The organism is Lysinibacillus sp. FSL M8-0134, assembly GCF_038069745.1.
GTDB lineage: Bacteria > Bacillota > Bacilli > Bacillales_A > Planococcaceae > Lysinibacillus > Lysinibacillus irui.
On the sequence record NZ_JBBPAJ010000001.1, the window covers coordinates 749,729 to 807,399 of the forward strand.

Sequence of the window (57,671 nt, forward strand, 5' to 3'; positions counted from 1 at the left end):
CGTATGTATCTCTCTGTCATTGACAGTGAGCTTCAACGGATGGAACAAATTCTTTCTGAGCTTTTAGTATTGTCCAAGCCAACGACTATGAAAGTTGAATTATTAGAGCTGGATCATATTGTAAAGCAAGTCATTGAGTTTATGCTACCAGATGCACTCATGAAAAATATTATGATCCGATATATTTCAACTTCTAATCAAGTATATATTGGTGGCAATGAGAATCGCTTAAAGCAAGTACTTATGAATCTCATTAAAAATGCTATGGAATCCATGAATAATGGTGGCACGATTACTGTTGAAATGGCTACAAATGACGGAGCGATAGTCGATCTAATGATTAAAGATGAAGGTGTTGGCATGGACAGCACGACACTTCAAAACCTATTCCAGCCTTTTTACACGACTAAATCAACAGGGACAGGACTAGGCCTTGCTTTCGTGAAAAAGGTAATTGAAGAGCATGATGGCGTTATAGGCGTAAATAGCGAATTACAGAAGGGGACATGCTTCCATCTGCAGTTTCCGATTTATACGTTTAATCAAATGGATACAATGGAAGTATCCACAAAAGATTCTGCTTATTTAGTAACATAAAGAGAGTAAAAAAGGTTGCATGGTTCCTAACAAAACCTTCAAATCGGTTAATGCTTTTGACAAGGCTTTTCTAATATCGCTATAATGTCATGTATAAAGAGCGAAGTGAGAGGAAAAGAATATGACGTCAGAAGATGTAAAACAATCTTTAAAATTATATATTGTGTTATCACGTGCATTGAAAGCGGTCAACGAGACGACCCATCAATTATTTCAGGAAAATGGTTTAAACCCAACAGAATTTGCTGTTCTAGAGCTTCTATACCATAAAGGGAGACAGCCATTACAGCAAATTGGCAATAAAATTTTACTTGCCAGTGGGTCTATTACGTATGTCATTGATAAGCTTGAAAAGAGAGGCTATTTATTACGTGTTTCTTGTCCTTCAGATCGTCGTGTTACCTATGCTGAAATCACTGAGGAAGGTGAAGCATTTATGGGGGAGTTATTCCCGAAACACGAGCAGCATTTGCATGAAATAATGAGTGTTCTATCACCACAAGAAAAAGAACAAGCTATAACATTATTAAAGAAAATTGGCCTTTCTATTAAGGATTTATCTTATTAAAAAAGTTGTCTCATTCATTTGAGACAACTTTTTTGGAATTAAAACAAGGACTTTCGACATTGGCATGTCGAAAGTCCTTGTGTTTTTATTATTATTATTTTTTAGAGATAGTTGCTGCCATGTTAAGCATAGCATCTGTTAAATCTTGTTCATCATTATCATGAATTGTTAATTTTGTAATAAGGCCATCTTTTTCAAAAACAACCCCAATAACTTTTTCTGTGTCAAAGTCCACAACATAACCTTCGATATTTTGAACATCTTTAAATGCTGTTAATTCATCAGCAGGTAAAGCTACTGTTTCGCCGACAGCATTCATATAATCTTGCATAGTCGTTTTAACTTCATCAAAGCTTGATTGTGAAGCTTCGATTGTTTCAATACGCATAAACACTTCGTCATCAGCGTTGGACACTAACATGTCTTTACCTGGCTCTTCTTGTGTTAGTGTGAATCCTGGAAGCTGTTGTAGTTTATAGCTTTGATCTACACTTTCAGACGCAGTTGCCTTTTCAGTTTTCTCTTCACCTTTTTGTACGTATTTTACATCTTGTTGAGGCTGTTTAGTTGCATCCTCTGTATTTGTATCATTTGATGCAGGTGTATCTTCTTCCTCTTGTGATTCGCCTGCTGTTTCATCTCCAGATGGTTTTTGATCGGCAGCAGTATTTGATGGCTCATTTTGTTGAGCATCTGAATCCTCTGTTTTATCAGAGGTGTTGCACCCTACAACTAATACGGCTGTTAGTAATAATGCAAGAATTGAAAATAATTTTTTTTGCATAAAAAACCCTCCTTTTCTAAATTAAACGTTAGTAAAGATAAAATGTTTCCAAATTTTAATGTTATGATGTTAAAGGCAACACTAAAAATAATAATAGTACAAAAACGACATGAGCTACAATAACAAGTGGCATGCTTTTACGCCATTCATATAAAAAGCCCCAAATAATACTTGTTACAAGTGCAGCAATAACGCCGAGAATAAAACCACTTAGCGCAATTGAAATCGCACATAATAGAGAGGTCACTATAATAGCCAATGTTGGACGCATAAAGCGTTTTAACTGCTGTTGGATATAACCACGCCAAAATAGCTCTTCACCGATGGCAATGATAAATACTAGTAAAACATAGTGCCAAATATTCTGTGGTCCATAGTTTGTTAAAAATTTTTGAACGGATTGTACTAAACTATTATTAATATATGGAGCAAGCCAGTAACCGAAGCGAATAACACCATATGTGATGGTACCATATCCAATACCAAAGAGTAAAAATTGCCATGTTGGTAATTGATCTTCAATTGAGCCAGCTAAAATGGCAATGGCAATACATACTAATAAAGTAAATGCGTACATGTACCAAAATACTGCTTGGTTAGCAAAGGTAAAAGCAAGCATACCATAAACGAATAATAAAGAAAGGAGAAATAGTATTGTTTGTTTCGAATTAGTTAGCATATTCGACCTCCATACTTTAATTTTATCAAAAAAAAAGCCCCATATCATCTATAAAGACAAATAGGGACTATTCAGACTATTAAGCTTCATTAGTATATAAAATTTTATAGCGTTTATGATTGACGACCGTTTTCTCTTCGATTTCAAGGGAATCAAAATTCTCCATATATGTTAAGTTAACGATTACCGAATTTTCATTTACTTTTTCGACAATTCCTTGGAGACCATTTTTAAACTCGATAATATTTCCAACTTCAGCTATTTTCACAGACAGTCAGCTCCTTCATCGACTAATAATATACAGTTTGCACGAAAAATTGGTAAACGTAAAGCTTTTTTTAAATAATTCATAATTTATTACACAAAATATGATAATGAAAGGAATAAAACAAATGGAAAAATACGAAAATATGCTTAAACAATTACAAAACGGGGAAATAAAAAGTATTGAAATTCAAAAGGAAGAATTTTACGAATTTCGGGAAATACTAGTAAAGCATCCTTTATTTAAACACTATAGGGGTGAGGCCAAACAAAATGGACGAATTATATATACTTATACTGAAATCCCAAGAAGTTAATTTGTCGAACATTGTCGTAAGTTAATGCTGTAAGAAATGAAATATAAATGTATAATAATGGTATGATTATTTGTGTGTGGAGGGTTGTATGAATGGTCAATCTACTCTTGAAACAAATGGAACAAACTCGTGAGATGATGATTCGCTCAGGTGTAGAAAACGGGTTACAAAATGCAAAAACCATTCAACTGAGTCGCAGATTAGATCAGTTAATGAATACTTATTATAGACAGATGGCATTTGATGAAGAAAAAGACCAAGAAGACTAAAAGATTGTTCCAGTATTCAGAGTAAAAACATTTTAAAATATATGTTTAAAATGCATTTCAATGGGGAATAACTTACTATGAACACAGCAACATTCTCATTTCCCCCTTTAGAGCAGTGATCCCCCAATCACTTGCTCTTTTTTTTGCTTATTCGGTATATATGCCATACATATAAAATTTAGTACAAATAGTAGGAAGAGTTTGAATTATTTTATTCATTCACCTAAACTTAAAATATAGGTTAGGACTCTTAAAGAGTGCTTAGACAATTTATAACAAAGGAGCACGTACATATGACAAAAAAACGTATTGCATTTATTGGAACAGGTGTAATGGGCGCTAGTATAGTTAAACATTTATTAAAAAATGGTCATGATGTAACAGTGTATACCCGTACAAGAGAAAAAGCAGAGCCATTGGTGTCATTGGGGGCGTCATGGGCAAGTTCGCCAGCAGAGGCATTTAGAAATCAGGAGGTTGCTTTTACGATGGTTGGATATCCTTCAGATGTGGAGGAAGTATACTTTGGGCGAAATGGCCTTTTCCAAACTGCACATCAAGGCAATATAATCATAGATATGACGACTTCAGAGCCATCCTTGGCTAAGAAAATTTATGAGCATTCCAAATCAATCGGTGTCGAAGCTTTAGATGCCCCTGTTTCAGGCGGAGATATTGGTGCACAAAATGGCACGTTATCCATCATGGTTGGTGGTGATCGAGATGCATTTGATAAGGTATTGCCAATAATGAAGCATTTCGGGGAAAACATTGTTTATCAAGGTGAAGCGGGCGCTGGACAGCATACAAAAATGTGCAATCAAATTGTCATTGCTTCTGGGATGATTGGAGTTTGTGAATCGCTAGCGTATGGTTTAAAGGCAGGATTAGATTTACCGACTGTATTACAATCAATATCGTCAGGTGCAGCTGGCTCATGGTCTTTAAGTAACCTAGCACCTCGTATGATGAAAGAAGATTTTGCTCCAGGCTTTTATATTAAACATTTTGTAAAAGATATGAAGATTGCTTTGGATGAATCGAAGAAAATGGGTATCACTTTACCAGGGTTAGCACTAGCCTATGAGATGTATGAGAAATTGGTTGAAGAAGGCTATGGTGATAATGGTACACAGGCCCTTTTAAAGTTTTATAAATAGATAGCAACAGGATAATTGTAAGCCTGAAGTCTCTTCATGTAGAAAAAGACTTCAGGTTTTTTGCTTTACTCTTTTCCAAAAAGTAAAGCATCTAAGGAGAGGCTAGACGCCCCTGCAAAAGCAAAGAATAATGCCATAGCACCTAATGCAAGGTCTAACTCATAACCAGCCAATCCATTAGCTCCGATAAAGCCGATGCTAAGTTTGGCAGTAAAGATAGCTACAATCATAGTAATTGTTAGTAAAGCCCCAAAAATTCTTGTTGCTAATCCTAAGATAATGGAAATTCCCCCAACTAATTCAATAATTGCAACGATGTATGCCATAAATCCTGGTATACCTAAACTGTCAAAGAAGTCAGCAGTATAGCTGATTCCACCCTGGAACTTTTGAAAACCGTGTACTGCAAAAATAATGCCGAGAACGACACGTAAAATAGTTGAACCAATATTTTGCATAATTAGTAACTCCTTTTCTATAACTTACATTTCGTAACTTAGTTTATTTTTAAAAACAAGTTTTGTCAAGTAACCTAATGTATTTTTAGAACTGAAAATTTTTAAAAAGTGATATACTGTTAAATAGGAACTAATGACAATGGAGGCTAGTAAATTGGATCAAAAAAATATTTGTCCACGATTTGAAAAAGCACTCATGATCTTAAATCATCGTTGGAATACCTTGCTGATTTATCAGCTATTAGATGGTCCACAACGATACTCAACCATTAAAAATCAGTTAAATATTAGTAGTCGTGTATTGACAGAGCGATTAAAGGAATTAGAAATGGAGCAAATCGTATTACGTACGGTCATACCCTCTACACCAGTAGTCATTGAGTATGAGCTTACGGAAAAAGGATATGCCATTGCACCAGTGCTAAAAGCAATTGAACAATGGTCCTCTGAATGGGTAACAGTTAACGAAGAGTGATAAAAAAGATATTCAAGCGAGGGGGCTTGAATATCTTTTCATGTTGTTAAAGAAAGAGAATGTCAATAGTAGAATAAAACGTTTGGCAAGGTGTGAGATTGATTTCCTTTCCGCCAGCGTCCTTTCCAGGGGCGTCCGATGAGCCGCTTCACTCACTACGTTCGCTCCAGGGTCTTATCTGTGACGCTAATCCCCTAGGAGTGACACGGGCTCCTCTCCAATCAACCATGCTGCAAATAATGTCTTTTCTTTGTATTACACACAAGCAATAGTAAACAAAGAGCCCATTCTTTCCATCTTTTGTGAAAGAATAGGCTCTTATTTTATATGTAGAGAATGGATTAGTCACAACATTCATTAACAAAATGAAAAGTGAACATTTATTAGTGAAACCTTTGCTAAAAGATAAAAGTTTTGAGGATTAAAGTAGAAGAATACTTAATCTCATAGGATAGCAGATAGGCGTGACCCTGTTTGAAATGTTAGCGTAACTGTTTTAGCTACTAAAGCGTAGCGACAATAGGAAACAAGTAGTAAGGAACGGAAAGCTTTTTTCACCTTTCTCAAAAATTCGATTACTTGTTTCGTTTTTCTTGACATGAATGGTGTTGGGTATTCATTTATCGTTTATTTAATAGTTATGTTTCAGTAAAATTACTGATATATTGTAAATAATATTAATTTTCTTTAAAGAAAGATATTTTTTATTACAGAGGAAAATTAATGGATTATTATAAGAGTGAGAGGAGGGTTTTATGAAGAAGGGTTCAGCAATAGACATACAACATCGAAGTCAGTTAGCCATTTATTTATCATTGCCGATACTTTCATGGGCATTTTATGATTTTGCGAATACTATCTTTTCTTCAAATATAAATACAATATTTTTCCCATTTTACATGGATGAGGTTTTAGGGACGAACGAAGTCATGCAACAGGTGGCAAGTACCTTTATATCCTATGCAAATGCTATTGCAAGTTTGTTACTTGTGATTTTTTCACCGCTTTTTGGTGTATGGATTGATAACACAGGTTATAAAAAGAAGTTTATTGTATGGTTTGCATCCATTTCTATTCTTTTTACATTTATGATGGGGATATTTGCGAATGTGCAGACAACAACGAATTACTCTGGTGTACCTCTTAGTTTATTTTTAGTTGTGGCAAGCTTTGTTATTGCTAAATTTTTCTTTAATTCAAGTCTGGTATTCTATGATTCCATGATGGGAGATCTAGGAACAAAAGAGGAAATGCCACTAATTTCAGGTTTTGGTGTTGCCATTGGCTATTTGGGTACACTTTTTGGATTACTCGTTTATTTATATGTTGGTAATAGCGATTTCCATCGAGCATTTATTCCAACGGCTATTTTGTATTTATTATTTTCATTGCCATTATTTTTTATTAATAAAGATACACCGATTCCGAAATCACAGCGAAAATCTTTAAAATTTTTAGATGGTTATAAAGAAATCCTTCAAACATTTAAGGATATGAAACAATATAAAGCGATCTTTACTTTTATGATTGCTTATTTCTTTTTAAATGATGCCATTGCTACGACGATTGCTATGATGGCGGTTTATGCTACAGCGATTGTCGGCTTTAGCTCTGGTCAATTTATCGTTCTTTATTTGGTCTCTACTGTATCAACAATCATTGGCTCACTTGCATTTGGCTATATCACAAAGTCCATAGGGGCAAAGCGTGCCATAACGATCGTTGCGCTTATTATGATTATCGCTTTGGTGTTCGCAGTTTTTGCCACAGCACAATGGATGTTCTGGCTTGCAGGTAGTCTATTTGGTATATCCCTTGGATCAATGTGGGTGACATCTAGGACCTATATTATTGAATTATCACCAAACGAAAAACGTGGGCAGTTTTTTGGCTTGTTTGCATTTTCGGGTAAAGTATCCTCCATTATTGGACCGGCAGTATACGGAACGGTTACATTATGGATGAAGGATTATGGTACGCTTGCTAGTCGTGTCGCATTATCGACATTGATTGTTATGACAGTCATTGGCTTATTGGTACATCTAAAAGTTAATGATAAAAATGGAAATAGCAAGTAGGAGAAATGTATTGCCTATGATACAATTGAATTATAAATAGATGTAGAGAAAGGAGCGGGGTTGCATTGGAACATAAAGGAATATTATTAGAAAGTGGCACAAATGAGCTAGAGATCGTTGAATTTGAAGTAGCGAACAATAAATTTGGTATTAATGTTATTAAAGTAAAAGAAATTATTCAACCGATACCAGTAACATTTATTCCACACGCGCACCCGCATGTAGAAGGAATTATTCAATTACGAGGTGAAGTATTACCAGTTGTAGATATGCTGCGAGTATTAGGAATTCAAGGTGCAGAGCGTAATCCACAACAAAAATATATAGTGGCAGAATTTAATAAACAACGTGTCGTTTTCCATGTGGATAATGTGACACAAATCCATCGTATATCGTGGGACCAAATTGAAAAGCCTTCAGATATGTATCAAGGTGGAACATCACAAGTAATTGGTGTGATTAAACAAAATGAACAAATGATTCTATTACTGGATTTCGAACGAATTATGGTGGATATCAATCCTGAATCGGGAATCAGTGTGGAATCTGTTAAAAAGCTTGGTAAACGTGAACGTTCTGAAAAACGTATTTTAATTGCAGAAGATTCACCATTATTACGCAAATTATTATTTGACACGATGAGTGAAGCTGGTTATGACAATGTTGAATTCTTTGAAAATGGCCGAGATGCATATGATTACTTAGAGGGAATTGCTAAGAGTGGTAGTGATATTGCAGAGCATATTCAATTAGTGGTAACTGATATTGAGATGCCGCAAATGGATGGACATCATTTGACACGAAAAATCAAAGAGCATCCGGATCTTCAAAAGCTTCCTGTCATTATTTTCTCCAGTCTCATTACAGACGATCTTCGTCATAAAGGTGATCAGGTAGGAGCAGAGGATCAAATTAGTAAGCCAGAAATTGCAGAGCTCATTTTACGTGTTGACCAGCTTATTCTGTAGTAATTGTGGCTTACATGATACTTCACAATTTTAATAATGGGTATCCTGAAAGTATAAATAAATGAAAGAAAAAGTCGGATGCCTTAAGAGGTACCGACTTTTTTGTATATGTCCACATAGGTATGAACAAAATAAATAAAAGATACTTGAAGGATGTGATGATTTGAATGAGCTAAAAACAGCCATTATTGATATCGGCTCCAATACCATTCGATTAGTATTATATCAGTATGATAATGAAGAAGGGCTACGTGAGCTTGGGAATATTAAAACGGTAGCTCGTTTGCGTACATATATTCAGCCCTCAGGAGAGATGTCTGTAGAAGGTATTCAAGTGTTATCAGAAACTTTATTAACATTTAAAGCAATGCTTGAGGATTTTGAGGTGACAGATGTTAAAGCAGCTGCGACTGCCGCTATCCGACAGGCTACTAACCGAGACCAGATTATTAAGGAAATGAAGGAACGAACTGGTATTCAAATAGAGCTTTTATCAGAAGAGGAAGAAGCTTATTTTGGATATGTTGCTGTTGCCTATTCTATGGGAACGCAATCCGCAGTGACGATAGATATTGGTGGTGGTAGTACTGAAATTACGCTGTTTGAAAATAAAGAGATTCAGCAATCACATAGTTTCCCTTTTGGGACGGTATCTTTAAAGCAACGATTTGTAAAGGGCGATATTATGAATAGTAGCGAAAAGGGGGAGCTCATTGCTTATATAAAAGAGCAATTTCAATCGCTTCCTTGGATAAAAAATGTGGCTTTACCTATTATCGCTATAGGTGGTAGTGCGAGAAATATTGCTCAAATGCATCAACAAAAGCATGATTATCCTATTGCCAGTGTCCATGGTTACGAAATGACAAAGGAAAATTTAGATGATTTAAGCTTGTTTTTAGGGCGACTAAGTTTCCAAGAGTTGAAGCAGCTGGATGGGCTATCATCTGATCGGGCAGATATCATTGTTCCTGCATTAGAGGTTTTTAGAGTGTTAATGGAGGTAGTCGATAGTAAGGCATTCCAACTGACCAAAAGAGGCTTGCGTGAAGGACTTATTTATGACCGAATTTTGCAAACAGATGCACTTGCCTTTGATAAATACAATGTATTTGAAGGAAATGCTAGAAGATTAGCACGTCAGTATGGACGGACTGAAATGGAAGTTGATTATTTGATGCATTTAGCAGATCAATTATACCGAGAATGTTGCCATTTAGGGTATTTGCAGTATAATCCCGAAGATTTACATTTGTTAACAAAGGCTGCGAAGGTTTTCAATATAGGAGAATACATTGAATTAAGCTCATCAAGCCAACACACCTTTTATTTAATTGCGAATCAATCAATTGATGGTTTAAATCATTTAGAACGAGTAAAACTAGCACTTCTTGCATCCTACAAAAATAAGGATTATTTCCAACGATTTGCTGCTCCATTTGCAACATGGATGGACCGTGAAGAATATCGCAAAATCAGAGACTTTGGAGCGTTATTAAAATTTGTCTATGCGTTAAATGTTTCAAAGCGCAATGTTGTACATGCTATTGAGATGCATACAGAAGAGGATCATGTCCAACTCGATATTTATGTAAAAAAGAATGCTGCTGCTGAAAAGTATCAAGCTAATCGACATAGGAAACATTTAGAGCGGGCATTAAAAATCCCCATGAAGATCAATTTTATTGAAGAAGGGTGGAACAATGGATGACGACTGAAGTAACAAAAAATGAGCTTAATGAAGAAGAGTTTTCAGAAAATCATAATCGATTGTTAGAAGAAATTGCTAAGCCACAGTATTATAATAATCGTGAATTGAGCTGGCTTGCCTTTAATGAGCGAGTTTTAGAGGAAGCAGAGGATGTAAATAATCCTCTGCTAGAGCGTTTGAAATTTTTGGCTATATTTAGCTCGAATTTAGATGAATTTTTTATGGTTCGTGTCGCAGGACTACAAGATCAAGTCCGTGCGGGTTTCCATAAGCCTGAAAATAAATCCGGATTAACACCAAAGGAGCAGTTGGCGAAAATTGCAGAACGAACACAAGCATTAGTTCGTCGTCAAACGGAAGTTTATCGACATTTAATCTATGATTTACTCCCACAACATAATGTACATATTGCAGATATGAAAGATTTAAATAGCGCTCAAAAAGCGTTTATTAATGAAATGTTTGCAGAAACAATCTTCCCTGTTTTAACACCCGTTGCGGTTGATGCATATCGTCCTTTTCCAACATTGCTTGGGAAAACTTTAAATTTACTAGTCCTATTAGAGCAGGACGAAACAGATGTCGAGAGTCGTGAAAAAGTGGCAATCGTACAAGTTCCATCTGTTTTAGATCGCTATATAAAAGTTCCATCTGAAGAAGGGAAAACGGTTGTTGTTTTATTGGAGGATGTGATTGTTGCGCATATTGAAAAATTATTTTATGGCTACAGTGTAAAATCAGCACAAGCTTTCCGTTTAACGAGAAACGCAGATTTAACTATCCATGAAGAGGGCGCTCGTGATCTTCTAGTTGAAATTGAAAAAGAACTGAAAAAACGAAAATGGGGAGTAGGAAGCCGTTTAGAAGTTCGAGTTGGAGAAATGAATGATGAGGTGCTTCAATACTTACTAGATGAATTTGAAATTGAAGAAACAGATGTGTTCCATATTGATGGTCCTTTGGATTTAACCTTTATGTTCTCTTTTGTCAAAGGCATATCTGTAGGTCGAGAGCATCTAGAATATGAAAGCTTTATTCCACAGCCACCTTTAGACTTACAATCAGATGAAAATATTTTTGAAAAAGCTTTACAACAAGATATTTTTTTCCACCATCCTTATGAGTCGTTTGCCCCTATTGTTGATTTTATTTCAGAGGCTGCCGTTAATCCGAATGTATTAGCTATAAAACAAACATTATATAGGGTGAGTGGGAATTCACCGATTATTCAAGCGTTAAAACTTGCAGCTGAGAATGGCAAACAAGTAACCGTATTAGTGGAGCTAAAGGCCCGATTCGATGAAGAAAATAATGTGCACTGGGCAAAACAACTAGAACAAGCAGGTTGTCTTGTGATTTATGGCATGAATAATTTAAAAACACACTCCAAAATTACACTAGTAGTTAGTCGTCGTAATGGCAAAATCGAACGTTTTGTTCACCTTGGTACTGGAAATTATAATGATGCAACTGCAAAAATCTATACGGATATGGGCATAATAACTACAGATAAAGAGTTTGGCATTGATGCGACAAATTTCTTTAACTACTTAAGTGGTTATACAGAAAAACCTACCTTTAATCATTTAGTAGTTGCACCATTTGATATTCGAGATGAGTTTATTCGTTTAATGGATGAAGAAATTGCCTGTCATAAAAAATATGGCAATGGTTTTATTCGTGCAAAAATGAATTCATTGACGGACAAAGACTTAATGATGAAGCTTTATGAGGCATCTATTGCAGGTGTAAAGGTAGAGCTCATTATACGGGGGATCTGTTGTATTAGACCAGGTATTCCTGGTATTAGTGAAAACATCACCGTGACAAGTATTGTTGGTCGTTTCCTTGAACATTCTCGTATCTATTGGTTCCATCATAATGGAGAGAATAAAGTCTATCTATCTTCTGCTGATATGATGACACGCAATATGATTAAACGTGTAGAAATTTTATTCCCTGTATATGCAAGTGAGGCAAAAACCCGTATTATTGACATAATGAATGCACAATTAATGGATACTGCCAAAGCACGTATTCAAGACTCTAATGGTAAATATCATTACAAAGAGTTTGACCGTAGTGAAGATCCATTGAATAGCCAAGAAATTTTCTTAAAGGATGCATTAAAGCCTACGCTAGACGAAGAATAGAGCAAAAACGCTACTTAGTGAGGGATAGGATGAAAAAATATAGAGAGAGTGTAGCGCCATTTGCAGATTATCAACAACTCATCCAGCTGAATCCATTTGATGCAGTCGTATGTTTGAGAAAAGTTGATACGACAGCGTTTGAGGTCGTTGAATTTAACGATAAGCTATTATCATTGATTGAGCTGCAGGATCGTACAGCCAAAAAAGCAGAGAACTTTTTTTCAAAACAATGTTGGCTGCAATTGTCGAAATTTCTAAATCAAGAATTCAATAAACAGCATGTCCTAAAATTAGGTATAGGTCCACAAGAAAAAACATTTGCAATTCATGTACAGCACTTTGCTAAATCAATGGTTGCCATTATTCTTCGGGCAACACAATTTGACATCAATCCATATTTACAATTCATAGAACAACATGTGAGCCCAGTGTTAACAACAGATTTACAAGGTCGAATTATTCACCAAAACGTTGCTGCTACCCAAGCACTGTCAATGGAACACAACAGTCTATTAGGTCTAGATATTTTTTCATTATTAGAAAATAAATATGTCAATGAGTTTAAATTGCTATTTGACAAAACAATTGAAGGCTCAGCATTTGGCATGCCAAAATGTTTATTGAAGGGTCAATTGTTAAGTAAAGAACCCTTTTACTTAAGAACGCATCCAACGTATTATAACGGTGAAGTGATAGGTGTACATTTATTTGTTAAAGATGCCAATTCATTTATGAATGATCATGAGGCATTTTATTACCTAGCATTAATGGATGAATTAACAGGTATTTGGAATCGAAAAGCCTTTAAAGAACACTGGCTCCATCATTTAAATGACAAGAAGCAAGAGCACAAGCAAGCTGCCCTGATTTTAGTTGATATTGATCGCTTTAAAAAATTCAATGAATCTCTTGGTGAGAGCAGAGGAGACGAACTCATGCGCATGTTTAGTCACAGACTTCGTGAGCTCTGTTACTCAAAATGCTCGCTCTACCGCTATAACAGTGATGAGTTTATCTTTGTGTTAAAAGATGCAACGATACAAAAAATTGAGCGGACAGCTAATGCTATTCTGGATATTTTAAAACAGCCTTTTATGATAGATGGGCAGGAATATTTTATTAGTGTATCGATTGGTATTTCTCTTAGTCCTGCAGATGGGAAAGATTTAGAAACCCTTGTACGAAAAGCGGATAAGGCTTTATTTTCTGTTAAAGAACATGGTCGATCACATTATCGTTATTATCGTGAAGATATGACCGCTATTTTTCCAAATGAAGCCTTGATGGAGGCTCATTTACGTCGTGCAATTGAATTTAATGAGTTAAGCCTTCATCTGCAACCACAAATGGATTTAGCAAATAATAGCATCAATAGTTTTGAAGCCTTATTAAGATGGAACAATCGTAAATTTGGTTTTGTATCACCAGCACAGTTTATTCCAATTGCAGAGGCATCGGGCTTAATTATTGAAATAGGGGATTGGATTATTGATGAGGTTTGTCGTTACCAAAGCGAATGGCAGACAAAGGGCTACCGTCCTGTACGAATAGCGGTTAATATATCACCAAAACAATTTAGAAAAGAAAACTTTGCGCGAAAAATTAAAGAAGCGTTGAAGAAATATGATGTTCCTCCAGAATTACTAGAGGTAGAAATTACGGAAAGTTCAATGACCAACGTCCATGAAACATTTTCAATTCTTACAGAGTTAAAGCAATTAGGTGTTTATGTATCAGTGGATGACTTTGGAACAGGCTATTCCTCATTAAGCTACCTTAAACGTTACCCGATTGATATTATTAAAATCGATCAATCATTTATTGCCGATATTGCAAAAGATGATAAAAACGAGGCCATTATTAAAGCAATTATTTCGATGTCTCATAATTTAGGATTAGAGGTCATTGCTGAAGGAATTGAAGAGCCGACACAAGTCGACTTTCTAAAACGTCATCGTTGTCAAAAGGGACAAGGCTATTTATACAATAAACCATTACCAGTTGAAACAATTGTGCAACAATATTTTGTAAGCTGATAAGAAGTAGCACTTCATCATAAAATGGATGAAGTGCTACTTTTTTTACTTATTGCTCTTGAGACCGTTCAAGACAATTTTTGTAAATTGGGACATTTCTGAAGCAAGATCGAAATCTTCGCTGTGTATTAACCAATCATAAACATTGGCGCGCATACAACGTTGAATGATTGCTTGGATGTTAGGAATTGATATATCTTGTCTGAATTCTCCTTGTTGAATACCCTCTTCGATATATGTATTCATAATTTGAAAAATTTTACGTTGAGGGTTAATTAAATAATGATCTTGCTGCACTTGATTTGTCATTGCAGCTGTATACACAGTACGCAATAAATCCTTACCAACAACATTAGTTAAATACTTCATTTGTTCTTGATACACTAGCAGTATTTTTTCACTTGCTGGTAATGCTCCATCAATATTTTTTTCAACAGTACTATAAAAATGATCAAGCTCCTTAAATTTTTCTAAAATAACATCATATTTAGAAGGGAAGTGTGTATAAAATGTACCTTTTGAAACATTGCATGCTTTTGTAATTTGTTCAACCGATACATGCTCATAACCATATTTATTAAATAAATCTAAAGATGTTTTTAATAATCTTTCACGTGTTTCTAATGCCTTTTTTTGTCTGTTTGTGAGTACTTCCATTGCTGCTTATTACCTCCACTATTAAATATTGTGAAATATTTTATATAAAAAATATTCAGAAAATATTAAATTTTTAATTGACGAGATGGATTTCTATTGATTATGATTTAATTGACCGAAGTCAATGACCGTGGTCATTATAGGTATCTCGTTACTAATGTTACTTTAAAAAATGAAAGTTGGCTAGTGCATCAACAAGCTTTTCTATTGTATTTTCAAGGATTGGGGGAGGTCTAAATGAAGGAGAAATTAGGTTTTATCGGCTTAGGCAATATGGGTTTACCGATGTCTATTAATCTATTAAGAGCAGATTATGAGGTATATGGTTATGATACAAATGCACAGGCAATGGAACAATTCGTAGCAGCGGGGGGCATCGGGCTTGAGTCAGCTAAGGAAATTGCCAAACAATGCGATGTAATTATGACCAGTTTGCCTACCCCACAAATTGTTGAATTGGTTTATCAGTCAGAGCAAGGCATTTTACATCATGCAAAGAAAGGTAGCTTACTAATTGATTTTAGCACTGTAAATCCCGAATTGAATGATTCGTTACATACAGAAGCAAAAGCTTTGGGATTACGATATTTGGGAGCACCTGTAAGTGGTGGGGTCATCGGGGCTGTAAATGCAACATTAACAATTATGGTTGGTGGTGACACAGATGATTATAAAAATGCCGAAAGAATATTCGGAATAGTCGGAAAGAATATCTATCACTTGGGCACATCTTCAAGTGTAGGCACACGCATTAAATTACTGAATAACTTAATGATTGGGTTTTACACAGAGGCAGTCGCTGAAACCATTGTACTTGGCGAAAAAATGGGTATTCAGGCAGACACACTATATGAAGTTTTAAGCAATAGCTATGGCCAAAGCCGTATATATGAACGCAATTATTTGGAGTATATGAAAAATGATAATTATGAGCCTGGCTTTTCAACAAATCTACTATTAAAGGATTTGAAGTTAGCTAAGGAGATGGCAGATGAAGCAGGTGTATCACTGCGAATTGGTGAAAAATTAGTGGATCTTTACAGTGAAATTTCTCAGCAAGGCTATGGAGAAAATGATATGTCTGCAGCTTATTTAAGCTTAAAAGAAACATGTAAAATAGAACAATTATAAGAGGAGGAAAAAATATGACGACAGCACAAGAGGTTAAAACATTAACACATTTTATTGGAGGAAAATTGGTTGAAGGGAAAAGTGGACGATTTGGTTCGGTATTTAATCCAACAACAGGTGATGTTATTGCTAAGGTGCCCCTTGCGACAGTAGAGGAAACGCGAGATGCAATCGAGCAAGCTCAAGCAGCATTTCCAACTTGGCGAGATACATCAGTGGCAAAGCGTGCAGAAGTTGTGCTAAAGTTCCGTAATCTTATTACTGAAAATATGGAGGAGCTATTACACATTATTTGCACTGAAAGCGGAAAAACGATTGAAGATGCCAAAGGTGAAATTACACGGGGACTTGAATCTGTTGATTTAGCCATTGGTGCGCCTCACTTAATGAAAGGGGAATACTCTGTTAATGTTGGAGGTCAAATCAATGCCTATTCTGCAAAATACCCATTAGGAGTTGTAGCGGCAATTTCTCCATTTAACTTCCCAATCATGGTACCCCTAGCACAAACGAGTATGGCTATTGCTGTAGGAAACGCTGTTGTATTAAAGGCTTCCGAGCGCGTGCCAATGACTGCATTGTATGTTAGTGAGCTGTGGAAGAAAGCCGGTTTGCCTGATGGTATTTGGACAGTCATTAATGGTGATAAAGATGCGGTCAATGAACTTTTAGAAAACCCGACTGTGCAAGCGATTTCATTCGTCGGCTCAACACCAGTAGCTAAATATATTTATGAAACAGGATCAAAGTACGGAAAACGTGTAACTGCTCTTGGTGGTGGTAAAAACAATATGGTCGTAATGCCAGATGCGGATCTTGAACAGGTTGCTAGTGCCTTTATTGGTGCAGCTTATGGAGCAGCATCCCAGCGTTGTATGGCGATATCTACTATCATGCCTGTAGGAAAGGATACTGCTGATCGCCTAGTGGAGATTCTTAAGGGGAAAATTTCTAATCTGAAAGTAGGCCCATATACAAACCCTGATTCAGATTTTGGCCCTGTTATTTCTCAGCAATCAAAAGAAGCAATACTTGCTGCCATTGATCGAGGGGAAGCTGAGGGAGCCTCCGTAATTTGCGATGGTCGAGAGCTTGACATTGTCAAAGAGTCTAAAGGATTTTATGTAGGTCCAACATTATTAGATCATGTAAAGCCAGGCATGGAAGTTTATGAGCAAGAAATATTTGGTCCAGCACGTAATGTTGTTCGTGTTGATTCATTGGAGGAAGCTATTGCCCTTATTAATAAGCATGAGCTAGGTAATGGTGTCACTATCTTTACTAATGATGGGTTAGCAGCTCGTAAATTTACGACGGAAATTGATGTTGGTATGGTAGGTGTCAATGTGCCAATTCCTATTCCAGTAGGCTACCATAACTTCGCAGGCTTTAAAGGCTCTCGTTTTGGTGAGGGGCATATGTTCGGTCCGGATCAAGCGCGATTCTTTACAAAAACAAAAACAATTTCAGAGCGTTGGATGGCGGGCAATGCCTCCACTGCATCAACATTTGCATTCCCTAGCAATAACGACTAATACAAACAAAGAGCTGTAGAAACATACAGCTCTTTTTCTAAAAAAGGGGAAGGGTGGGGTGTAAATGTTAGAGTATCTTGGTCTTTTTGGTAGTTTAGCATTGTTAGTTTACTTAACGATGAGAGGTGTAAATTTACTTATTTCAGCACCGTTGACAGCACTGTTAGCAGCCATCACAAATGGTCTTGCGTTTTTTCCTCAAACAGCAGAAGAAAATCAGGCCAACTTCTTAACAAGCTATATGGATGGATTCACAGGGTTTGTTGGTTCTTGGTATTTAATGTTCATGGCAGGTGCCATTTTCGGTAAAGTCATGGAGGACACTGGCGCAGCAGATAGTGTCTCTAAATGGATTGTTGAAACAATTGGGGTGAAATATGCCACCTATGCTGTCGTATTAGCTGCCGCAGTACTCACATATGGAGGAGTTTCCGTTTTTATCGTAGCGTTTTCCGTTTATCCAATGGCTATCAGTTTATTTAAACAAGCCAACTTTCCACGACGTTTTATTCCTGCTGCACTAGGTCTGGGTTCTGTCACTTTTACGATGACATCAGCAGGCTCACCTGAAATTCAAAACTGGATACCCATTTCCTTCCTTGGTACCACACCATATGCAGGGTGGCAAGTTAGTATTGTTGTCGCTATTTTCATGGCTGTTGGTGGCTCACTTTGGTTGAATTGGATGATTAAGCGGGCTGTTAAAAATGGAGAAATTTTTATTGCACGTTCAACAGATCCAGTAGCAGATGAAAAGCGTAAGCTTCCGAGCCCGCTTCTGAGTCTTGTGCCGTTATTAGTTGTTTTAGTAATTTCTTATATTTTTCACGATTCCCTAGGAACCTCGGCTTTAATTGTGGCATTAACAAGTGGTTGTATTGTGGCGTATATAGTGAGCTTTAAATATGCAAAATCAGTTGGAGCAACGTTAGCAGCAGGCGCAATGGGTGCTATTATTGCCATTACGAATACAGCGGCTGTAGTCGGCTTTGGAGGGGTAGTAAAAGCAACACCGTCTTTTATTGCAACAGTAGATGTTATGACGAATATCCCTGGTAGTCCGTTAATCGGAGGTGCACTAGCCATTGCTGTTATTGCTGGTTTAACAGGTTCCGCATCTGGAGGACAAACCATTGCGATGCCTTTACTGGCACCACATTATATCGATATGGGTGTAGACACAGAAGCGTTGCATCGGACAATCGCTATCGCATCAGGTTCCCTTGATTCATTGCCACATGGTGGATATGTTGTGACAACCATCAATTCGGTATGTAATGAAAAGCATAAGGATGCCTATATGCCATTTGGAGCATTGACCGTAATTATCCCGATTATAGGTACAATCATTGCGATCATATTATTCTCATTGGGTATGTAGATGTAGGAGGGATGTAGTATGCAAGGAAAAACGGTTTTCATTACCGGGGCAGCTCGTGGCATCGGTCTTTCTATGGCTCAAGCATTTGCTGAACAAGGAGCAAATGTAGTGATAACGGATAAAGATGAACATTTATTAAAAGAGGCAGTTGTACAAAATCCCACTTTAACTGCCTATACATGTGATGTAACAGAGGAACAGGCTATAAAAAAGGCTATCGATTTTACGATAAGTCATTTTTCAACAATAGATATTTTAATCAATAATGCAGGTTTTCAACACGTCTCTCTAATTGAAGAATTTCATACGGAGATTTTTGAGGCTATGCAAAAGGTAATGGTCGTAGCACCCTTTGTCGCGATGAAATATGCATTACCACATATGAAGAAAAATCAATTTGGACGAATTATTAATATGGCATCCATCAATGGCGTCATAGGGTTTGCTGGTAAAGCAGGTTATAATGCTGCAAAGCATGGTGTCATTGGGCTTACCAAGGTAGCTGCACTTGAGGTGGCGACTAATGGAATCACGGTAAATGCCATTTGTCCGGGATATGTTGATACAGAATTAGTACGTAATCAGTTTAGTGATTTAGCAAAGACACGGGGTATTCAGGTAGAGGAAGTGCTTGAACAGGTGTTATATCCACTAGTACCGCAAAAAAGGCTACTGGATGTCTCAGAAATTACGGCACTAGCTTTATATTTAGCAGGTGATACAGCAAAGGGGTTAACTGGTCAGGCCATTTTATTAGATGGCGGCTATACAGCTCAATAGCTTAGGAGGGTTGAAATATGATTCAAACAAAAACAATCTTTACGGTTCATTCGCCAGGCACAATCGTATATGGGCGAGACTCATTTGAAGAAGTGGGCGAATATGCAAAAAAATTAGGCTCCAAGGCATTAATCGTTAGTGACCCAATCATGGATAGCTTAGGTTTTGTTAACCAATGTCGTACGCTATTAAAGACCCAAGGGGTGGAAGCGGTTTCATATTTAGGGGTAGTAACGGAGCCCGATGATACGTACGTAGCAGAGGGATTACAATTATTGCAAAACGAGAACTGCGATGTCATTCTGTCGGTTGGTGGGGGAAGCTGTATAGATACGGCCAAGGCAATTGCAGTAGTGGCTACAAATGGTGGCTACATAGGGGATTATATGAAGATGGCAAAGGTTGCAGAGCAAGCACCAATTCCTCACATAGCCATACCTACGACGGCAGGTACAGGATCGGAAGCAACAGATGCAACCGTTATTACCAATACGAAGAGTGATGTAAAAATGATGATTAAGCAGCAAGCCTTTATGCCAACGGTTGCGATAGTCGATCCTATTTTAACGCTAACATCACCGCCCGCAATTACTGCGGCGACGGGTATTGATGCATTAAGCCATGCAATAGAGAGCTATTTATCACGTTTAGCACATCCCTATTCTAATGTGCTTGCATTATCTGCTATGGAATTAATCGTTAATAATCTAGTAAAAGTCTATGAGCATGGGGATGATGTTGATGCGAGAGAAGCTATGTCATTAGGCTCTATGCAGGCTGGGCTGTCCTTTTCTAATGCGTCCGTTGCTTTAGTGCATGGCATGTCACGTCCAATTGGTGCACTCTTCCATGTTCCACATGGTATTTCAAATGCGATGCTTTTACCAGCAGTTCTGGACTTTTCAAAAGAATCATGCATAGATCGTCTAGCAGATTTAGGTCAGTTTTTTAATGAAACAAAAGAACCCTTATCGCAAGAAGAGCTTGCTCAGCTAGCTATTACGTCCATTAAAGAAATGTGTAAGCATATGAAGATTGGGAATTTAAAGCAATGGGGAATAGAGGAACAAGCTTACTATGATGCCATCCCTAAAATGGCAGAGGACGCAATTGCAAGTGGCAGCCCAAGTAATAACCCAAAGGTACCGACAAAGGAAGAATTAATGGAACTATATAAAATTGCTTATACGTATGAATTTTAATATATGGGGGCTATTCAGTTTACTAGAATAGCTCTCTTTTTTAATAGACAGAAAAATAAACTAGCGATCTGTAGAATTAATATGACATATTCGAGAAAATATAGTAAAATTTTAATGAATCATCATTCATTTTTGATAAAGGGGGAAATGGGATGTTACAAGGGAAAACCATTATTATTACAGGCGGATCAAGTGGTATGGGGCTTTATATGGCGAAGCAATTCGTTGCTGAGGGAGCGAATGTTGTCATCACAGGGCGCAACGAAGAACGACTAGCAGAGGCTAAAAAATTTATTGCTGAGGCTGGTCCTGCTATTGAGACATTCCAAATGGATGTACGTGTGCCAGAGCATGCTGAGGCAATGCTTGCATTTGCTGTTGAAAAATTTGGTCAAGTTGATGGGCTTGTGAATAATGCTGCAGGTAATTTTATTGTCCGTGCAGAGGATTTATCACCAAATGGCTGGAAGGCTGTAGTAGATATTGTGTTAAATGGGACATTCTTCTGTTCTTCAGTTGTCGGTAAGTATTGGATTGAACATAAGATTAAAGGATCTATTTTAAATATGGTGGCAACTTATGCTTGGAATGCTGGAGCGGGTGTTATCCATTCAGCTGCGGCAAAAGCAGGGGTATTGTCATTGACAAGAACATTAGCTGTCGAATGGGGAAAACAGTATGGCATTCGAGTTAATGCGATTGCACCTGGCCCAATTGAACGAACAGGTGGGGCTGATAAGCTTTGGGAATCAGAAGCAGCAGCGGCTCGAACATTAGATTCTGTTCCATTAGGTCGCACAGGCACACCTGAAGAAATTGCTGATTTAGCTACGTTTATGATGTCTAACAAAGCAAGTTATATGAATGGAGAATGTGTCACACTCGATGGTGGGCAATGGCTCAATCAATATCCTTTCTAATAAATGTTGTGCATAATAGAGAGCTTGGTTGACGCATACTAAGGGGAAAGAAAGGAGTTTTGCCTATGGGTATGTGGTTAATACCAGCTATCATTGCCATTGTGATCATTTCTGCTATTTCTTTTGTCTCCACATTAAAAATTGCAAAAATGACTTCTGAACGGAAATCTGAAAATGATACCCCGGTTTCCGAAACAGTGGAAGAATATGCAACAATGTTGAACCCCATTGTTTGGGTATATGCAATTTTTTTGCTTTTTTTAGGTATCATGATTTTTTATTACTGGAGTAAGGCGGGCTATTAAACACCATCATCTTCATTCAGTAAAGAAACAGCTTAGCTGAATGAAGATGTACTTAGTTTTTGTTGTTAGGCTAAAATAATTCATTATTCGTGAAAAACTCTTCTAGTTCTGATCATGGTCATACATAGAAAAATTGTGATATGATGAAAGAGAAGGACTGTTCTACACAGTGAGGACAGAAAAGGAGAAGAAGTTCATGATTTCAACTAACAGCAAAGACTTATTAGCAATGCCAATTAGTGATTTTATCATTTCCTCTGAAAAAGTTGCGCATGTACAAAGTGGAAATAGTGCGGAACATGCACTCCTTGTACTAACACGTACAGGGTACTCGTCCATACCTGTATTAGATTTGAAATATCGACTTCAAGGTTTACTAAGCATGAAAATGATTACTGAATCGATTCTTGGACTTGAGCATATTGAATATGAAAAGCTACCTGATATTAAAGTGGACTCAATAATGGAAAAAGAAATCGCTGTTTTAAAGTTAACGGATACGTTCCAGCGTGCTTTGGATTTAGTTATTAACCACGCCTTTTTATGTGTAGTGGACGAAGAAGGAACATTTGCAGGGATATTAACAAGACGTGTTATATTAAAGCAATTGAAAAAATATATTTATCAAAAAGATTAGTAGCTTAGGGGGACTCAGATGAAAATCATGAGGCCCTCTTTGCTTGTATTGGAGGTTTACAGATTGATGGCAACAGAGGCAGAAATTTTAAAAATTTTAGCTGAAGAACGCAATATGCGAAAAGCAGCAGAACGTCTATTTTTATCCCAACCAGCTCTATCTCAACGTTTGCAAACAATTGAAAAAGACTGGGGTGCACAGTTATTTATTCGTTCACAAAAGGGGTTAACAGCAACACCAGCTGGCGAGCAGGTAATTGCGTATGCAAAGGAGATGCTAACTAAAAAGGAAGAGATTTTTGAAACGATTCAATCCTTAACAACAAAGGTAAATGGGACATTGAAAATTGCCTGTGCCTCTATTGTAGGCCAAAACTGGCTTCCCAAAATTTTGAAGGACTTTGTATCAAAATATCCTGAGGCAAAAATATCTCTTATGACTGGTTGGAGTTCTGAAATTGTGAAAGCACTTTATGAGGGTGAAGCACATGTTGGCATTGTACGAGGGCAGGTTGACTGGAAGGGAGAAAAGATTCATCTTTTTAGAGATACGCTTTATTTAGTGGATAAAGAGGTTAAGACTATTGAAGATGTTCTAAAGACAGACCGTCCATTTATTCAATATAAAAGTGATTCCAACTACTATCAAGAAATTCAACAATGGTGGCAACAGCATTTTGCTTCAAATCCAAGGAAACAAATTTTAGTGGATCAAATTGAGATTTGTAAGCAAATGGCTTTAAATGGTATTGGATATGCTATACTACCCTCCATTACGTTAAATGACCATGATGCAATTCATAAAATCCCTCTAACAAATGATGAAAAAGAGTTTGGTCTTACGCGAGATACTTGGCTAATTGGCTATGAATCCTCCTTTGAATTAAGACAGGTAGAGGCGTTTGTTGAAGTAGTGCAGGATCATGCTCGTTGTTTGTTTGATTATACAAATTAGGAAATAAGGCAGTTCCAAGCTCTTTCGGGATTGCCTTTTTTTCATTATAGAGGACCTAAATTTCTTAAGAGTTTATGAATATTCATGAAGATGTCATAAGAAATGGAACAAACTACAATTTAAATCGTATAATTATGTAACCATCTATTTACATAAAAAGGGGTTGAGCTTTTGAAAAAGACAAAAATCACGGCACTGACCTTATTAATTATGCTTGTAATTAGCTTTATGTTGCCTTCAGCACAAGCAAGTGCTGCTGCTACACTAGAGGTAAAAGCAACAGCAGGTATTTCAGGTAAAGCTAAATATCAATCAGTAGTGCCGCTACAAGTTACGGTAAAAAATAATGGCGCAGATTTTTCAGGAGATATGGCGATTAATTCTGCCAATTCCTATGAGGCTGCATCAGCAATGGTCGTTCCAATTGATATAGCAGCAGGAGAAGAAAAGACATTTACTTTCTATCTGGATGGTTTAGCTGACTATAGTTATTCGGAGGCAGATCTATTTGCTTTTTATGAAGGGAGTATTGAAAAAGGAAAAAAGATTGCCTATAAAGGGACAAAACGTCTACAATCTAACTTTTTAGATCCCTCTTCAACATTTATTTATACACTGACGGATAAAAGTGATCGACTTTCAGCATTTTTACGTTTATCCACTTTTGTCGCTCAAAGTAATGTGGAAGTATTTAATATTAATCAATTAAAAGATTATACATTCCCAGAAGATTCACAGGGACTTGCTATGGCGAATGTAATTGTTGTAGATGAAGTGGCAATCGCCGATTTATCACAAAAACAACAAGAATCCTTACTAAAATGGGTACAAGATGGCGGTACATTACTCTTAGGGGCTGCTGATCAAATCGATGCAACAGCAGGGGTTTTAAAAGACTATTTACCATTATCATTATCACAAGAGATGACTTCGATTTCTGCAGAGGCATTAACAAAATTGTCTGGTGGTGGTATTTTTACACAGCCTATTTCAGTTTACGCTGCTAAAACTAATGAAGGAAGTCTACCCGTACTAACTGAAAACAATGCAGTGTTAGCAGCAAAGAAAGCAGTTGGTAGTGGAGAAGTTATTCAAACAGCCTTCTCGTTAGGAGATCAACCACTTTCGTCAATGGATGGCTACGCGGCACTTATAGCTAAAATGATTGATGTTCAGAGCATTTCACAGCAAGGGATGATGAGGCAGGGTCAATCACCATTTGACCAAATTTCTTATGAGCTTCGTAACATTAATGAGTTATTCCCATCCTTTGAAGTATCAGTAGGCTATATGCTAATCGTCATTATTCTTTATATTTTAATCATTGGTCCAATTTTGTACTTTGTCCTAAAAAAAATGGATAAGCGTGAGCATGCATGGTGGGTTATTCCATCCATCTCTATTGTTCTTTCAATTGTTCTCTTTATTGTTGGGGCGAAAGATCGAATTGTTCAGCCACAAGTTCAACAATCTGCATTTTATAAGGTAAATGAGGATAGTAGTGTAAATGGATATTATGTGGAATCTATTTTAACGAATCGTAGTGGTGATTTTGTAGTCAATGCAGATAAAAACACGACTGCCGTTGCGTTAAGAAGTTACAATAATTTTACTGGCACGATGGGAGCTCTACATGAGTCTTCCTATATTAAAGAAAATGCCAATGGTTCAACGCTAACATTACGTGACTTAAGCTATTGGTCCGTGCAATCCTTTGCAGGAAAATCGTCAGCTCAAAATATCGGCAAAATGGATATTGATATCACATTAAAAAATGAAAAGCTGTCAGGAACGGTTAAAAATAATTTCCCATTTGCATTAAAGGATGTCACATTAATCTCTGGTGTGAAAGAAGTAAAATTAGGTGATATTGAAGCGAATGGAACTTTACAGGTTGATAAGGAACTGAAAACAACTGTTCTTCAAAAGCCATCTTCATTTAATAGTTACAACTATAGTTACCCATCGACGAAGGATGAGGTAGATCCAATGCGTATTGAACGAATGAAAACGATGGCGTTGCCACTCGTAGAAAATGATAGACAGCCGATTCTTACTGCTTGGACAGATCAAGCTATTGTAGGGGTTGAACTTGAAACAAGTGCCAATATGTCACCAATTACAATGCTTGTTCAACCATTTAAAGGGAAGGTGGAGCTATCAGGTCCATTTACGATGAAGCGCAATAACTTTAACTATACATTAGCTCCACTATCTGCAAGTGGCTATTATGAAAAAATTGATGAGGAATTGAACCAATGGTATCTATCAGATGGTTTATACGAAGTAACGATGGCAATGCCAGATCAATTTATGGATGCTGTTCAATCACTAAATGAACTGACCATTTCTAATAAGGATGTTAAGCGTATGCAGCTGTCGATATGGAATAATGAAACGAATTTGTACGAGCCTTTAGTGGATACAAAACAAGTATTTTCGGATAACATTTCAAAGTACTTTAACCAAGATGGGGAGCTTCGAATCGAAATCAAATATGGTCCTGATCCATCAGGAGAGCAAACGAAGCTACCAGATATAGAGCTGAAAGGAGTGGCAAAATAATGATTGAAATTCGTGACTTAACGAAACGATACGGCTCCTTTACAGCATTAGATCATTTAAACCTTTCCTTAGAAGAGGGTGTAGTATTTGGTTTTGTTGGTGCCAATGGAGCAGGGAAATCAACAACATTCTCTATTTTAGCTACATTATTATCACCTACTTCTGGTGATGCACTGATTAATGGCAAAAGTGTTGTGAAGGAACCGAAAGAAGTAAGAAAGCAAATTGGTTATATGCCTGATTTCTTTGGTGTATATGATCAGTTAAAAGTAGATGAATATCTAGATTTTTATGGTGCGAGCTACGGTATTCAACTGGCAGAGCGTCAAGTGCTAATTCCTCAACTATTAGAGCTTGTGAATTTAACAAGCAAACGCTATGAATATGTAGATTTATTATCTCGTGGGATGAAGCAACGGTTATGTCTTGCCCGTGCCCTTATCCATGATCCAAAGGTATTGATCTTAGATGAGCCTGCATCAGGATTGGATCCTCGTGCACGTGTAGAGATGCGTGATATTTTACGAAATTTAAAGTCAATGGGGAAAACCATTTTGATTTCTTCGCATATCTTACCAGAGCTTGCAGAGATGTGTGATGAAATCGGGGTTATTGATAATGGCAAATTAATTGCGCATGGCAATGTAGCTGCAATTCAAGCCCAGTTACAGGGAGAAAAGCGGATTGTGCTGAAAATAACAGATCGACTAGAAGAAGTCCGTGCATTTTTAGAGGAAGATCCACATGTTTCATCTATTGATGTGATCGACAATCGTTTAGAAATTGCCTTTAACTATCGCGGTACAAATGCCGAACAGATAGCATTACTGAAGAAGGCAATGCTTGCTGATTTACCGATCTATGCATTGAATGAAGAAGAAAAAGATTTAGAGGATGTCTTTATGGCTATTACGAAGGGAGCGGACAATCAATGATGGAGAGATTTTATAATCCAGTACTCGTAAAAGAATTGAAGTTACGCTTCCGTTCTTTTAAAAGTTTCTCAGGTTTAATGTTTTATTTAGCAGTACTTTGTATTTTCATTGCAGGATTTTTATTGCTTACAACGGAGTTTACTGGCAAGGGCTTCTTTAGACCAGATACAAGCTTTATGATGTTTGCTGTACTAACAATTTTACAAATGGCATTAGTTCTTTTTATTACACCGAGTTTGACTGCAGGTGCTATTAGTAGTGAGCGTGAAAAACAAACATTAAATATTTTACTAACAACAACACAAAGTTCGACACAAATTGTAGTTGGAAAATTATTATCTTCCGTAGCATTTCTAGTATTGATGCTGGTGGCAGGATTGCCACTATATAGTTTAGTATTTTTATTCGGTGGTGTTTCACCTTCACAGCTGATTTCCATATTCTTATTTTATTTAGTCACTGTCGTAGCAATAGGTAGTATAGGTGTTATGTTTTCAACGATTACCAAAAGAACGATTGTTGCCATGATTGCCACATATGGCTCTATCATCTTTTTAGGAGGTATTACAGCATTCTTCTTCTTTTTAACGATGGCCTTTCATCAGATGGGGAACGCTGTTGGTACTAGTACCTCCTTTATGACTTATTTTTGGGCATCCATCAATCCAGGTGCCTTAATGTTAACGCTTATTTCACCAGAGATGGGAGATGCGTTAGCTGAACTTTCTGGTGTGAAATTACCTGTCTGGATTACTTATTTAATCGCTTATGTATTCATCATTGTGCTTTGTTTAACGATAGCGATCAAAAAATTACGTGCCAATATGAAAAGTAACCGATGAGGAGGAATAGTTATGGAGCGGCGTAAGCAATTACGAAAATATATTCAGCGTGCAAAGTCGAGTTTAACTTTTGAAAGAAGCCTTCCTATTGCACAATATGGCTTGTTTTTTGCATTGCTTTCGGGTGCTTCTCTCGTCCTTATTTCACGATTATTTGTCTGGCCATATTATCGTCAAATAGCGATTGGTGTTTTTGTTACCGTTATGATTGTAACTATTGTTTACATATGGTGGAGACGTGTTAACGAGAAAGAGGCTTTGCATACACTCGATCAATATTTTTCACACAATGAGTTAGTTACAGCGCTATCATTTAAAAATGATCAGGACCCCCTTGTTCAATCTTTATTATCTAAAGCCATAGAGAATGTTGAAAAAGCTTTTGCGGATTTTAAGGCTCGAAAGAAAAATATGTTTCGTCCTAAAGCGTTTATCGGTCTATTTATTACAATAGTTGTCCTAGCTATTCTTTATATGTTCCCGGCAGCTACACAAATAGAAGCGATAGAGGTTGAAAAAGAACGAGCTGTAATTGAAGATATGAAAAAAGAAGTTGCAGAACTAGAGAAAAAGGCACAGACAAAAGAAGTAAAAGAGCAATTGCAAGAACTTCAAAATACTTTAAAAGAGACTGAAACAGCAGAAGAAGCTTTACGAGAAGTTGTCAAAAAACAAAAGGAGCTAGCATTAAAGGAGCAGCAATTAAAGGATAAACAAACAGCTAGTCAAGATGGCGCTACAGAAGATCAAGAATTATCGAAGGATGAGATTGAGCAGCTAAAAGAACTTGCTCAAATGCAGCAAGATCTAACAGAAAATGCAAATGCCACACAAACAGCTATGAGTAAGCTTGGTAAACCAGCAAGTAATTCCTTACAAAATGCGATTGCCAATGCTAGTACCGGAAACAGTAACAATCAACAATCATCAAGTAATTCTCAACCAAGTAATCAGCCAAGTCAGTCTGGTCAAAATAATGCCCAAAGTAGTTCACAACAACCAAATGGTAAGGGTCAAGGCCAAGGTCAGGGTCAAGGCCAAGGACAGGGTCAAGGCCAAGGACAGGGTCAAGGCCAAGGACAGGGTCAAGGCCAAGGACAGGGCCAAGGTCAAGGACAGGGTCAAGGACAGGGTCAAGGCCAAGGACAGGGTCAAGGACAGGGCCAAGGTCAAGGAGCAGGTAGTGGTCAGGGTAGTCGAAATCTATTAACGACACCGAATCGGGTTGGAGGATCCAGTGAAACATCTGTGGATGGTGGAACACTAGGAGATGGTACGCATGTTTCTGAACAACAAGGAAATGGCCCCATAACAAAGGGCTCCATTCGACCTTATGAAGAGGTAATTGGTTCCTATAAAGACAGCTATTTAGAAAGCTCAGAGCGTTTACAGTTACCGAAGGATTTACAAAATGTCGTGCAATCTTATTTCACGTCAATTGAGTCGCAGTAGGAGGAAAAGAAATGGCATTTACAGAGCAACAGTATGTTGAAATGAGTACGAAATTACAACAAGTTAAAGAAGAAATTCATCGTTTCATTGTTGGGCAGGAAGAAGCAATTGATTATACATTGTTTGCAGTACTAGCGGATGGTCATGCATTGTTAGAGGGTTTACCAGGTTTAGGGAAAACGATGTTAATTCGTACAATTTCTGAAGTACTTGATCTGTCGTTTTCACGTATTCAATTTACACCAGATCTTATGCCAGCAGATATAACAGGAACGAGTATGATTGAACGTACACCTGATGGTAAGCAGCAATTTACATTTCAACCGGGGCCAATCTTTAGTCAGATGGTGTTAGCCGATGAAATAAATCGTGCAACACCAAAAACACAAAGTGCTTTGTTAGAAGCAATGGGAGAGAAAACGGTGACGATTTTGGGGGATACGAAAAAAATGGCGAAACCTTTTTTCGTATTAGCAACGCAAAACCCAATTGAGATGGAAGGAACTTATCCATTACCTGAAGCGCAAATGGACCGTTTCCTTTGTAAAATTCTTGTGCCATACCCTGAAAAAAATGAACTTATGGAAATTATGAAACGAACGACAGGCGCTCAAGAAATTGATTTACAGAAGCTCATGAATACAGAGGCTCTTATCGAAGCACAACAAATGGTGAAGGAAGTAATGGTTGCCGATGAAATGTTAGAATATGCAACTGACCTAGTGGTGGCTACACATCCTGAAAGATCAGATGCTCTTGATGAGGTTAAACAATATGCTATGTATGGCAGTGGTCCACGTGGATTGCAAAGCTTAATAAAATTGGCAAAAGCTAGAGCATTGATGAATGGACGTTTCCATGTTTCTGTAGCAGATATTAAATCCGTGGCAAAACCAGTTTTACGTCATCGGATGTTGTTGAATTATGAAGGGGAGGCTTCAGGAAAAACAACAGATGATGTAATTGATGTTATTTTAGAAAAAGTTCAGCAAGGTATAAGCAAGTGACAGAGAAATACTTATTGCCCGAAGACTGGTTAGCGAAAATCAGTCGTTTCCAAGTAGCGACGGCCTCCAAACTACGTGGGCAACATAAGGGCTCACACCGTTCACAGCGCTTCGGGGCCTCCCTCGATTTTTCAGATTTTCGAGAATATCATTTAGGTGATGATGTTCGTCAAGTAGATTGGAACGTTTTTGCGAGAACAAATAAATACTTTATTAAAAGGTTTCTAGATGAACAAGAGATGCGTGTCCATATATTGCTAGATACTACCAAATCGATGGGAGAGGAAGCCAAATGGCTATTTGCTCGTCAAATAGTGGCGTCCCTCGGTTTAATGGTACTAGGGCGAGATGATCGCCTATCCTTTTCATTTGTCCAACATGAAGGAAAACCGCCATTTCGACGTAAGGGTGCAATGTATCGCCGTGCTTTTTTGCAGGTAGTGACTGAAATAGAGGAAGCTAGTTTCTCTAGCAGTTTCGCCCAGGGGGCATTAAAAGCTTTACCTAAAGATAGTACTGTGCTATTCATTATCACAGATGGGTTAGAGCCAATTGAGGAATGGGAACAGCTGTTAAAAAGGTTACCACGATATGCAGGCGATGTTCGCATGTTGCAAATTGTAACCCAGGAGGAGCTTTCACCCAATTATTCCGGTGATGTCCGCCTCCTAGATCGTGAAACAGGTAAAGATGTCAATGTAACGATGTCCTCTAAAGTTCTAGAAACCTATCATGCAAGGCGATTATTACATGAAGAAGAGTTAGAGGCCATTTGTCGTCGCTTTGGCGTTCGAAAAATACAATTGAAAGTGGAAGATGGTTTTCAACATGCGATTTTCCAACAATTATTAAAAGCACATTGGATTAGGTGAGGTGAGCCGTATTGGGCTTTAGTCAAATTATATTTAGCTGGACGGCCATCATCCCGGTCATTGTCCTACTTTATTATTTCTTTCGTAAAAAGTATACAGATCAAACTGTCTCTTCAACTTTATTTTGGTCTGAAATTATGCAGGAAACCCGTGTATCGCCTTATTTAAAGCATTTACAAAAAAATGCTTTACTTTATTTACAGCTGCTTGCCTTATTGCTGCTTGTATTGGCACTCATGAATCCGTATGTTAAAAAATCTACGATTGTTGGTGCACAAACGATATTTATCGTTGATACTTCAGCTACGATGCTAGCAGGTAAAGATCAATCAACCTTTGATACACATAAACAGGAAATGTTGTCATTAATGAGCGAGCTAAATGGGAGACCTGTCACATTAATAACAACTGGTGCTACTCCACAAGCCGTTTTACAGCGAGAAACAAACACAAATGAAATTGAAAAAGCGATTAAAAATTTACAAGTAACCTATGAAACCGCAGAAATAAACAAGGCACTTGATGTTGCACAGGCATTTGTTGGTGATACGCCAACTTCTATTTATGTTTTTACAGATACACTTAATAAAAAACAATTACCGATGGACAAAGACTCAGTGAAATGGCTAGTAAGAGGGGCTCCAAAGGACTTAACAAACATCGCTATTACACGATTTGCTGCTACGACAGATGGACAGGTTACGATGGCACTTGTACAGCTACATAACGATACACCTGACGAGCAAAAGGTAACACTAGCTTTGCAAAATGCTGAAGGGAAAGAGGTTGTAGCAGAAAGTGTAGTTGTGCCTCCCAATGAAGCTATTACAAAAACATTCAAAAATTTACCTTTAACAAAGTCAATGACTGCACTTATCGATGCAAAAGATGATTATCAGGTAGATAATCAACAAACCGTTCTACTTCAAACCGAAACTTCAAAAATGGTTGTTGATCAAAGCATGCATCAGTTGATACAAAAAGGCTTTCAAACCGTTAGTAGTGGGGTGAAAATCGTTCCATCACTGCAAGTAGCAGACAATCTGGATGCGAATGTGATTACGAACCAAACGGCTTTATTGGAGAAAATGGAAAAGCCTCTTGTGTTATTTGGTCGTGATGATGCTGAAAAGATGGAAGTAAAGGGCACAATAAGTATTCAAAGTGACGCCTTATTTGCATTTAGTGAACTAAAGGATGTTTTTGTAAGTGCTATTTATCCTGGATTTGCAGATTATCAAACTATTGCTTCTGTGGGGGATGAGCCTTTCATTCAACGTTCTCCGAAAGGGGATATCATTGTTTTAGCCGATATTGCTGATACAGATTGGCCATTACATCCATCATTCCCGCTATTTTTATGGAGTATTGAACAGCAATTATCAGAATCTGTTGGTTCCCTTGGTATTTTCACACCAAATGAGCAGCGTGCGGTTGCTTTAGCACAAGGAGACTGGAGTGTTTATTCACAAGAAGATGAGTTTCAATCATCTATCACGAATGGCATGCTAATTGCACCAAAACAACCAGGTATTTATATGGTTCGTTCAAATAATGAGGAAAAACATTTTATCGTGCAATTACAAGCACAAGAACGTGTCATTGAACAAGGGACAAGCTTTACCTTAGGTGACATCCCAGACAATGGGAAGGAAGAAATATCAAAGGCATCTTTCGTACCTTGGCTTATTATTATTATTTTAATATTGCTTGTTTCAGAGTGGGAGGTGCAACGACGTCGTGGATTTACGAATTGATTGGCCATTAGTATTGTTGCTATTACTTCCATTGTTCTTCTATTTTGGATGGACTTATTTTCGTGAAAGGCAGCGACTAAAAAAGAGTCATGTTGTTGTGCTTGCTATTCGCATAATCGCAGTAGGGTGCTTAGTTTTTGCGTTAGCTGGTCCCTATCTATTATTGCCCATAAAAGAAGAACAAATTGTGTATTTAATAGACCGTTCTGCTTCTATGAATGGTACAGAAGATGAGATGGTTCAGTTTATACAGGAAAGCCTACAATCGAAAAAGGATCAACAGCTTGCAGGGGTGTATTCTTTTTCTTCCACTTTACAAACAGAAGCCATATTATCAAAAACGCTAAAGGAAGTACCGAAGCTTACTGAAATAAAAGCAACCGATCAAACGAATATTGAACAAAGTCTCCAACTGGCAACCGGTATTGTTAATCCAAAAAAAGCAACTCGTTTTGTGCTATTAACTGATGCTAATGAGACAAAAGGAGATGTCTTAGAATTCGCTACAAGGTTAAAAGACTCTAACATTAGTGTAGATGTTGTACCTTTTAGTCAGCCTGTTGTGCATGATGTTTCGCTAAAAAGCTTTGTATCCCCTCAAGTTGCTTATGTAGGGGAGCAGCAACAATTAGTGACAGAGATTTATGCAACAGCAGCAGGTAAAGGTGAGCTGCTATTATATGAAAATGATGAGCTTATTCATCGTGAGTCTATTGAGCTTAATGAAGGTACGAATATGTTTACCTATAAGCACGCAGCGACTGCTGAAGGACTAGTAAAATATGAGGCTGTTGTACAAGTAGGACAGGATGCTATTTTTGAAAACAATAAGTTAACAAGTGTCACAATGGTGCAAAGTGAACCACATTTACTCATTGTCAATGGTTACGAAACAGCCTCACCTATCGCAGCAGCACTTGGTAGTCAATCCATAGCCTTTGATGTTATCGAGCCTAAAAGTTTACCAAATGAACTGTCCAGCTATTTGCAATATAATGCAATCATTTTTGACAATGTTCCTGGCCATTTAGTAGGTGAGGCAAAAATGAGTGTTATTGAGCAAGCTGTCAAAAACTTTGGTGTAGGTTTCACCATGGTTGGAGGGGAAAACAGTTTTGGTTTAGGGGGCTATTTCAAAACGCCAATTGAAACTTTATTACCTGTAGAAATGGAAATAAAGGGAAAAGAGCAACTACCTTCATTAGGATTAGTCATTGTACTCGATCGTTCTGGCAGTATGTCTGGGTCCAAGCTCGAGCTTGCTAAGGAAGCTGCTGCACGTTCAGTAGAAATGTTGCGCGATGAAGATACATTAGGATTTATCGCCTTTGATGATCGGCCATGGGAGATTATAGAGACAGCGCCTCTGAGTAGTAAAGAAGAAGCTGTAGATACGATTTTATCCGTTACACCAGGTGGTGGAACAGAGATTTATAGTTCACTTGCAAAAGCCTATGAAAATCTTGCAGATCTAAAGCTGCAACGTAAGCATATTATTCTCTTAACAGATGGGCAATCACAGTCAGGGAATTATGAAGATTTAATTGCTGATGGGAAAGAGAACGGTATTACATTATCGACTGTTGCGATTGGTCAAGATGCCGACGCAAACTTACTAGAAGCGCTAAGTGACATGGGCAGTGGTCGTTTCTACGATGTTATTGATGAGCAAACCATTCCTTCTATTTTATCTCGTGAAACAGCTATGATTTCCCGTACCTATATTGAGGATAACCCATTTTATCCAGCAATCTATAATGCGGCAGGTTGGAATACACTGTTTGCTAATGGTGTCCCTCAAATGAATGCATATATTGGGACAACAGCTAAACAAGGAGCTACCGTCATTGCAGAAAGTGAGAAGGAAGATCCTGTGTTAGCACAGTGGCAATACGGTCTAGGTAAAACATTCGCCTTTACATCCGATTCTACCGGAAAATGGACAGGAGATTGGGCAAGATGGCAGGATTGGGGGACATTTTGGCAAACACTTATTTCACAAATGCTTCCTAGTTATAATGATGTTGCCTACGATGTGAGATTGGAAACAGATGGTTCCTTTATGATTACAGATCCTACAAATGAAGCAGCATTTTTAGATATTGTAGCAGTTAATGAAGCAGGTGAAGAGCTAGAAACACAACTTGAAACCATTTCGACCTCTCAAGTTCGAGCTACTGTACAGGCTGAACCAGGATTAATTTTCTTCCGTATAGCTGATGAAAAGCAGGCCATATATCAAGCAGGACTAAGCGTTCCTTATAGTGCTGAATATGAACTACTTCCTGTAAATGAACATTTAGTAGAAGAATTAACCAAACAAACTGGTGGATCTGTCTTAAAGGAACCACAAGAAGTTTTCCGTGACTTTGCAAAAAAAGGAGCGGACCGTCAAAACATTGCCTCATGGCTTCTCCTAGCAGGCATGCTACTATTCTTTATTGATATTACAATAAGGCGTTTTGGCTGGAGCTTCCTCACAAAACCGAAGAAAAAAGAACAGCTCGTTGAGGAAAAACCTGTACAGGCAGAAGACACCAATGTTGCCCAATTATTAAAGGGTATGAAAAAAAGATCGTAATATAGTAGAAGCAGTACAAAACGAAACAGTTTTGTACTGCTTTTTTATATTCTTTGAGGTGAATGAAAAAGTAGTCCTCGATTGAGCGGTGAGGGTGAGTGCACTGCAAAGAAGTGTAACTGCTTATAGAGTTGAGGAAAACGCTCCAAGAAGGGGGATCCTCGCTCGAAAAGTGGGGGAAAGCGCTCCAAGGGGTGTTGTATCCGCTCGAAAAGTAAGGGAAAGCGCTCCAAGAAGTGATGTATCCGCTCCAAAAGTAAGGGAAAGCGCTCCAAGGAGTGGTGTATCCGCTCGAAAAGTAAGGGAAAGCGCTCCAAGGAGACAGGTCTCCGCTCGAAAGTAAGGAGAAGCGCTCCAAGGAGTGGTGTATCCGCTCCAAAAGTAAAGGAAAGCGCTCCAAAAAGTGGTGTATCCGCTCATAAAGTGAAGGGAAGCGCTGCAAGGAGACAGGTAACCGCTCGAAAAGTAAAGAAAGCGCTCCAAGGAGACAGGTCTCCGCTCATAAAGTGAAGGAAAGTGCTGCAAGGAGACAGGTAACCGCTCGAAAAGTAAGGGAAAGCGCTCCAAGGAGTGGTGTATTCGCTCCAAAAGTAAGGGAAAGAGCTCCAAGGAGTGTTGTATCCGCTCCAAAAGTAAGGGAAAGCGCTCCAAGAAGTGATGTATCCGCTCCAAAAGTAAGGGAAAGCGCTCCAAGGAGTGGTGTATCCGCTCGAAAAGTAAGGGAAAGCGCTCCAAGGAGACAGGTCTCCGCTCGAAAGTAAGGAGAAGCGCTCCAAGGAGTGGTGTATCCGCTCGAAAAGTAAGGGAAAGCGCTCTAAGGGTTGGAGTATCCGCTCCAAAAGTAAAGGAAAGCGCTCCAAAAAGTGGTGTATCCGCTCATAAAGTGAAGGGAAGCGCTCCAAAGAGTGTTGTATCCGCTCCAAAAGTAAGGGAAAGCGCTTCAAGGGTGTTGTATCCGCTCCAAAAGGAAGGAGAAGCGTTCCAAGGGTTGGAGTATCCGCTCCAAAAGTAAAGGAAAGCGCTCCAAATATGAGGGAAAGCGCTCCAAGGAGACAGGTAAGCGCTCCAAAAGCAAATGTCCTCGCTCTAAAAGAACAAACAAAGTTATCATCAGATATAATTAAATTTCTCCATCTAATACTATATAAAAACACAGAACCCGTTCACTCAATAAAGTGAAGAATTAAAGCTCTTTACTAGGACGGTCTTCCGCAAACTGTTAGCAATCACTACGCCTAAAAGAGCACCTATAGTACTGGATGTTAAAAAGGCTGGCATGAAGAATAAGGCAGCTACGGAGGTCCCCATTAGTAACTTTGCATAAGGTACAGCAATCAGTGAAGCAAGAATTCCTGTTCCAATGATTTCGCCAATGCCAGCTAACCACATTTTACTGCTGTATTTATAAGCGAGAGCAGCACATAATGCGCCAATAACACTGCCAGGGATCGCTAATAATGATCCTGTCCCTGTAAGGATTCGAATGATGGCAGTAACAAAGGCAATTAGGACTGTAGGAACTGGCCCTAATAGAATTGCACCTACCACGTTAATTGCATGCTGGATGGGAAAGGCACGTGCAATTCCTGTCGGGATGGAGACAAAGGTAGAGCCTGCTACGGCAATAGCTACTAATAAAGCCATGACCGTTAATTTACGAATTGACATCAAGTTCACTCCTTTTGATAAAGTTTCACTAGGGAAATAAAAAGGCCGCTACCTAAAAACAATAGGAAGCGGCCTCGCGTATACAATGATAATAGCAAGTAGCGCCACTTCCCTCCGCTAGTATGAACTAGATCAGGTTCAAAGGGTCCGTATCTAAACATATACGTCTCAGCCTTTTAAAGACTCCCCTAGTGGTTAATTTTATTTAATTAGTTGACCAACATTAATGTAACATACTGCTAAAAATAGTCAATGATTTTTCAGACTACTTTGTATCTGGATGCATTAAATGAGGTGCTTTTTTCAATGTCCAGACAAGCGCAAGGAAGAAACATGCTAATAATATGATGGAGCCAAAAATATACGGGCTGTTCATATTCCAGTCGAATAATAGACCTGCTAATGCTGGTCCAATCATATTACCAAGACTCATATAAGCATTATTCAAGCCTGCAGCAAATCCCTGTTCTTTCTCTGCAAGCTTTGAGATTAGCGTATTAACAGCTGGTCGAATTAGTGTTGTTGCTGTAGAGAAAATAGTTGCTACAACTAATATAAGGGCAAACCCAGAAACGAATAATATTAAGAAAATAGCAACGGATGCAATAAATAAATTGACTAATACGACTTTCATTTCACCAAAACGATTAAATAGTGGTGTAATAATAAACATTTGTACAACGACCCCAAAAGCACCACCGACAACTAAAATAATCGCGATATCTACGGGTGTGTAATTAAACTTTTCTGTCACGAATAAGGACAAAGTCGTTTGGAAATTAGCAATGCCGAACGAGAACACGAGCATAATTATGAGCATAACAAAATAAGGCATATGTATGGAACGAGCCATTTGCTTCGCCAGATTGTCTTGCTTTTGTTTCTGCTGAGCAGTGTTTGGTTTGGTAGAAGGTAATAAAAAGTAAGATAAAATAGATGCTACAATGGCAGCAGCTCCAGCTGTGAAAAATGGGAAGTGTAAGCTTACCTTTGCCAAAAAGCCACCAATACCAGGTCCTATCATAAAACCAAGAGACATAGCAGCACCTAACATACCCATTCCTTTCCCACGTTCTTCATAGGTTGTGACGTCGGCTACAAAAGCCATAATAGGAGGTGCAACAAATGCAGAACCAAGACCACCTAAAAAGCGTGCTAGAAAGAGCATCCATACGTCTGTAGCAAGGCCAAAGCCGATTTGTGCAAGACCTGTCACGATAAGACCGAAAATAATTAAATTTTTTCGACCATACTGATCCGAAAGATTCCCAGCAATTGGAGAAAATACGAATTGAGCTAAGGCGAACGTTGCAATAAGCATACCTAGAACTTGTCCTGCTGCACCGAATATTTTTAAGTACTCAGGCATGACAGGAATAATAATCCCAATACTCCCCATTGCGATAAACATGTTAAACATTAAAATATACAAAGCCGCCTTATTGGACTTCTGCTGGGTCATCGAATAAACCCCCTTTTTTTGTAATCAAATATAGTACAGTCTATCATAAAGAATTATCGCTTGGCTATTAGTTAAGATTATTGAAGTGGTTCGATATTTAGAATGGTTTTCCACAAAAGTTTTCTTCTTAGGTTATTTAAGATGACATGTGATGCTATATTTCTAAGTTTTAAATAATAAATTATTCATTTGACAATTGCATGATAGAAGGGGTATGTGAAAATGTGGTCATATACTAAAGTTTCTGTGACAGAAAGAACTGAATTGTTTTTTAACTATAATGAATATGCATGCAGATAAAAACTAGCGAATTGGTGTGTGAACCAATTCGCTAGTTTAAATTATCGTATACTCATTTTAAATTCTAAAAACAATTCATTATATTTTCCTAAATAGTCTGGCCCTAAGTTTTTATAGACCTCTAATGTTTCTCGTTGTTCCTCTGAAGGGTAATAGCGTTCATCAGAAACAACTTCTTCATCCATTAAGTCCATCGCTGCAATATTAGGCGTAGAATAGCCCACATAATCGGCATTTTGAGCACCAGATTCAGCACTTAGCATAAAGTTGATAAAGGCATGGGCACCATCGATATTTTTCGATGTTTTGGGAATAACCATATTATCGAACCATAAATTCGAACCTTCGTCAGGTACAGCAAAATCTAGTTCCTCATTTTCATACATCATATCGGCTGCTTGCCCAGACCAAGTGAGGGCTACAGATGCCTCATTATTGATCATTAATGGTGTAATTTCATCACCAATAATGGCTTTTACATTGGGTGCTAGTGTGATTAACTTATCAGTCGCTTCACGTAGTTCGTGATTATCTAATGAGTTCAGTGAATAGCCTAGACTGTTTAAGCCCATTCCAATGACTTCACGAGCACCGTCTACTAAAAAGACTTTACGCTTTAATGAAGGATCCCATAAATCTTCCCAAGAAGAGAAATCTAAATTACCAACAAGACTCGGATTATAAACAATGCCTACTGTTCCCCAAAAATAAGGAACGGAATATTTATTGTCATCATCGAATGGTAAATCTAAGAAGTAAGGATCGATATTTTTTAAGTTAGGGATTTTCGTTTTATCTAAAGGAATCAATAAATTTTCTTCCTTCATTTTTTCAATCATATATTCAGAAGGGACAGCAATATCGTAAGCTGTTCCGCCCTGTTGAATTTTTGTCATCATGGCCTCATTGGAGTCGAACGTTTCATAGATGACATGAATACCTGTTTCTTTTTCAAATTGCTTTAATAGGTCAGGGTCGATATATTCTCCCCAGTTAAAGATCGTTAAAGTGTTTTTTCCACTTTTACCGCCACCTGCACTTAAGGCGTCCGCCGCATAGAATAAAAGGGCTGAAACAACAAGAATGGCGATGGTTGCTTGAATTAAAGACTTCATCGTTGCCCCTCCATTCTTTTACTTGTACGACTTGTAATGAAATAATACCCTACGACGATTAAAACAGTAACAAAGAATACTAAACCAGAAATAGCATTAACCGTTAGAGAAATTCCTGCACGCGCCATTGAGTAGATTTCAACCGATAATGTACTGAAGCCATTACCAGTAACGAAAAATGTCACGGCAAAATCATCTAATGAATAAGTAAGAGCTAGGAAAAAGCCTGCAAAAATACCTGGTTGAATATAAGGTAAAATAACACGCATCATGACATCCTTTTTTGTTGCCCCTAAATCTAATGCTGCATCAATTAATGATTTATTCATTTCAAGTAGTTTAGGTAGAACCATTAATACAACAATCGGTACACTAAATGCGACATGTGCTAATAAAACAGAAGCAAAACCTAATTTAATGCCAACCATTGTAAATAAAATTAAGAAGCTTGCCCCGATAATAACGTCTGGGCTGACAATTAAGACATTGTTTAACGATAGTAAAGTATTGCGCATTTTTGAGTCTTTGACTGTGACAATACCAATGGCCCCGAGCGTCCCAATAATAGTAGAAATTAAAGCAGAAAGTAATGCAACAATTACAGTATTAATTAAAATAACGAGTAGACGTGAATCCTCAAAAACAGCCTGATAATGCTCTAATGTAAAGGATTCGAAATTATTCATGGAACCGCCACTATTGAATGAGTAAAAGATTAAATAGAAGATTGGTGCATACAGAACGATAAAAACAATCGTTAAATAGACTTTGGCTGATGTAGATAGTTTGTTCATCGTACGCGACCTCCTTTATCTTTTTGTCCCGTAATTAGCATAATGATTACCATGAATAAAATTAAAAACACAGCAATAGTTGAACCCATGCCCCAATTTTGTGTCACAAGGAATTGCTGTTCAATCGCTGTACCAAGTGTAATAACACGGTTCCCAGCAATTAATCGCGTAATCATGAACAGTGATAGAGCAGGAATAAAGACGACTTGAATCCCAGATTTAACGCCATCCATTGTCAGTGGTAAAACAACACGACGGAAGGTAGTAAAGGCAGATGCTCCTAAATCACGGGATGCATAAATAAGTGTTGGGTTTAAACGATCTAGCGAGTTGAAGATCGGTAAAATCATAAATGGAATAAAAATATAGACTGACACAAAGACAAAGCTAATATCCGTAAAGAGCATTTGCTTTGGATCGAAGCCAAAAACTTCGATAAATGCATTAATTGGTCCGTATAAACCAAAGATACCGATAAAGGCATATGTTTTTAACAATAGATTAATCCATGAAGGAATAATAATTAGCAGTAGCCAAAGTTGCTTATGCTTTGTTTTCGTTAGAAAATATGCAGTTGGGTATGAAATTACTAAAGTAAAGAATGTAATTAAAAATGCATACCAAAACGAACTCAATGTCATCTTTAAATAAACAGAAGTAAAGAACGCTTTATAGTTATCGAGCGTGAAATTGCCATGTAAATCGAGTAGGGAGTAATAAACAACGAGTGCAATTGGCGCGATAACGAAAAAGGCAATCCATAAGACATATGGAAATAACGCTGATTTCGATGTCTTAGTTTGCATCTTCGTCGTCTCCATATGACTCTAATCGTTTATCGAACTCTTCCTCTGTTTCGTTTAAACGCATTACATGAATCGCCTCAGGATCAAAGTCTAAGCCGATTTCTGTCCCTACTTCTGCTTTTTTCAATGAATGAACTAACCATTCATTGCCATCCTTGTCGTACGTAGATAATTCATAATGAACGCCACGGAATAGTTGAGTATCCACTTTTACGACAAGTTTGCCTCTTTCAATTGTTGTCATTTCTAAATCTTCAGGACGAATGACAATATCAATTTTTTCATTTGGCTTCATCCCTTGGTCGACACATTCGAAAATTTTGCCAGTAAACTCCACTTTGAAATCTTCAATCATTACACCAGGCACAATATTAGATTCACCAATAAAATCAGCTACGAAGCGATTAATTGGTTCATCATAAATATCTACTGGTGTACCAGATTGCTGAATTTCCCCTTCACTTAAGACAAAAATTTCATCACTCATCGCTAGTGCTTCTTCTTGATCGTGAGTGACAAATACAAAGGTTTTACCAAGACGTTGCTGCAATTCACGTAATTCATATTGCATTTCAGTACGTAGCTTTAAGTCTAATGCTGACAATGGTTCATCCAGTAAAATGACTTCAGGATCATTGACAATGGCACGTGCAATCGCCACACGTTGACGTTGACCACCAGACATCTCGGAGATTTCTCGGTTGCCGTAGCCTGCTAAATTGACAAATTTCAGGGCTTCAGCGACACGTTCTTTTATTTCAGTTTCAGGCAGCTTCTTAATGCGTAGTCCAAATGCAACATTTTCAAAAACGTTTAAATGCGGAAACAGAGCATAATCTTGAAAAACCGTATTGACCTGACGTTCATTGGCAGGCACTGCATTAATTTTTTTATCGTGGAAAAACACATCACCTGTTGTTGGTTCTGTAAAACCTGCAATAATACGTAAAATCGTTGTTTTCCCGCAACCAGATGGACCAAGAAGTGTATAAAATTTACCTTTTTCAAGCTCTAAGTTAATATTTTTTAAGACGACAGTACCGTCACTATAGGCCTTTGAAACATTTTCAAAGCGGATAATTGAATTCGTTGTCATTGATGCGCCTCCTTAGCTATAAATATGAATCCGTTGCAACGAGTAAAATTTTCGTTTCTGCAGCGTGAGCATTAAAAATTTGATGATGGTCTGTCGCGTCAAAATAAAGGGCATTACCTTCACTTGCGATATACTGTTCATTCCCTAAAACGAGACGAATACGCCCTTTGACCACATAAATAAAAGTTTCTGAGAGCGATGGCTCAAACTGTTTAAACTCACCATTAGCAGCAAACGTTAAGAAAATGGGCTCCATTTCTTTCTCATTGGATGTGGGGATCAGCCATTGAATTTCATATTTTTTTTCTTCATCTGTATAGGTAGATTGATCTTCCTCTGTATAAACAACCTTCTGTTCAGGTGATTCATCATCAAAAAAGTCCTTAGGTGTTGACCCTAAAACTTCTAAAATCGAAAATAATGTTTCAATAGAAGGTGAGTTCAAATCACGTTCTAATTGGGATATATATCCTTTGCTTAAATCTGTACGTTCTCCAAGTTCCTCTTGGGTAAGACCCTTTTTTAAACGAAGCGCTTTAATTTTTGCTCCTATTTGCATCTTTTCCCTCCTAGAAGAAGTTTAGCAATCATAAACTTTAGAAATATGAAGTTTACTTTAACGAAACTTTTAGTTTACTAAAACCATTACAATTATACATAATAATTAAAAATTTGCAATCGTTTTTGGTGAAAAAAATGGCTACTATTTGTAAAAAAATTAGGCATAAAAATTAAGGAGAAAATTTTTGTATAGAGTAGAATAATATTGTTAAAAATAGCTAATAGATAAGCGGTAGTAGAAATTCCAACTGTGTATTTGACGAATTTTTGTCAATCCACTTTAATCGTACAAACAGGCGGAGTTTACTTGTTTGAAAAACAACGATTACTCTGCTATCGTAGTAGACGAGTTCGCTTGTGCGAATGGAACATATAATCTACATATTTATTCGGAGGGATTTATTATGGCAGAACGCATGGTAGGTAAACAAGCACCTGACTTTACAATGGAAGCAGTACTTCCAGACAAATCATTTGGAAAAGTATCTTTAGAAGATATTAAATCACAAGATAAATGGACAGTTCTTTTCTTCTATCCAATGGACTTCACATTCGTTTGTCCAACAGAAATCACTGCAATGAGCGATCGTTATGACGAGTTCGAAGACTTAGATGCAGAAGTAATCGGTGTTTCTACTGATACAATCCACACTCACTTAGCATGGATTAACACAGACCGTACGCAAAATGGTCTTGGAGAATTAAAATATCCATTAGCTGCTGATACTAACCACCAAGTATCTAAAGAATACGGTGTTTTAATTGAAGAAGAAGGTATTGCACTACGTGGTTTATTCATCATTAACCCAGAAGGCGAATTAAAATACCAAACAGTATTCGATAACAACATCGGTCGTGATGTTGATGAAACATTACGTGTACTGCAAGCATTACAAACAGGCGGCCTTTGCCCAGCAAACTGGCGTCCAGGTCAAGCAACTCTATAATCAAAACAGAGTCCAGCTATTAGTTAACAAATTAAGAGTCCCCACGACAAGCTTGTGGGGACTTTTAACTGAATTTTTGTGTTTAGGAAGGTTTATAGACCGTTATTTATCTATCCGAAAACAATGTATATATTAGAGGAGGATTTCTTATGAAACTTCGTGAACAAATGCCCGAACTAGTAGGCGCAACAACATGGTTAAATGGTGAAGTATCAAAAGCTGATTTAGTTGGCGCAAAACCAACATTAATCCACTTCTGGTCAGTAAGCTGCCATTTATGTAAAGAGGCAATGCCAGATGTTAACAATTTCCGCGATCAATATAAAGATGAATTAAATGTTGTAGCAGTACATATGCCACGTTCTGAGGCAGATACTGACTTAGACACAATTAAAGCGGTAGCTGCAGAGCATGATATTGTACAGCCTATCTTTGTAGATAGTGAAATGAAACTAACAGATGCTTTTGAAAACCAATATGTACCAGCATATTTTGTGTTCGATAAAGATGGTCAGCTTCGTCATATGCAAGCTGGTGGTAGCGGTATGAAAATGCTAGAAAAACGTGTAAACCGCGTACTAGATGAGATGCGTAACGCTGAATAATAAAATATGGGGAGACGGGGATCTAGATCAGGTCCTCGTCTTTTTTCATTGTCCTCTATTGTCGAATCGTTCTCGTTTTGACAATACATATCGCAGAGAATACGCTACAATGGTGTTATAGTAGTTTTCGGAGGGATTTTTTATGATGAAAAAAGAGTTTGCGGTCATAGGGCTTGGACGATTTGGTGGAAGTATTGTTCGTGAATTAATGAGTCAGGGCGCACAAGTAATGGCGATTGACCATTCTTCAGAGCGTGTAGACGAATTTGCTTCTATTGCTACTCAAGCTGTCATTGCAGATTCAACAGATGAATCGGTACTGAATTCACTAGGTATCCGAAATTTTGAGCATGTGATTGTAGCAATAGGTGAAGATATTCAAGCGAGTATATTAACAACAATCATATTAAAGGAGATTGGTGTTGAGCAAATTACGGTGAAGGCTCAAAACGATTATCATGAAAAGGTTTTGCGTAAAATTGGTGCTGATTTTGTTGTCCATCCAGAGCGAGATATGGGTATTCGTATTGCCAACAATATGTTATCGAATACAGTGCTAGATTATTTAGAGCTATCAGATGAACACTCTATTATGGAATTGAAGGCAAATGACGCAATCGCGGGATACTCTATTATGGATTTAGATATTCGTGCGAAGTATGGCATTAACATTGTGGGTCTTAAACGTGGTGCTGATATTATTGTATCGCCTCAGGCAAGTGATAAGATTTTATTAGGGGATATCATGCTTGTGATTGGTGCCGATGTGGATATAAATCGATTTGTTAAAAAGGCATTGAATGGGTAAGAGAATGACGAAACGAAGATGGAGACTTGTCATATTTGCAGCAATTATATTAATTGGTGCCTTTACGATGCAATATAGAGAAAAAAATGAAGATGAGGCTATCTCCCAGATTTTAGATCATGCAAACGAAATTGACGCCATTGAATTACTACAGGGGGAACAGACTTTATTTCAGGCTACCAACGATGAAGCAAGAGACTATATAGAGAACTATCCATTAAGCCATGTCAGAGACCTTGCTAAAAAAGAAAGAACCATTTTTGAAGAACAACCAGCTTATCATATTGTTTATAAAATAAAGGATAAGCCACTCTATGAGGTCGATCTATTAAAAGTTGCCATTAGTTCAGAATTAGATGAAGAATTGCAAGAAATGGTCTTCACCATTGGTGATGGACAATATTTGATCTATTGGGCCAAAGAGAAAAAAGCACTTGAACAATCAACCAAAACACAACGTTTACTTGAACGATACGGACAATAATTACTAGGTAGTGATACAGCATTTAGTGCTAATCACTACCTTTTTACATACATTGAAGTAATATTTGGAAAAAATGTTTGATTTCTGGCTGTTCGTTGCATTACACTTTGACATAAAGAAGGGGAGAAGAAAAATGAAGTTTATAACAAATAATTGTGTCATTGAACGATTGCAACCACAGCACTTCCCAGATATTCACACGCTATACTCCAATAAACAAGTTAGAACCTATCTTGGAGGTGTTCCCGATGACAGCTATATTGAGGCTTCCTTTAAGGGCATGGTGGAAGCACCATTTCCTAATACATATTTTTATATTACCTTAAGGACGACAGGTGAATTTATAGGTCTTGTCTCAATCGATGAATATCATGATAAGGATTTATATGAGCTATCCTATCAATTTTTACCTCAGTATTGGGGGAGAGGGTTTGCTTTTGAGGTTCTTACAGAAGTGATTGAGGAAGGTTTGAATTGTCTGAATATACCATCTATTGTGGCGGAAACACAAACAGCTAACAAGGCATCTTGTCGCTTACTCGAAAAGTTAGGAATGGAAAAAGTACAGGTATTAGAACGATTTGGTCATGAACAAGCCGTATATGAATTACGAAAAAACAAGGAGAAACCAAGACAAATAATAGCGCTATCTGGTGGAGGTTTTTCACAACATTTCCCTTCATTTATCGATGATTATATTTTACTGCAATGTAAATCAAATGAACGACTCAACATTTGTTTTATTCCGACGGCCAGTAATGATGCTCAGGGATATATCGACAAGTTTTATTCAGCGTTTCAGCATTGTGAAGCAACTCATATTTTGCAAAATGATATGCGTGATAAAAACATACGGGAAAAAATCGATACCCAACATATTATTTATGTAGGTGGAGGCAATACAAGTTTTCTACTCGAAAAGTGGCGTCAATATTGTTTTGATGATGTGTTAAAGGAAGCTTATCAAAATGGAGTTATCTTAGCTGGTATCAGTGCAGGGGCGATGTGTTGGTTTGAAAAGTGTTTCAGTGAAAATAAAGATAATATTTATGAAGAATGTGATGGACTAGGAATATTACCTGGCGCATTTTGTCCACATTACGAAGATGATGAGCGGAAACAAGCATTTAATAACTGGAAGGAAAGTCAACCTGCAATACCAACCTATACACTTATTGATACAGAAACACTACACTTTAAGGATGAAAAATTAGTGGCTAAAATTCAAACCTATTAAAAGGGGATGGAAAAACTATGAGAATTCCACCAAAACTAGCCTTTGGAGATGAAATACGTATTATTGCTCCAAGTCGAAGTGCTAAAGTATTAACTTCGGAGATGATGGAGCTAACTAAGAAGATATTGGAGGAGTTAGGGTTTATCGTTACATTTGGTCACCATATTTTTGAAAGTGATTTCAACAATCTTCATCTATAGAGCAGCGTGTGGCAGATATACATCATGCCTTTCTTGATCCTCAAGTAAAGGCCGTCTTAACGGTGCTTGGAGGATACAACTGTAATGAGGTTTTACCGTATTTAGATTATCCAATGATTGCTGAAAATCCAAAAATACTTTGTGGGTTTAGTGATATTACAGCTTTAGCAACTGCTATCACTAAAAAATGTAACTTTATTACGTATTCGGGTCTTCATTTCTCTAGCTTTCGTATGGAATAAGCCCAGGAGTATCAGCTTTCCTATTTTCAAAAGTATTTAATGGGCGATCAACCATTTCTTTTAAGATCCTCTTGTGTATGGAGTGACTATGCCTGGTATATGGATCAGAATCATCGGCGCTTTGAAGCAGCAAATTGGAAAGTTTATTCTGAAGGGGAAACAAGTGGTCAGCTTTATGGTGGAAATTTGTGTACGCTAAATTTACTGCAAGGAACACCTTACATGCCTGATTTATCGGATTGTATTTTATTTTTGGAAGATGATGAGTTGGTGAGTCCTGCTATCTTTGCACGGGACTTAACGTCGATACTGCAAACAACAACTCGAATAAAGGGATTAGCAATAGGGCGCTTTCAGCGATCCTCTAATATGACAGAAGAACAATTACATTTCATTTTAAACAAGCATCCAATATTGAAAACAATACCTGTCCTATATGATGTGGATTTTGAGCATATTTTTACCTTCCCTATTGGAGGAAACATCTATATGAATACAAAAGATATGTGGATGCGAGTGAATATATTCTAGAAAGAGAGTGTGTAGATAATGCAAATACGACAAGCAACGGGAAATGATAGTGAACAAATTATAGCGGTCATGACAAATGCAGGTGCATCCAATTTTATGTTATTCGGACCAGGAGAGCGAAAATTACAACCTGAGCAATTTGCACAGTATATAGACAAGGTCCATGATAGCCACCATTCAGCTTTATTCGTAGCTGAAATCGATGAGAAGGTAGTTGCTTATTTAATCGTACAAGGCAATGAACCTACAAGAATTGCCCACCGTGCTTATCTTGTCATAGGCATACACAGTGACTATAGAGGAAGAAAAATTGGCACAGCATTATTTAAGCATGTAGAAAATTGGGCGAAAGAAAATGGTATACATCGTCTGGAGTTAACGGTTTTGGAGAATAATGAGGCTGGGATTGCCTTATATAAGAAAATGGGTTTTGACATTGAAGGAACAAAACGAGATTCCTTGTATGTTGATGAGCAATATATCAATGAATATTACATGTCAAAGTTATTATGAGAAAGGACTATATTGATGATTTATAACGTATTTGAATCTTGTACTGTGATAGCTCTTACAAAGAAGCTATCTGTTTTCAAAATAGATAATTTCATTTTTCACCTTCTCTACATTAACTAAAAAGTCGACCTTATAGTGAATTAGGTCGACTTTTTATGAATTATTATGCTTAATTTTTTTATCAATAGCGCTTATCTGTTGCCGAGGAATCCTTTGTTTTAGATTTATGTTGTTCATCTTTTACTTTTTCATTGAGTTCTTCGACAGGTATTGGATCAACTGTTTTCATGTCCTCGTGTTTATCAAAAATACTTTCTTTATCTGTATCCAATACATCAGGGTTATTAGTATAACGTGTTTTCGCTTGTTTTTTATTTGTCATGTCCTTCACCTCTTACTATATGCTTTCACCTTTTTACTAGAGTTTAAACATGATTGTTTTTATTATCCTTGGATAAAAAATAAATCCTACGCCATTGATTACTTATGTGAATTCAGCTAAATGTGAGTAACTGTTTCAGATTTGAAAATAAGAAGGGTAGTGAAACAGCCATGGCTGTCATCACAACCCTTTTTCTTATGATACAATAGTAGCCTTTCCTTGAAGTGCACGTTCTTCCATCGTTACATCAAATTCTTTTTCAGATTTGGACACTACAACACATGCTACGCCATTACCAATTAAATTTGTGACAGCACGAGCCTCCGACATAAAACGATCTACACCGATTAAAAGCGCTATCCCTTCCACTGGAATCATTGGGAAGGCAGCTAAAGTTGCCGCTAATGTGATAAATCCTGACCCAGTTACGCCCGCTGCTCCTTTAGAAGTAATCATTAAAATCCCAAGTAGTGTAAGTATTTGAACCCAAGTTAGTTCCATTCCATATGCTTGTGCAATAAACAAAGCAGCCATTGATAGGTAGATGGAAGTCCCATCTAGATTGAAGGAGTAACCAGTAGGAACGACTAAACCTACAACCTGCTTTGAGCAACCATAATTTTCAAGTTTTCGCATCATAGATGGTAGAGCTGATTCAGAAGAGGATGTGCCGATTACTAAGAAAATCTCATCTTTGATGTAAGCGATAAATTTAAAAATGTTGAATCTAAAGAACTTTGCAATCACACCTAAAATAAAGACGACAAATAAAAACATTGTAATATATACTGCAGCCATTAATAGACCTAAATTACCTAAAGATTTTAAACCAAAATTCCCAATTGTATAGGCCATGGCACCAAAAGCTCCGATTGGTGATATTTTCATAACCATACTGACAATCTTGAAAAAGATTTCTGCTACTTGCTCAAAGAATGTGATGACTGGTTTTGCAGGTGCTCCGATTGAAGCAGCTGCTAAGCCAAATAAAATAGCAGAGAATAGAACTGGTAATAGTTGACCAGTCGCCAATGCGCCAACAACATTTTCAGGAATAATACTAGAAATAAATGCACCCAAGCCCTGCTCAGATTCAGCAGCAGCAGTTGTATATTTTGAAATATCAGCATCAGATGCACCTGATGTATCTAAACCTGTACCAGGACTTACAATTAAAGCCACAGCAATTCCGATTGCTAAGGCAATTGTAGAAACTATTTCGAAGTAAAGTAATGCTTTACCTCCGATTTTCCCGACCTTTTTCATATCTCCCATACTGCCAATTCCAATAACCACTGTTAGGAAGATAATTGGGGCAATTAACATTTTAATTAATTTAATGAATAGGTCTGCTAAGATTTTCAAGCTGGCACCGAACTCGGGGAAAATGGACCCTACAATAATCCCAAGGATAATAGCTGCTATAACCTGAACAGTTAAATTTTTCAATAACCTCATTTTTTGCTACCTCTTTTCTAAATTTTCTCTTTGATATCGCTTTCACTAGAATCATCATAGCGAATATTTCTTAAAATAAGAGATTTAGAAAATAAGAAACATAACGTTCATTAAGTACATTTTATTCCATTATATATAAATATAGTAATATTAATAACATTGTCTGTTATGGTACGCTATATTTAATGCATTATTGTTATAATACAAAAACATAAAGTAATAAAAAAGTTCAGTTGTAAACAATCAATCTGTAATATTGTTCATTAAATTCAATATTTTCTGCTAATTATATAGATTAAAGGTGTTGTCAAAAGAATTTTTTGCAGATAATCTTAAAGTCATATCATAAATAAGTGTACCACTAACAATGAGAGTGCGGATTTGAAAGGAAGGAATTACTGAATGATGAAAATGCCTGTGAACGGCAAAATACTGTTAGTGACATTTTTAGTCATTGCATTCTCCTTTTTACTAGGTGGTATTTTTGTACTCGGTAACTTATTGTCTGAACAGGAAAAAAATTTTGGTCAGCGGGCAATGCTAGTAGCACAAACTGTATCAAATGTACCAGAGCTTAGTGTGCATTTGGAAAATGAAAATATCAAAGAATCTGCAAAAAATATTAATAAAATTGTAGATGGCATTAGGATTATTAATAAGGCAGATTATATTGTTGTGATGAATATGGAACGTATTAAACTATCACATCCAGTAAATAAGGAATTAGGGCAGCGCAGTGAGTCGCAGGATTTAAATGCAGCATTTAGTGAGCATTATTATGTTTCGAAGGCACGTGGAGAATCGGGTGTCATGATACGCGCTTTTGTACCCATTATAAATGATAAAAGGGAACAAGTAGGCATTGTAGTAGTTGGCTATGCATTACCAACCCTGCTAGAAATGCTACAAAGCTATGAGCGAGAAATTATGATAACTATAGTTATCTCGTTAATTTTCAGTATTTTCGGTGCATTTACACTTGGACGACATATAAAAAAACAAATGTTTGGGCTTGAACCCCATGAAATTGCAAAAATGTATGTGGAAAGAACAGAAACCTTTAATGCCATGCATGAGGGAATAATAGCTGTTGATAAGGAAATGAATATAACGATTTTTAATGAGAAGGCTGCTGATATTTTAGGTGTTACTAGGAAAATAGAAGATTGTATTGGACAAAAGATTTATGATGTTTTGCCGGATACCCGTCTGCCTGAAATTGTTGAAACAGCAACACCTGTTTATAATCAAGAGCTTTACATTAATCATCATAGTATCTTAAGTAATCGTGTACCTATTATTGTAAATGGCGAGCTAGTTGGTGCAGTTGCTATGTTTAAGGATTTAACAGCTGTGAAAAAGCTTGCAGAGGAAGTTACAGGTGTAAAGGCCTTTGTTCAAGCATTACGTGTACAAACCCATGAGCATAAAAATAAAATTCATACAATTGCAGGACTATTGCAATTGGGACATACAAAGCAAGCACTTGAATATGTTACAGTCACTACTGAAAATGAAGCATCATTGACGAAGTTCTTAAACGAACGCTTTCATAATGAAAATATTTCAGGTTTGTTGTTAAGTAAAGTAAGTTATGGAAAAGAACTAGGTATTGAGGTTGAAATTGATCGGAAAAGTCATTTTAAACGCTTTCCTCCTTTATTAGATCACCATGTTTTTGTTGTTTTACTCGGCAATTTAATTGAAAATGCTTTTGAGGCATTAAATGTTCTTTCTAAGGAAGATAAATATGTAGCCATCTCTGTAGACGAGCATGATGGAGTCTTAGCGATAGCAGTTTCTGATAATGGGATTGGCATGTCCAAAGAGGTACAGGATCGTATGTTTGAAAATGGATTTTCGTCAAAAGCTAGTGAAAATCGGGGCATTGGCTTGCATCTAGTCTATGAAATTGTAAGAAAGGGCAATGGAGATATAGAAGTAGTGAGTGAATTTATGAAAGGAACAAGTTTCTTAATTTTATTTGAGTTAGGAGAAGTATAGATGGATGTAATAACTGTTTTATTAATTGAAGATGATCCAATGGTACGAGAAGTGAACAGGCAATTTATTGAGCAAATAAAAGGTTTTTCATTAATCGGTTATGCAAGTAATGGCATTGAGGGAATTAATAAAATTAAACAATTAACTCCAGAACTTGTCTTTATGGACATTTTTATGCCAGAGCAAGATGGCATTATTACGTTAGGAAAAATTCGAGAGGAGCATCTTCCTGTCGATGTTATCGCTGTAACTGCTGCAAATGATATGCCTACTGTACAGCGTATTTTACATTTAGGTGTGTATGATTATATTATGAAGCCTTTTACATTTGAGCGGATTGAGCAAACATTAAAAAATTATCAAAGCTACAGGAAAAAAATAAGTGGTATGCAGGATTTAACCCAACATGATGTGGATCATTTAATGCAGCAACGTCTTCCTGAGCAAGTTGTTGTTACAAAGACAGGAACAAAAGCAATAACGGTAGAGGAGCTACCAAAAGGATTTAATCGAGCTACTTTAGATAAGGTGCTTGCATATATTCAAACAAGTGAAGGGGCAGTATCGGCGGAGGAGGTCTCTACTTATATAGGTACAGCACGTGTTACAGCTAGACGCTATCTTGACTTTTTAGAAAAGCAAAATCTATTAAAAGTAGAAATACAATATGGAAGTGTAGGACGTCCTATTCATCGTTATTATATTTAATAATTAGTTACCTTAGATGTAAAGGTGGAATAGTAATTGTCTTTACATGTATGTAACTTTGTAAAAAGTCAGAGTCAATTTGGCGTTTTCGGTAACACTGTTTATTTAACAGGAGTGTCCTTATTAACATGGATTATGTATATATTATGTTGGGATTTCACGTTGCTCAATGAATACGATGACAAACTATTAGCATTATTAGCATTATTAGTGTTTATTTCTAGTGTTATTTTCTGCAGTTCATTATTATTCACGATCGAACAAATTACGTTGTTAATAGGACAGGGGAAAAAGTATGTAAATTCAGATATTGTGTAAAGAAAGATGCTAAAGCACAATTGATTATTCTTAGGAAGTGGATAAAGACGAAAAAGCCCTGGATAAGGGCTTTTTTAGCGTCTGTATGCATTTAGGGTTGTTTATAAGCTAGGTTTTAATTATTTTTTATCGTCAGCAATAATCTCTTATACAAAATCTTCACTTTTTTGCTAGATTGTCAACATCTATTTGCTCGGCAGTAGATCTGCCAGCTTTTAATAAGACTTTACTGCCCAGAAGGAAAAATCCTTGGATAAATAATAGGATTCCTGTCCCGATGAGTAGCCATTCGATGGCAATCATATCAGCTATCGGACCGAAAATAAGCATACCTAACGGCATCATAGAGGTGGATATCATACTAAGAATGCCAAATACCCTACCCATATAATCACTTTCAACTTTTTCTTGTAATAACACCGTTGCGGGTGTATTAAAGATTGGCATAGCTATTCCGGTAACTGTCATGATTACGAGATACAGCCAAAAAACAGGAATAATGCCGAGAGCCATTGTACAAAGTCCAAATAATAATGCAGATAATGTCATCGTATGCACTTTATTTTTAAAGCCACCCCATGTTGCAATTGCGATACCACCGATTAACATTCCAATGGCAAAGGCCATCTCGATAACAGTCAAACGCCAGACATCATCGCCAAAGCTACGGGTTACTTGCAAAGGTGTTAAAAAGGCTGCAGGTGCAGCAAGCAGCATGAAAAAGGCGAAGAACAAAAACAATTGTTTTAAGAAAGCATGCTCTTTGATGTAAATGAAGCCTTGTTTCATATCACTAAAATAGCCTGTTGTTTGTGGCTGATTTGCTTTCGCATGTGTAGGAATATGCAGAAATAATAAGAAGATCGCAATGGCGATAGCAGCCGTCGTTACATCAATAAAGAAAATAGATTCGATGGAAGCCATCGTTAATAATGCACCACTTGCCATCGGTGCAAGAATCATGATAAAAGCTTGAATACTACTATTTGCACCATTGACCTTCATCAAATGCTCTTCAGGCACAAATTGCGGTAAAATAGCGCCTACAGCGGGTGTTTGAATACCTGCACCCATGGCACGTACCGCCGAAATAACAAATAGTAGCCAGAGCTCATCATAGCCGATTAAAAATAAAATGGCTAAGATTAGCGTGGATAAGGCAATCATGCCATCTGCTAAAATAATGAGCCATTTACGATTATACCGATCTGCCCAAACACCAGCTATTGGTGCTAAGAAGAAGGTTGGTAAAAAGCCGCAAATTATCGCAATGGTCATCATACTGCCTGATTGCGTTGTAAGCGTGATATACCATGTTATGGCATACTGCACAAGAGCAGAGCCAAAAAGTGAAATCGTTTGACTGCTTAAAAAAAGTATCGTATTACGTTTCCAATGTTCCAATTTCGTCATCCCTTTCTAACAGTAGTGCCTGTGTGGAAAGTTAAAAGACAACAAAAAAGAGGGGAGTTGAAGTCCCCTCTTTCCAGTATTCCTAAAACAGACTAGACCTAATTCCATTTTCCTTGCACAGCAGGCAAAGTGTACACATATTTAATTAGTAAAGTGAAATCGTAGTCTAATTGAAGCTGTCATTTGGAATACCCTCCGTTCTACATAAGTTGTGTTGATTGTAGCATACAGTTCATTACTGCGTAAAGAATGAATTAAACATAAATTAGTTGAAATTTTAAAATATGGAATCTGGAAGAGTGTTTTTTGGGGTGATTAAAGATACTTATTTTAGAAGGAGTTGGTACATTTATTAAGTGTGCATCATGGAAAAGAATTATTTTATTTTAGTCATGTTTTCTCTAATTAAAAGGAATGGGGACGTGCATATAACAAGAAGTTATCATATACTAAAATAGAAAAATAGTAAATGGAGGAAATATGAGAAATAATAATAGTAAATTGAAAATTTTAACTTTAGTCTTGATGATTTTGGTGTTATGCCTATCGACAATCCCTGCTAATACAGCGAAGGCAAACACGACACAGCCGAAAAGGGAAATGCGGGCTGTCTGGATTTCAACGGTTCTCAATCTTGATATGAAAGCTGGTATGAATAAGGAGCAGTACACGGCTTGGGCACGCCAAACTTTGGATCAATTAAAAGCCAATAAATTTAATACTGTTATTTATCAAGTAAGACCAACAAATGATGCAATGTATGCGTCTGAGCTAGCACCATGGTCGTCGTACATAACAGGGAAAAAGCAAGGTACAAATCCTGGTTTCGATCCTCTTGAGATAATAGTAGAGGAGGCGCATAAACGGGGAATGGAGCTGCATGCTTGGATGAACCCTTATCGTGTAACAATGTCTGGACAAAAGCTAACCGACCTTTCTGCCAATAATGTGGCTAGAACACATCCAAACTGGGTTGTTAAATATGGCAAACAATATTATTTAAATCCTGGCTTACCCGAAGTGCAAGACTATTTAGTTGAAATAGTAAGAGAGCTAGTAGCCAATTATGATGTTGATGCCGTGCATATGGATGATTATTTTTATCCATACAAAATTGCTAATGAAGTTTTCCCGGATCAAGCAGCATTCAAAACATATGGTACTTCCTTTAAAAAGGTAGAGGATTGGCGAAGAGATAATGTTAACAACCTTGTAGAAAATCTTTACACAGCTATTAAAGAGACAAAGCCATATGTACAATTTGGTATTTCACCATTTGGTGTATGGCGTAATAAATCATTGGATAAAACAGGAAGTGACACACGAGCTGGTGTCAATAATTACGATGATTTATATGCAGACGTCAGAACATGGATTCAAAATGGCACAATTGATTACATTACCCCACAAATTTATTGGTCAAGGACATTATCTGTTGCCAAATATGGGACATTGCTAGATTGGTGGAGCCATGAAGTACAAACATATGCAAAAACGCACCCTGTCCATCTATACATTGGACTTGCTGATTACAAGGTTGGCAATGACAGTGATGCAGCATGGAAAAATAAAATGGAATTGCCAAATCAAATACTAGCAAATCGTTCTGAAAAGGTAGCAGCCGAAGGACAAATGCATTTCTCTTTACGAAGTTTTCAAAACGATAAATTAGGCTACGCAACGATTGTTCGTCAACAACTATATAATTATACAGCACTGACACCAGTAACCACTTGGGATGATAATACAGTGCCAAACACGCCTACTTTTGTACAAGTGACAAAGGAAGCGGCTGGTCGTAAGATTGAAATAATTGACGACAATGAAACACAGCCACGTAAATATGTTATTTATCGTTTTAATGGGAACAAAGAAGGTTCTTATGATGACCCTCAAAATATAGTAGATGTTGTTTATAATAAGGATGGCATCACTCAATACTTGGACAAGTCAGCTCTTGCTAAGCACAGTTATACATACGGCATTACG

The 57,671-nt window shown here is 37.3% G+C and carries 53 protein-coding genes, 1 pseudogene and 1 riboswitch (2 of these 55 running past the window's edge); of the genes and pseudogenes, 39 read left to right on the top strand and 15 right to left on the bottom strand.

All coding sequences use genetic code 11. From position 1 onward, the window contains the following. Positions 1-597 carry the 3' end of an ATP-binding protein gene (locus tag MKY49_RS03665; protein WP_341385644.1) on the top strand. The gene continues 771 nt to the left of window position 1, outside the view, so the window shows 597 of its 1,368 coding nt (coding positions 772-1,368); the start codon falls outside the window, past its left edge; its stop codon occupies positions 595-597. A gap of 121 nt (positions 598-718) precedes the next feature. Further along, positions 719-1,165: a MarR family winged helix-turn-helix transcriptional regulator gene (locus MKY49_RS03670; RefSeq protein WP_274795738.1), complete on the top strand. Its 447-nt coding sequence runs from the start codon at positions 719-721 to the stop codon at positions 1,163-1,165. A gap of 94 nt (positions 1,166-1,259) precedes the next feature. Here the strand turns inward: MKY49_RS03670 and MKY49_RS03675 are convergent, their stop codons facing one another. The 3 genes from MKY49_RS03675 to MKY49_RS03685 all read right to left on the bottom strand — a co-directional run bounded on the left by MKY49_RS03675 (position 1,260) and on the right by MKY49_RS03685 (position 2,896). Then, positions 1,260-1,949 carry a hypothetical protein gene (locus tag MKY49_RS03675; protein WP_274795739.1) on the bottom strand — a complete coding sequence of 230 codons (690 nt, stop codon included), beginning with the start codon at positions 1,947-1,949 and terminating at the stop codon, positions 1,260-1,262. A gap of 61 nt (positions 1,950-2,010) precedes the next feature. Continuing rightward, the gene (locus MKY49_RS03680) at positions 2,011-2,628 is read right to left on the bottom strand and encodes a CPBP family intramembrane glutamic endopeptidase (RefSeq protein ID WP_274795740.1); all 618 of its coding nucleotides are present in this window, start codon (positions 2,626-2,628) and stop codon (positions 2,011-2,013) included. 79 nt (positions 2,629-2,707) lie between these two features. Further along, positions 2,708-2,896: a YkvS family protein gene (locus tag MKY49_RS03685; RefSeq protein WP_004224583.1), complete on the bottom strand. Its 189-nt coding sequence runs from the start codon at positions 2,894-2,896 to the stop codon at positions 2,708-2,710. 124 nt (positions 2,897-3,020) lie between these two features. On the opposite strand from MKY49_RS03685, the gene MKY49_RS03690 reads away from it, so the two are divergent. The 3 genes from MKY49_RS03690 to MKY49_RS03700 all read left to right on the top strand — a co-directional run bounded on the left by MKY49_RS03690 (position 3,021) and on the right by MKY49_RS03700 (position 4,638). Further along, positions 3,021-3,209, top strand: a complete 189-nt coding sequence (locus MKY49_RS03690; protein WP_274795741.1) for a hypothetical protein — start codon at positions 3,021-3,023, stop codon at positions 3,207-3,209. Positions 3,210-3,301: 92 nt separating this feature from the next. Beyond that, on the top strand, positions 3,302-3,478 hold the full coding sequence (locus MKY49_RS03695; RefSeq protein ID WP_274795742.1) for an aspartyl-phosphate phosphatase Spo0E family protein: 177 nt from the start codon (positions 3,302-3,304) through the stop codon (positions 3,476-3,478). Positions 3,479-3,771: 293 nt separating this feature from the next. Then, a complete protein-coding gene (locus MKY49_RS03700) occupies positions 3,772-4,638 on the top strand; it encodes an NAD(P)-dependent oxidoreductase (RefSeq protein ID WP_341385645.1) in 867 nt (288 codons plus the stop codon). Positions 4,639-4,703: 65 nt separating this feature from the next. On the opposite strand, the gene MKY49_RS03705 is transcribed toward MKY49_RS03700, so the two are convergent. After that, positions 4,704-5,096: a DoxX family protein gene (locus MKY49_RS03705; RefSeq protein ID WP_274795744.1), complete on the bottom strand. Its 393-nt coding sequence runs from the start codon at positions 5,094-5,096 to the stop codon at positions 4,704-4,706. Positions 5,097-5,250: 154 nt separating this feature from the next. Here MKY49_RS03705 and MKY49_RS03710 point away from each other — a divergent pair, with 154 nt between their 5' ends. From MKY49_RS03710 to MKY49_RS03735, 6 genes are all read left to right on the top strand, one after another. Further along, positions 5,251-5,571: a winged helix-turn-helix transcriptional regulator gene (locus MKY49_RS03710; protein ID WP_274795745.1), complete on the top strand. Its 321-nt coding sequence runs from the start codon at positions 5,251-5,253 to the stop codon at positions 5,569-5,571. A gap of 755 nt (positions 5,572-6,326) precedes the next feature. Next, a complete protein-coding gene (locus MKY49_RS03715) occupies positions 6,327-7,649 on the top strand; it encodes an MFS transporter (RefSeq protein ID WP_322604706.1) in 1,323 nt (440 codons plus the stop codon). A gap of 65 nt (positions 7,650-7,714) precedes the next feature. Further along, positions 7,715-8,617 carry a chemotaxis protein gene (locus MKY49_RS03720; protein ID WP_274795747.1) on the top strand — a complete coding sequence of 301 codons (903 nt, stop codon included), beginning with the start codon at positions 7,715-7,717 and terminating at the stop codon, positions 8,615-8,617. A gap of 163 nt (positions 8,618-8,780) precedes the next feature. Continuing rightward, positions 8,781-10,328, top strand: a complete 1,548-nt coding sequence (locus MKY49_RS03725) for a Ppx/GppA family phosphatase (RefSeq protein ID WP_341385646.1) — start codon at positions 8,781-8,783, stop codon at positions 10,326-10,328. Further along, entirely contained in the window at positions 10,325-12,481 is a 2,157-nt protein-coding gene (locus tag MKY49_RS03730) for an RNA degradosome polyphosphate kinase (protein WP_274795749.1), read from the top strand. Before MKY49_RS03725 ends, MKY49_RS03730 begins: the two co-directional genes overlap by 4 nt. Positions 12,482-12,510: 29 nt before the next feature. Next, entirely contained in the window at positions 12,511-14,517 is a 2,007-nt protein-coding gene (locus MKY49_RS03735; RefSeq protein ID WP_274795750.1) for a putative bifunctional diguanylate cyclase/phosphodiesterase, read from the top strand. Positions 14,518-14,562: 45 nt separating this feature from the next. Here the strand turns inward: MKY49_RS03735 and MKY49_RS03740 are convergent, their stop codons facing one another. Then, complete coding sequence (locus MKY49_RS03740) at positions 14,563-15,174, bottom strand: TetR/AcrR family transcriptional regulator (RefSeq protein ID WP_312504787.1); 612 nt, start codon at positions 15,172-15,174, stop codon at positions 14,563-14,565. A gap of 237 nt (positions 15,175-15,411) precedes the next feature. Here MKY49_RS03740 and MKY49_RS03745 point away from each other — a divergent pair, with 237 nt between their 5' ends. From MKY49_RS03745 to MKY49_RS03825, 17 genes are all read left to right on the top strand, one after another. Continuing rightward, complete coding sequence (locus MKY49_RS03745; RefSeq protein ID WP_341385647.1) at positions 15,412-16,305, top strand: NAD(P)-dependent oxidoreductase; 894 nt, start codon at positions 15,412-15,414, stop codon at positions 16,303-16,305. 14 nt (positions 16,306-16,319) lie between these two features. Then, entirely contained in the window at positions 16,320-17,840 is a 1,521-nt protein-coding gene (locus MKY49_RS03750; RefSeq protein WP_341385648.1) for a CoA-acylating methylmalonate-semialdehyde dehydrogenase, read from the top strand. Positions 17,841-17,904: 64 nt separating this feature from the next. Next, positions 17,905-19,221 carry a GntP family permease gene (locus MKY49_RS03755; protein ID WP_341385649.1) on the top strand — a complete coding sequence of 439 codons (1,317 nt, stop codon included), beginning with the start codon at positions 17,905-17,907 and terminating at the stop codon, positions 19,219-19,221. Between the two features lie 18 nt (positions 19,222-19,239). Next, the gene (locus MKY49_RS03760; RefSeq protein ID WP_274795755.1) at positions 19,240-20,001 is read left to right on the top strand and encodes a 3-hydroxybutyrate dehydrogenase; all 762 of its coding nucleotides are present in this window, start codon (positions 19,240-19,242) and stop codon (positions 19,999-20,001) included. A gap of 17 nt (positions 20,002-20,018) precedes the next feature. Continuing rightward, on the top strand, positions 20,019-21,203 hold the full coding sequence (locus tag MKY49_RS03765) for an iron-containing alcohol dehydrogenase (RefSeq protein ID WP_341385650.1): 1,185 nt from the start codon (positions 20,019-20,021) through the stop codon (positions 21,201-21,203). A 152-nt stretch (positions 21,204-21,355) separates the two neighbouring features. Beyond that, positions 21,356-22,123 carry a 2,4-dienoyl-CoA reductase gene (fadH, locus tag MKY49_RS03770; RefSeq protein ID WP_274795757.1) on the top strand — a complete coding sequence of 256 codons (768 nt, stop codon included), beginning with the start codon at positions 21,356-21,358 and terminating at the stop codon, positions 22,121-22,123. A 65-nt stretch (positions 22,124-22,188) separates the two neighbouring features. Continuing rightward, positions 22,189-22,428, top strand: a complete 240-nt coding sequence (locus tag MKY49_RS03775) for a short-chain dehydrogenase (RefSeq protein WP_274795758.1) — start codon at positions 22,189-22,191, stop codon at positions 22,426-22,428. A gap of 196 nt (positions 22,429-22,624) precedes the next feature. Beyond that, entirely contained in the window at positions 22,625-23,065 is a 441-nt protein-coding gene (gene cbpB, locus MKY49_RS03780; protein ID WP_274795759.1) for a cyclic-di-AMP-binding protein CbpB, read from the top strand. 66 nt (positions 23,066-23,131) lie between these two features. Then, complete coding sequence (locus MKY49_RS03785; RefSeq protein ID WP_274797272.1) at positions 23,132-24,019, top strand: LysR family transcriptional regulator; 888 nt, start codon at positions 23,132-23,134, stop codon at positions 24,017-24,019. A 171-nt stretch (positions 24,020-24,190) separates the two neighbouring features. Beyond that, the gene (locus MKY49_RS03790) at positions 24,191-26,584 is read left to right on the top strand and encodes a DUF7408 domain-containing protein (RefSeq protein WP_341385651.1); all 2,394 of its coding nucleotides are present in this window, start codon (positions 24,191-24,193) and stop codon (positions 26,582-26,584) included. Next, a complete protein-coding gene (locus MKY49_RS03795; protein ID WP_274795762.1) occupies positions 26,584-27,519 on the top strand; it encodes an ABC transporter ATP-binding protein in 936 nt (311 codons plus the stop codon). Before MKY49_RS03790 ends, MKY49_RS03795 begins: the two co-directional genes overlap by 1 nt. Next, entirely contained in the window at positions 27,516-28,361 is an 846-nt protein-coding gene (locus MKY49_RS03800) for an ABC transporter permease (protein WP_274795763.1), read from the top strand. The genes MKY49_RS03795 and MKY49_RS03800 overlap by 4 nt, the downstream gene beginning before the upstream one ends. A 12-nt stretch (positions 28,362-28,373) precedes the next feature. Continuing rightward, positions 28,374-29,813 carry a hypothetical protein gene (locus MKY49_RS03805; RefSeq protein ID WP_341385652.1) on the top strand — a complete coding sequence of 480 codons (1,440 nt, stop codon included), beginning with the start codon at positions 28,374-28,376 and terminating at the stop codon, positions 29,811-29,813. A gap of 11 nt (positions 29,814-29,824) precedes the next feature. Then, complete coding sequence (locus MKY49_RS03810; protein ID WP_322611370.1) at positions 29,825-30,820, top strand: AAA family ATPase; 996 nt, start codon at positions 29,825-29,827, stop codon at positions 30,818-30,820. Then, a complete protein-coding gene (locus MKY49_RS03815) occupies positions 30,817-31,692 on the top strand; it encodes a DUF58 domain-containing protein (RefSeq protein ID WP_274795766.1) in 876 nt (291 codons plus the stop codon). Before MKY49_RS03810 ends, MKY49_RS03815 begins: the two co-directional genes overlap by 4 nt. A gap of 11 nt (positions 31,693-31,703) precedes the next feature. Continuing rightward, positions 31,704-33,449: a vWA domain-containing protein gene (locus tag MKY49_RS03820; protein ID WP_341385653.1), complete on the top strand. Its 1,746-nt coding sequence runs from the start codon at positions 31,704-31,706 to the stop codon at positions 33,447-33,449. After that, positions 33,433-36,030 (top strand): VWA domain-containing protein, encoded by a 2,598-nt coding sequence (locus MKY49_RS03825; RefSeq protein WP_341385654.1) that lies wholly within the window; start codon positions 33,433-33,435, stop codon positions 36,028-36,030. The genes MKY49_RS03820 and MKY49_RS03825 overlap by 17 nt, the downstream gene beginning before the upstream one ends. 1,167 nt (positions 36,031-37,197) lie before the next feature. On the opposite strand, the gene thiW is transcribed toward MKY49_RS03825, so the two are convergent. The 7 genes from thiW to MKY49_RS03860 form a co-directional block, all read right to left on the bottom strand. Then, entirely contained in the window at positions 37,198-37,698 is a 501-nt protein-coding gene (thiW, locus tag MKY49_RS03830; protein ID WP_274795769.1) for an energy coupling factor transporter S component ThiW, read from the bottom strand. A 92-nt stretch (positions 37,699-37,790) separates the two neighbouring features. Further along, positions 37,791-37,898, bottom strand: a riboswitch (TPP riboswitch). A gap of 65 nt (positions 37,899-37,963) precedes the next feature. Next, positions 37,964-39,160 (bottom strand): MFS transporter, encoded by a 1,197-nt coding sequence (locus MKY49_RS03835; RefSeq protein WP_322611373.1) that lies wholly within the window; start codon positions 39,158-39,160, stop codon positions 37,964-37,966. A gap of 341 nt (positions 39,161-39,501) precedes the next feature. Then, positions 39,502-40,575, bottom strand: coding sequence for an ABC transporter substrate-binding protein (locus MKY49_RS03840; protein ID WP_274795772.1), 1,074 nt, complete (start codon positions 40,573-40,575; stop codon positions 39,502-39,504). Next, positions 40,572-41,369 carry an ABC transporter permease gene (locus MKY49_RS03845; protein ID WP_274795773.1) on the bottom strand — a complete coding sequence of 266 codons (798 nt, stop codon included), beginning with the start codon at positions 41,367-41,369 and terminating at the stop codon, positions 40,572-40,574. Before MKY49_RS03845 ends, MKY49_RS03840 begins: the two co-directional genes overlap by 4 nt. After that, on the bottom strand, positions 41,366-42,175 hold the full coding sequence (locus tag MKY49_RS03850; RefSeq protein WP_274795775.1) for an ABC transporter permease: 810 nt from the start codon (positions 42,173-42,175) through the stop codon (positions 41,366-41,368). Before MKY49_RS03850 ends, MKY49_RS03845 begins: the two co-directional genes overlap by 4 nt. Further along, entirely contained in the window at positions 42,165-43,271 is a 1,107-nt protein-coding gene (locus tag MKY49_RS03855) for an ABC transporter ATP-binding protein (RefSeq protein WP_312504765.1), read from the bottom strand. The genes MKY49_RS03850 and MKY49_RS03855 overlap by 11 nt, the downstream gene beginning before the upstream one ends. Before the next feature lie 16 nt (positions 43,272-43,287). Beyond that, positions 43,288-43,830 carry a helix-turn-helix domain-containing protein gene (locus tag MKY49_RS03860; protein ID WP_274795777.1) on the bottom strand — a complete coding sequence of 181 codons (543 nt, stop codon included), beginning with the start codon at positions 43,828-43,830 and terminating at the stop codon, positions 43,288-43,290. 406 nt (positions 43,831-44,236) lie between these two features. Between MKY49_RS03860 and MKY49_RS03865 the strand changes: the two genes are divergently transcribed. The 7 genes and pseudogenes from MKY49_RS03865 (at position 44,237) to MKY49_RS03895 (ending at position 49,399) form a co-directional block, all read left to right on the top strand. Further along, complete coding sequence (locus MKY49_RS03865; RefSeq protein ID WP_274797273.1) at positions 44,237-44,779, top strand: peroxiredoxin; 543 nt, start codon at positions 44,237-44,239, stop codon at positions 44,777-44,779. Between the two features lie 149 nt (positions 44,780-44,928). Beyond that, positions 44,929-45,384, top strand: a complete 456-nt coding sequence (locus tag MKY49_RS03870; RefSeq protein WP_274795778.1) for a TlpA family protein disulfide reductase — start codon at positions 44,929-44,931, stop codon at positions 45,382-45,384. A 145-nt stretch (positions 45,385-45,529) separates the two neighbouring features. Then, on the top strand, positions 45,530-46,192 hold the full coding sequence (locus tag MKY49_RS03875) for a potassium channel family protein (protein WP_031418843.1): 663 nt from the start codon (positions 45,530-45,532) through the stop codon (positions 46,190-46,192). A gap of 4 nt (positions 46,193-46,196) precedes the next feature. After that, on the top strand, positions 46,197-46,676 hold the full coding sequence (locus MKY49_RS03880) for a hypothetical protein (RefSeq protein WP_341385655.1): 480 nt from the start codon (positions 46,197-46,199) through the stop codon (positions 46,674-46,676). Positions 46,677-46,809: 133 nt separating this feature from the next. Next, complete coding sequence (locus tag MKY49_RS03885) at positions 46,810-47,913, top strand: GNAT family N-acetyltransferase (RefSeq protein ID WP_341385656.1); 1,104 nt, start codon at positions 46,810-46,812, stop codon at positions 47,911-47,913. Positions 47,914-47,930: 17 nt separating this feature from the next. Beyond that, positions 47,931-48,886 (top strand): annotated as a pseudogene (locus tag MKY49_RS03890) (S66 family peptidase). A gap of 18 nt (positions 48,887-48,904) precedes the next feature. Next, complete coding sequence (locus tag MKY49_RS03895; RefSeq protein WP_341385657.1) at positions 48,905-49,399, top strand: GNAT family N-acetyltransferase; 495 nt, start codon at positions 48,905-48,907, stop codon at positions 49,397-49,399. Positions 49,400-49,580: 181 nt separating this feature from the next. Here the strand turns inward: MKY49_RS03895 and MKY49_RS03900 are convergent, their stop codons facing one another. Further along, on the bottom strand, positions 49,581-49,781 hold the full coding sequence (locus MKY49_RS03900) for a hypothetical protein (protein ID WP_274795782.1): 201 nt from the start codon (positions 49,779-49,781) through the stop codon (positions 49,581-49,583). 195 nt (positions 49,782-49,976) lie between these two features. After that, positions 49,977-51,239: a dicarboxylate/amino acid:cation symporter gene (locus MKY49_RS03905; RefSeq protein WP_274795783.1), complete on the bottom strand. Its 1,263-nt coding sequence runs from the start codon at positions 51,237-51,239 to the stop codon at positions 49,977-49,979. A 402-nt stretch (positions 51,240-51,641) separates the two neighbouring features. Here MKY49_RS03905 and MKY49_RS03910 point away from each other — a divergent pair, with 402 nt between their 5' ends. The 3 genes from MKY49_RS03910 to MKY49_RS03920 are packed head-to-tail and all read left to right on the top strand — an operon-like array spanning position 51,642 to position 54,269. Beyond that, positions 51,642-53,243, top strand: a complete 1,602-nt coding sequence (locus MKY49_RS03910; protein ID WP_341385658.1) for a sensor histidine kinase — start codon at positions 51,642-51,644, stop codon at positions 53,241-53,243. Further along, complete coding sequence (locus tag MKY49_RS03915) at positions 53,244-53,951, top strand: response regulator (RefSeq protein ID WP_274795785.1); 708 nt, start codon at positions 53,244-53,246, stop codon at positions 53,949-53,951. It begins immediately after the preceding gene. Positions 53,952-53,987: 36 nt separating this feature from the next. Further along, positions 53,988-54,269: a hypothetical protein gene (locus tag MKY49_RS03920; protein ID WP_341385659.1), complete on the top strand. Its 282-nt coding sequence runs from the start codon at positions 53,988-53,990 to the stop codon at positions 54,267-54,269. 159 nt (positions 54,270-54,428) lie between these two features. Here MKY49_RS03920 and MKY49_RS03925 read toward each other — a convergent pair whose 3' ends face one another. Then, positions 54,429-55,682, bottom strand: coding sequence for an MFS transporter (locus MKY49_RS03925; RefSeq protein WP_312504756.1), 1,254 nt, complete (start codon positions 55,680-55,682; stop codon positions 54,429-54,431). Positions 55,683-56,162: 480 nt separating this feature from the next. On the opposite strand from MKY49_RS03925, the gene MKY49_RS03930 reads away from it, so the two are divergent. Beyond that, positions 56,163-57,671: the 5' portion of a glycoside hydrolase family 10 protein gene (locus tag MKY49_RS03930; protein WP_341385660.1), read on the top strand. The gene runs 60 nt beyond the window's last position; the window shows 1,509 of its 1,569 coding nt (coding positions 1-1,509); it begins with the start codon at positions 56,163-56,165; the stop codon falls past the right edge of the window.

Bases quoted from the DNA above. Each gene is read 5' to 3' on its own strand.
- MKY49_RS03670 (WP_274795738.1), top strand. From the start codon at position 719: ATGACGTCAGAAGATGTAAAACAATCTTTAAAATTATATATTGTGTTA.
- MKY49_RS03675 (WP_274795739.1), bottom strand. From the start codon at position 1,949: ATGCAAAAAAAATTATTTTCAATTCTTGCATTATTACTAACAGCCGTA.
- MKY49_RS03680 (WP_274795740.1), bottom strand. From the start codon at position 2,628: ATGCTAACTAATTCGAAACAAACAATACTATTTCTCCTTTCTTTATTA.
- MKY49_RS03690 (WP_274795741.1), top strand. From the start codon at position 3,021: ATGGAAAAATACGAAAATATGCTTAAACAATTACAAAACGGGGAAATA.
- MKY49_RS03695 (WP_274795742.1), top strand. From the start codon at position 3,302: ATGGTCAATCTACTCTTGAAACAAATGGAACAAACTCGTGAGATGATG.
- MKY49_RS03700 (WP_341385645.1), top strand. From the start codon at position 3,772: ATGACAAAAAAACGTATTGCATTTATTGGAACAGGTGTAATGGGCGCT.
- MKY49_RS03705 (WP_274795744.1), bottom strand. From the start codon at position 5,096: ATGCAAAATATTGGTTCAACTATTTTACGTGTCGTTCTCGGCATTATT.
- MKY49_RS03715 (WP_322604706.1), top strand. From the start codon at position 6,327: ATGAAGAAGGGTTCAGCAATAGACATACAACATCGAAGTCAGTTAGCC.
- MKY49_RS03730 (WP_274795749.1), top strand. From the start codon at position 10,325: ATGACGACTGAAGTAACAAAAAATGAGCTTAATGAAGAAGAGTTTTCA.
- MKY49_RS03735 (WP_274795750.1), top strand. From the start codon at position 12,511: ATGAAAAAATATAGAGAGAGTGTAGCGCCATTTGCAGATTATCAACAA.
- MKY49_RS03740 (WP_312504787.1), bottom strand. From the start codon at position 15,174: ATGGAAGTACTCACAAACAGACAAAAAAAGGCATTAGAAACACGTGAA.
- MKY49_RS03745 (WP_341385647.1), top strand. From the start codon at position 15,412: ATGAAGGAGAAATTAGGTTTTATCGGCTTAGGCAATATGGGTTTACCG.
- MKY49_RS03750 (WP_341385648.1), top strand. From the start codon at position 16,320: ATGACGACAGCACAAGAGGTTAAAACATTAACACATTTTATTGGAGGA.
- MKY49_RS03755 (WP_341385649.1), top strand. From the start codon at position 17,905: ATGTTAGAGTATCTTGGTCTTTTTGGTAGTTTAGCATTGTTAGTTTAC.
- MKY49_RS03760 (WP_274795755.1), top strand. From the start codon at position 19,240: ATGCAAGGAAAAACGGTTTTCATTACCGGGGCAGCTCGTGGCATCGGT.
- MKY49_RS03765 (WP_341385650.1), top strand. From the start codon at position 20,019: ATGATTCAAACAAAAACAATCTTTACGGTTCATTCGCCAGGCACAATC.
- fadH (WP_274795757.1), top strand. From the start codon at position 21,356: ATGTTACAAGGGAAAACCATTATTATTACAGGCGGATCAAGTGGTATG.
- MKY49_RS03775 (WP_274795758.1), top strand. From the start codon at position 22,189: ATGGGTATGTGGTTAATACCAGCTATCATTGCCATTGTGATCATTTCT.
- cbpB (WP_274795759.1), top strand. From the start codon at position 22,625: ATGATTTCAACTAACAGCAAAGACTTATTAGCAATGCCAATTAGTGAT.
- MKY49_RS03785 (WP_274797272.1), top strand. From the start codon at position 23,132: ATGGCAACAGAGGCAGAAATTTTAAAAATTTTAGCTGAAGAACGCAAT.
- MKY49_RS03795 (WP_274795762.1), top strand. From the start codon at position 26,584: ATGATTGAAATTCGTGACTTAACGAAACGATACGGCTCCTTTACAGCA.
- MKY49_RS03800 (WP_274795763.1), top strand. From the start codon at position 27,516: ATGATGGAGAGATTTTATAATCCAGTACTCGTAAAAGAATTGAAGTTA.
- MKY49_RS03805 (WP_341385652.1), top strand. From the start codon at position 28,374: ATGGAGCGGCGTAAGCAATTACGAAAATATATTCAGCGTGCAAAGTCG.
- MKY49_RS03810 (WP_322611370.1), top strand. From the start codon at position 29,825: ATGGCATTTACAGAGCAACAGTATGTTGAAATGAGTACGAAATTACAA.
- thiW (WP_274795769.1), bottom strand. From the start codon at position 37,698: ATGTCAATTCGTAAATTAACGGTCATGGCTTTATTAGTAGCTATTGCC.
- MKY49_RS03835 (WP_322611373.1), bottom strand. From the start codon at position 39,160: ATGACCCAGCAGAAGTCCAATAAGGCGGCTTTGTATATTTTAATGTTT.
- MKY49_RS03840 (WP_274795772.1), bottom strand. From the start codon at position 40,575: ATGAAGTCTTTAATTCAAGCAACCATCGCCATTCTTGTTGTTTCAGCC.
- MKY49_RS03845 (WP_274795773.1), bottom strand. From the start codon at position 41,369: ATGAACAAACTATCTACATCAGCCAAAGTCTATTTAACGATTGTTTTT.
- MKY49_RS03850 (WP_274795775.1), bottom strand. From the start codon at position 42,175: ATGCAAACTAAGACATCGAAATCAGCGTTATTTCCATATGTCTTATGG.
- MKY49_RS03855 (WP_312504765.1), bottom strand. From the start codon at position 43,271: ATGACAACGAATTCAATTATCCGCTTTGAAAATGTTTCAAAGGCCTAT.
- MKY49_RS03860 (WP_274795777.1), bottom strand. From the start codon at position 43,830: ATGCAAATAGGAGCAAAAATTAAAGCGCTTCGTTTAAAAAAGGGTCTT.
- MKY49_RS03865 (WP_274797273.1), top strand. From the start codon at position 44,237: ATGGCAGAACGCATGGTAGGTAAACAAGCACCTGACTTTACAATGGAA.
- MKY49_RS03870 (WP_274795778.1), top strand. From the start codon at position 44,929: ATGAAACTTCGTGAACAAATGCCCGAACTAGTAGGCGCAACAACATGG.
- MKY49_RS03875 (WP_031418843.1), top strand. From the start codon at position 45,530: ATGAAAAAAGAGTTTGCGGTCATAGGGCTTGGACGATTTGGTGGAAGT.
- MKY49_RS03880 (WP_341385655.1), top strand. From the start codon at position 46,197: ATGACGAAACGAAGATGGAGACTTGTCATATTTGCAGCAATTATATTA.
- MKY49_RS03885 (WP_341385656.1), top strand. From the start codon at position 46,810: ATGAAGTTTATAACAAATAATTGTGTCATTGAACGATTGCAACCACAG.
- MKY49_RS03895 (WP_341385657.1), top strand. From the start codon at position 48,905: ATGCAAATACGACAAGCAACGGGAAATGATAGTGAACAAATTATAGCG.
- MKY49_RS03900 (WP_274795782.1), bottom strand. From the start codon at position 49,781: ATGACAAATAAAAAACAAGCGAAAACACGTTATACTAATAACCCTGAT.
- MKY49_RS03905 (WP_274795783.1), bottom strand. From the start codon at position 51,239: ATGAGGTTATTGAAAAATTTAACTGTTCAGGTTATAGCAGCTATTATC.
- MKY49_RS03910 (WP_341385658.1), top strand. From the start codon at position 51,642: ATGATGAAAATGCCTGTGAACGGCAAAATACTGTTAGTGACATTTTTA.
- MKY49_RS03915 (WP_274795785.1), top strand. From the start codon at position 53,244: ATGGATGTAATAACTGTTTTATTAATTGAAGATGATCCAATGGTACGA.
- MKY49_RS03925 (WP_312504756.1), bottom strand. From the start codon at position 55,682: ATGACGAAATTGGAACATTGGAAACGTAATACGATACTTTTTTTAAGC.